We start from the raw sequence: 57,671 nt of genomic DNA on the forward strand, positions 1-57,671 counted from the left end.
GTTCCCACTCGGCATCCGTGAGATCTCCCCGCCCCATACCCGAACCAACGAGCAAGGCAGGTGACAGTCACATGATCGACCGGACAAGTCCTAGGACCCGTCCGGCACCCGCACCTCGAACGCGCCGCCCGCCACCCGGGCGCGCAGCTCCTCGCCGCCGGCGACCTGCCCCGGATCCGTCACCACCGTGCCGTCCGCGCGCTGCAGCACCGCGTACCCGCGCTCCAGGGTGGCCAGCGGCGACAACGCCACCACCCTGGCCAGCGCATGGCCCAGATCGGTCTGCGCGTGGTCCAGCCGGTGCCCCACCACCCGGCGGGCCCGCTCCACCAGCGCCGTCACCTCCGCGCCGCGCGCCGCCACCGCCTCGGTCGGCGCCGCGAGCGCCGGCCGGCTGCGCACCGACGCCAGCCCCGCCGCCTCCCGCTCCACCCGGTGCACCACGTGCCGCCGCGCCCGGTCCCGCAACTGCCGCACCCGGGCCAGCTCCTCGCCGACGTCCGGCACCACCCGCTTCGCCGCGTCGGTCGGCGTGGACGCCCGCAGGTCCGCGACGAAGTCCAGCAGCGGCTGGTCCGGCTCGTGCCCGATCGCACTCACCACCGGCGTCCGGGCCGCCGCCACCGTCCGCACCAACTCCTCGTCGGAGAACGGCAGCAGGTCCTCCACGCTGCCGCCGCCGCGCGCCACCACGATCACCTCGACCTCCGGCCGGGCGTCCAACTCCCGTACCGCCGCGCACACTTGCGCCACCGCCTGCGGGCCCTGCACCAGCACGTTCCGCACCTCGAACCGCACCGCCGGCCACCGCCGCCGGGCGTTCTCCAGCACGTCCCGCTCCGCCGCCGACCCGCGGCCCGTGACCAGCCCCACGCACCCCGGCAGGAACGGCAGCGGCTTCTTCCGGGCGTCCTCGAACAGCCCCTCCGCGAACAGCTTCCGCTTCAACTGCTCCAGCCGGGCCAGCAGTTCGCCCAACCCCACGAGCCGGATCTCGGACGCCCGCAACGAGAGCGTGCCGCGCGCCGTGTACCACTCCGGCTTCGCCAGCACGATCACCCGCGAGCCCTCCTGCACGGCCTCCGCGACCCGCTCGAACACCGACCGGAAGCACGTCACCGTCAACGAGACGTCCCGATCGGGGTCGCGCAGCGTCAGGAACACCATCCCCGCCCCCGGCCGCCGCGACAGCTGCGCGATCTGCCCCTCCACCCACACCTCGCCCAACCGATCGACCCACCCGCCGATCAGCGCCGAGACCTTCCCCACGGGCAGGGGCGCTTCCGGACTGCTCGCATTAGCCATCCTCAGAGGCTATGCGAACACGGGGACAGGGAACGGTGATCGCGACCTCACGGACGCGGCCCGCGCTCCCCGCGCCCCTCCACGAGCAGAATCAGCAACCCCACCGCCAACCAGACCCCGCCCACCACCAGCGCCGTGTGCGAAGCCTCCACCAGCACCGCCACGATCACCGCGACCCCCAGCATCGGCACCACCCCGTGCCGCAGCCAGTCCCGCGAGCCGCCGCGCACCACGTACCAGCCGACCACCGAGGCGTGCAGCAGCACGAACGCGGTGAGCGCGCCGACGTTGACCACCGAGGTGAGCTGGTCGAGCCCGTCGTCACGGCGGGCGGCCCAGACCGCCGCCACCAGCGTGATGACCGCGGCCGTCAGCAGGGCGCGCCGCGGGACGGACGACCGCGCCTCGACCACGCCCAGCAGCCGCGGCAGCCGCCCCTCCCGTCCCATCGCGAACACCAGCCGCCCGGCCGCCGCCTGCCCGGCCAGCGCCGCGAACGCCGCACCGATCGCCTTGGACGCCGCGATCAGCACGTGCAGCCAGTGCCCGACGGCGGCCTCGACGGTGTCGTAGAACGCAGTCCCCTGCGCCTTGGGGTCGGCGGCCAGCTCGGCGGGCGTCGTCGGCTCCAGCACCGCCGCCAGGTAGGTCTGCGCGACGAACAGCAGACCGGCCACCGCCAGGCACCACAGCACCGCCCGGGCGACGGCCGCCGACGCGCCGACCGCCTCCTCCACGAAGGTGGCGATCGCGTCGAAGCCGAGGAAGGACAGCACCGCCACGGACACCGCCGCCAGCACCGCCGTCAACGAGAACCCGCCGATTCCCCCGAACGGCGTACCCCAGCCCCGGGCCGCGCCGTGCAGCGCGAGCTCCACCGAGGCGGCCACCACGAACACCGCCAGCACCAGGATCTCCATGGCCAGGACCGCGAACCCGACCACCGCCGCCGTCCGCACCCCGATCAGGTTGAGCGCGGTGGTGACCACCACCGCCAGCACCGTCCACACCCACCGCGAGACGTCCGGGACGAGGGAGTTGAGCGCGATGCCGGAGAACAGGTACGCGACCGCGGGGATCAGCAGGTAGTCCAGCATCGCCATCCACCCGGCGACGAACCCCGGCCCCTCGCCCAGCCCCGCCCGCGCGTACGCGAACACCGAGCCGGTCCGGGGCACCGCCTTCACCATCTCGGCGTACGACACGGCGGTGAACCCCATCGCCGCGGTGGCCACCAGGTAGACGGCGGCCACCGCGCCGTGGCTCTTCGCGTCCAGCACGCCGAACACGCCGACCGGCGCCATCGGGGCGATGAACAGCAGCCCGTACACCATCAGATCGCGCACCCCGAGGGTGCGCCGCAGTTCCGTCGCCCGCGCCTGTGTGCTCACCCTCGCCATTCCACCCGCCGGGCCCGCCCCGCGAGTGCCGACGCGCGTCCACGTGCACGCGACTCGCCCGTACGATGGAGCCATGTCCACCACTGCTCAGCGCCGTGTCCTGCTCGCCGCCCCCCGTGGCTACTGCGCGGGTGTCGACCGCGCCGTGATCGCCGTGGAGAAGGCCCTGGAGCAGTACGGGGCGCCCATCTACGTCCGCAAGCAGATCGTCCACAACAAGTACGTCGTGCAGACCCTGGAGAAGCAGGGCGCGATCTTCGTCGACGAGACGGAGGAGGTGCCCGAGGGCGCGATCGTGGTGTTCTCCGCGCACGGCGTCGCCCCGTCGGTGCACGACGAGGCCGAGGCCGGCAAGCTCGCCACCATCGACGCGACCTGCCCGCTGGTTACCAAGGTCCACAAGGAGGCCCGCCGGTTCGCCGACGAGGACTACGACATCCTGCTGATCGGCCACGAGGGCCACGAGGAGGTCGTCGGCACCATGGGCGAGGCCCCCGACCGGATCCACCTGGTGGACGGTGCCGAGGACGTCGCCAACGTGAAGATCCGCGACGAGTCCAAGCTGGTCTGGCTCTCCCAGACCACCCTCTCCGTGGACGAGACCATGGAGACCGTCGGGGCCCTCAAGGAGCGCTTCCCGCTGCTGGTCTCGCCCCCCAGCGACGACATCTGCTACGCCACCCAGAACCGCCAGGTCGCCGTCAAGCAGCTCGCCCCCGAGGCGGACCTGCTGATCGTGGTCGGCTCCAAGAACTCCTCCAACTCGGTCCGCCTGGTCGAGGTCGGCCTGGAGTACGGCGCCAAGGCCGCCCACCTGGTCGACTTCGCCGACGAGATCGACCTCGGCTGGCTGGAGGGCGTGCGGACGGTCGGCCTGACCAGCGGCGCGTCCGTGCCGGAGATCCTGGTCGACGGCGTGCTGCAGCTGCTCGCCGCACACGGCTTCGAGGACGTGCAGATCGTCAAGACCGCCGAGGAGCACCTCACCTTCTCGCTCCCCAAGGAGCTCCGCCGCGACCTGCGCGCCGAGGCCGCCGGCAAGCTCTGAGCCCCCGTCAGCCCCGCCCGACGCCCGGACTCCCTCTCCCGAGGGGGCCGGGCGTCCGCCGTGCGGGCGGCGACCGTCCGGGAACGGCTGCGCCCGCCCCCGCACGCCCGTACGTTGGTGCGAGAGCAGGCGGGCAGCGGACGCCCCCGGCGGTACGGAAGGCGACGGCAGTGACGACGGTCTTCGGCGTGGACATCGGCGGCTCGGGCATCAAAGGCGCACCGGTCGACCTGGACAGGGGCGTGCTCGCGCAGGAGCGCCACAAGGTGCTCACCCCGCACCCGTCCGGCCCGGACGCGGTGATCGACGCGGTCTGCGAGGTGGTCCGGCACTTCGACCACCACGGGCCGGTCGGCCTGACCTTCCCCGGCGTGGTCGTCGACGGCCACACCCGCACCGCCGCCAACGTCGACAAGGGCTGGATCGGCCTGGACGCCGCCACCCGCTTCACCGAGGCGCTCGGCATGCCCGCCACCGTGGTCAACGACGCCGACGCGGCCGGCCTCGCCGAAGTCACCCACGGCGCCGGCCGGGGCCGCTCCGGCGTGGTCCTGCTGCTCACCTTCGGCACCGGCATCGGCAGCGCACTGTTCTCCGACGGCGTGCTCGTCCCCAACACCGAACTCGGCCACCTCGAAATGCGCGGCAAGGACGCCGAACGCCGCGCCTCCTCCGCCGCCAAGGAGCGCCACGACCTCAGCTGGCCCCAATGGGCCGGCCGGGTCGACGAGTACCTCGACCTGCTCGAGATGCTCTTCTCCCCGCAACTGGTCATCATCGGCGGCGGCGTCAGCCGCAAGCACGAGAAGTTCCTCCCCCTCCTCAAGGACCGCCGCGCCGAGGTCGTCCCCGCCGAACTCCGCAACGACGCCGGCATCGTCGGCGCGGCCATGGCAGCGGGCCGCCAGCCACTGACCGCCGGGCGTTAGCGGCGGGACGTCTGCCTGTTCACCGCTGCCCGCTGCGTACCGGCTCCCCTCGGACGCCGACCACGGGCCGGCCCCGATCCCCTTGCCGCTCCCGCCCCCGTCCCCCCGCCCCCTGCCCCGGCCGCCTGCCGTCGCGTGCCGGGGCTGTCCGGCCGCCCCCTCGTCGCCCCGGCTATCGCGTGCGGTGGCGGCGGCGCTGGGCGATGTAGCGCGCGGTGACGATCACGGCGGCCAGGCCGGTGCCGCCGAACAGCCAGCCCGCGCGCAGCGCCAGGCCGCCGGCCAGTGCCACGATCTGGCCGGTGACGCCGTCCGTGGCGACCGGCTGGAGCAGCACCAGGGCCGCCGCGAAGGCGATCGGCCCGCAGATCGGTGCGGCCGGCAGGTCGGGGTACCGCACCCGCACGGCCAGCTGGAAGCACACCACCAGATAGCCGAGCCCGAACAGCACCCCGAGCCCGCCGAACGCCAGCCGGTCCACCGCCGCGAACGCCAGCGTCCCGACCGCCGCGACCACCCCGGTGCCCACCGCCGTGAGCCGGGTCGGCGGGCCGCCCGCCCGCCGCCGGCGGACCGTCAGCAGCCGGTGCAGCAACCGTTGCAGCACCTGCGCGGCGGGTGGTCCGGTCCGGCCGGCGGAGGCCGTCCGCAACCGGGACTCGGGGGGCCGGCTCTGCCCCGGAACGGCGGCCTCGTCGGCGCCGCGCCCCGGCGCTCGTCTCCTCGGCCCTGGCGGCTGGGTACGGATGCTCTGCTCCACCCGACCAACGTACGGTCCGATCATCGACACCCTGTGTAATGGCTCCCGAGCAATTGGTCCGTGTCCGGCCGGTGCGCGCCCCACCGCGCTGCCTCGGGCTCCCGCACGCCCCGTAGACTGGGGGATCGGCCCGCACCGGGCCACCTCGACGCCCTCCAAGCCACGGGACACCACTCTCCATGTCGCTCACGATCGGAATCGTCGGCCTGCCGAACGTCGGCAAGTCGACCCTGTTCAACGCCCTGACCAAGAACGACGTGCTGGCGGCCAACTACCCGTTCGCCACCATCGAGCCCAACGTGGGCGTCGTCGGCGTCCCGGACCCGCGTCTGGACAAGCTCGCCGAGATCTTCGGCTCGCAGCGCATCCTCCCCGCCACCGTCGACTTCGTGGACATCGCCGGCATCGTCCGCGGCGCCAGCGAGGGCGAGGGCCTGGGCAACAAGTTCCTCGCCAACATCCGCGAGGCCAACGCGATCTGCCAGGTCGTCCGCGCTTTCACCGACCCGGACGTGGTCCACGTGGACGGCAAGGTGTCGCCCAAGGACGACATCGACACCATCCACACCGAGCTGATCCTCGCCGACCTGCAGACCATCGAGAAGGCGCTGCCCCGGCTCCAGAAGGAAGCCCGGCTCAAGAAGGACACCGCCCCCGTCCTCGCCGCCGCCGAGGCCGCCCAGGCCGTCCTCGAAACCGGCAAGACGCTCTTCGAGGCCGGCTTCGACACCACCCTCGTCCGCGACCTCCACCTGATGACCGCGAAGCCGTTCCTCTACGTCTTCAACGTCGACGAGGACGCCCTCTCCGACGAGGACTTCAAGAACGCCCAGCGCGCCCTGGTCGCCCCCGCCGAGGCCATCTTCCTCAACGCCAAGATCGAGTCCGAGCTCATCGAACTCGACGACGACGAGGCCCTCGAACTCCTCCAGTCCATGGGCCAGGACGAGCCCGGCCTCGCCACCCTCGCCCGCGTCGGCTTCGCCACCCTCGGCCTCCAGACCTACCTCACCGCCGGCCCCAAGGAAGCCCGGGCCTGGACCATCAAGCAGGGCGCCACCGCCCCCGAGGCCGCCGGCGTCATCCACACCGACTTCCAGAAGGGCTTCATCAAGGCCGAGGTCACCTCCTTCGACGACCTCGTCGCCACCGGCTCCATCGCCGAGGCCCGCGCCAAGGGCAAGGCCCGCATCGAAGGCAAGGACTACGTCATGCAGGACGGCGACGTGGTGGAGTTCCGCTTCAACGTCTAGAGATGGACGTGGGGCAGAGGGGCCGGATGCGGCAGCGTTCGGCCCCTTGACGTATCTGGGACGAACGTCAACCAGGTTCGAAGGCATCCCGATGTTCGTTGAGATCGTCTTCGCGGGTCGGCCGATCGACCGGGACGAGGTCGAGGAGGCGTTGGAAGCCGCGTTCGACTCCGACGGTGAGATCACGGGCGGTGGTGGCGGGATGGGACGTTGCCATTTCGACCTGGAGATCGAGCCGAGTCTGGACCACGACACGGCTTTGGAGCGGATCCGGAGCGTGTTGGTCGGTCTCGGCGTCGAGAAATGCGCGACGCTCAACGTCGGCGACTGATCAGGCCGCAGCGCGCCCGCCCCAGCGCAAGCCCTTCTCGCTGCGGACGCGGGCGCGCTCCTTGCGCTGGGCAGTCAGGACGTCGGGGTGGCGGGCGTTAGGCGCTGCGCCACCGCAGGCAGGAGGGCAGCGCGCGGGTCTGAACCGTGTGGTTCGGGTGATTCGAGTTCGCCAGCGTGAACTGCCTCCAGCGGTCCGAAATGCGCTTCGATCGGATTCGCCCACGAGGCGTTCGTCGGAGTGAAGCACAGGTGGACGTTGTTGTTCTCGGCCCAGCGGCGGATCTTCTTGCCGTTGTGGGCGGACAGATTGTCCAGAATCACGTAGACCGGGGCGCCGTCCGGGCGGGCGGCGCGGATCGAGCGGAGCGCGGCCAGGGTGTTCGAGTGCCCTTGCGTCGGTGGTTGACGCCCCACAGGGTTCTTCGCCGACCGAAGAGCAGCCGTGGAAGTAGGTCACGCCGTGGGTGCGGTGGTAGGTCGCCGGCAGGCGGTCCGGCCGGCCTTGCTCGGCCCAGCAGCTGCCTGTGGTGGGGCGGATGCCGAGCGGCCCGAACTCGTCGAACGCGAGCGTGCGGTCGGGGAAACGTTCCAGGATGCGCTCGATCCGGTCGAGTTTGGCGTCCCGGTCGGGATCGGTGGACTCCTTCCACGTTTTGGTCCACTGGAAGGTGACGCCTCGTCGGGCGAGAAGGCAGCGCAGGGCCTCGCGGCCGATTCGGATCACCCGACCGTGGACCTTACACAGGTAGGCGAGCAGTTTGCGGATGGACCAGCGGGTGAAGGGCTGTCCGAGCTTGGCAGGTCGGGCGGTGGCCGTCTGGACGACGGAGTCCTCGTCGTCAGGACTGTAACTGCTGGCCTTCCTGGTCGGTCAACCTCCGGACCCTGATCGGCTCCGCCACCGCGCCTCCCCATCGGATTGGATGTCGGCCCACATCCAACTGGTTCAGGCGTCACGACCGCAAACCCGGCGTACGTTGCCGGTCAGAGCACTAGCGAAGGATGCCGGCCGATGTGTCGAGTCGTGTCGCAATTTTCCTGCGCGAGTCCTTGGGGCTGCGCTATTGTTCAGTCAAAGTAATTCTCTACGAGGCGGGGAGCTGCAATGTCTGACGCGATTTCAGGTAACGAGCTGATTCCGATCGAGAGTCAGACGAAGACGATTCAGACTTGCTTCCAGCAGTGCCTGTACGAGGTTCCAAATTTTCAGCGCCCCTATAGTTGGTCGAAGGAACAGCTCGTCGACTTTTGGGATGACGTAATATTGGCCAAGGGTGACTTCTTTTTTGGATCCACTGTGACATGGGTCAGCGAAAAGAGGGATCTTTTCAATGATACGTACTCAATCATTGATGGTCAGCAGAGGCTCACCACGAGTGCAATCCTTCTATCTGTTGTTCGTGATGCGTTCATCGAAGTTGCCGATAAATGTAGAGAGGTCGGCGACTCTTGCGCGGATGCGGCGTTCGGCCAGGCGGATGCTACTCAGAAATATCTTATGGTCAAAGACGATGACGGGAACAGATATCCTGTTCTGCGTCGATCCGAGCCAATGTTCTACGAGGTGATCCAAAATCCAAACGCAATCCCGTCCGGGGTGCGATGGAACGGGAGCGCCGAACAGATTGGCGAGGCGCGGACGTTCTTCGAGGATAAGGTTGTCGCTGCTATCAAGGAGCTATCGCCGAGCGGGCAGATTGAGCATCTCAAGTCCATTCGGTCGAATGCTTTGAAGGCGCGCGTAATTCAAGTTGAGTTGGCGTCCGAGGAAGATGGATTCTTGGTCTTTGAGACGCTGAACACGCGAGGGACTGATCTGCGGCTTTCGGACCTCGTCAAGAATCTCCTTATTCGTGGCGGTGCAACAGAAGGGGAGGATCGTCAAGCGATAGCGGGCCGCTGGGACCGAATCGTTGACCGAATTCAGCAGGATCGGGCGAGTGCAGACGTTGTTGACAGGTTCATCTGGCAGTCATGGAATTCGCGGCGAGAGGCGGTGAAGGAGCCGGAACTGTTTAAGGGGATCAGTCGCATGGTGGGATCTAGCCCGGCTGCACATCTCTCCTACCTCGCGGAACTTGAGGGTGATGCGGAAACGTACGTCCAGCTGGAGGACGAGAACGTTCAGGTCCAGGGTAGGGTCGCTGGTGAGCGCAATGCCTTCGCGGTCCCGGAATTCGTTGACAGTGTGCGTGCACTGGCCATTTTCAACGTCTCAGTGGCCAACTCGACCATCCTTGCTGTGGCGCGTAAGTTCCGAGAAACAAAACTGATCAAGCAGTCGCAGGCCGTCGAGGTTCTCCGATTGCTTGAATCCTTCCACTTTCAGTACACCGCTTTGACTAACAGCGGTTCGACAGGCGGCACGCGAGCCCGATACAATCGCTTCGCAGTCCGCTTGGAGAATGCTACCTCTGCTCGTGACGTCGCAGTGGCTATTGAGGACTTGAGGGTGAAGCTTCGAGCCAGCTTGCCGGACCGCGCGAGGGCTCACCAGGCTTTTTGCTCCCTTTTCTATGCGCCATCGCTTCAATTGAATCAGGCGCAGAAGCCCCGATCTCGCAAGACCTTTATCGCCTACGTTCTGATGTCGTTTGCGAAGTTGGAGAACTTGCTGCCGGCAGGTCAGAATCTTTCTACATGGTCGATCGAGCATGTGAAGGCACAGTCGAAGGCCTCGGCAAATTATCGCGACCCAGTCTACTCGGTGGGTAACCTTACCCTTTTGACTGGAAAGCTTAACAATGCCCTGGGGGATGCTCCATTCGCAGCCAAAGTGAAGGCGCTGAAGAAAGGGAGGGCATTTTTCGACCCCCAGCTCCTGGCATGGAGTGAGAGCGGGACCGAATCGCCCTCGGATGATCAAATTCGGTCGAGAGCACGCTATCTGGCAGATGATGCGTTGGATCGGGTCTGGAGCCTGTAAGTCAGGAGCGGGTGATCGTCTGACCTCGTCAATCTGAATTGCTCTCTTAGAGTGCGGATATCAGGAAGTGCCCACCCCTTCAGAGCAGACACTTCGGCTGACACGAGCCACTCGCGGGGGCTCCGGGGTTGTGGCTCCCGGGGTCCCTCGAGATCAGACAGTCGCGAGGGCAGTGAGTTGGCCGGTGAGCTCGCGCAGCTTCTCGCGGGTTTCGGGGTCGGTCGAGTACACCACGGTGCCGATCATCCCTCGTGTCAGCAGAACCTTGTAGGTGTTGCGGATCAGCCGGTCCACATCTGCGTCCGGTGTCGTGGACTTGAAGGCCGGGTCCCTGGACGCAGTGCGGTCGGTGACCCAGCGATTGCCGCGCCACAGCAGGTCAGGGCCGAGGATAACGCCGCTCCAGTCGTACTCGAACCCTTGGGCCGTGTAGACACAGCCGACCTGGCCGAACCCCGCTGGGTCGGTCGCCCAGAGAGCCGCGGGCGGGGCACCGGCGACCGACCGCTCGCCGAAGACGTTCCAGGGCCGTTCCCAGTCGCCGATGACGACATCTGCGGGCAGCGTCTGCCCTGCTGGCACCTTCTTCGTCCACTTCCAGCAGTAGCCGGCAGACATTCGCGCGCTGTGGCCCTGCGCGCGCTTCGTATCCAGGAAAGCCTCCATCTCCTGCGGGGAGGAGGTGTGGACGAGCTGCATCCTGCTGTCCGGCTCCCAGATCTCCGGCCCGCCCGGCTCGAGGCCCAACAGCCTTACTACCCAGCGGAGGTAGGCGTCGCTCCCGCCGCAGCGGAACTGGCTGCCGAGGGGAACCACCCGGCAGCCGAGCCCTTTCGCGGCTGCAACGGCCTGGATCTCTGTGACCGTGCCCATTTCGCCAGGACGGACCACCTGATGCTCGTCGAGCAGGAACACTGGCACCCGCGCGGCGTCGATGAGCTCCTCGATCTGGGCCTTGCCCGACCGGCTGGCCGCAGGTGTGTAGCGATTGGCCGACGTCTGCCGCATGCGATGAGCCTCATCGCAGAGCAGGACATCGAGGCCATTGCGTTCAGCGGTCATGAAGCTGTTGAAGTACTTGAAGAGGTCCTGTACTTCGCGTTTCCGTGCGCCGGCGACTTTCCGCATGGTGGTGGTGAAGGAGTTGGAGCCGGTGGCGTGCAGCGCGGCAAGGCCCTGTCGGTAGCACTCGCCAAGGAGTGACAGTGCGATAACGCTCTTGCCGGTACCCGGCCCGCCGGTGACGACCACGATCTCCTTGAGGTCGGCCTGGCGGGCACGGCGGACCGCGTTGAGTACCGTACGGTATGCAACCTTCTGCTCGTCCAACAGCACGAACTGCTCGCGCTCACGTACCTCCGTCGCGGCCACGGCCATCAACTGCTTGGATGGTCCGATCTTTCCGGCAAGGAGCTCGTCCGCTGCTGCTGCGCCGGAGGCAGACCCTAGCCTTGCGCGGAGGAAGTCCATGAACTCGCCGCGTTGCGCGAGGGTGAAGAGTGTGCCGAACCGGTCCTGGTCGGTTTCGTAGAGGCCCCCTGCTCCTGGGTCGGAGGCGTTGTGCAGGTATGCGACCCCATGGAGGCGATGTGGGTGCTCCGCTAGTACCGAGTTGAAGGAGACCAGGTACTCGCAGTAGCCGCGGACCTGATCGATTGGGTGAAGGACCGGTCGGGTGTAGCCGTCGACCCAGCATAGTGAGGGATCCTCGTCATCCGGTTCGGCGTTGCGCCATTGCTTGAGTTCCACGACCACGTACGACGGCAGGCCGGTCTCGGGATGGGCACCAACGAGAACAGCGTCGGCCCGCTTGCTGTTCAAAGGGAGCCCGTACTCCAGGAGTACCTCCACCTGGCCGAGGCCGGCATCGTTGAGTACACCGGCGAGCATCGGGATGCTCTGCTTCCATGAGCGGGCCTCGGATGGACTGGGGCGGTGGCCATGGACCCGAACGAACTGCTCCGTGAGGCGAAAGAACAGGCCACCGGACAGACACTCGGCGGCAACCGTGGCAGCAGAGTCGCGGAACAGCAAGAGAAGCCCCCCAGGCAGCACGAAGGAACTCGCGCGGGTGGGGGCATGTCCTTCGTGACTCCACAAGGGGTGGAGCGGAAGCCCGGCGGTCCGCAGCTATGACGGGAGCAAGATTACCGTTGGCGCTCGCGATAGGCAGGGGGTAGCTGCGCTCCCTCGGGGGTGAGCGGCTGAGATCGGGAGCCACTGACGTTCTGCCTTCCGATGGCGCCTGTGATGAGCCTCCGCAGGGCACTCTGGGTCTCCGGATCGACCGCGTAGACGATGGTGCCGGCGACGCCTCGAGTGAGAAGCACGTGGTAGGCGTTGCGGATGCACCGGTCCACGACTCGGTCCTCGATCCCGTGGTGGAAAGCGGGGTCTTTGGAGGCGCTCCGATTGACAACGAACTTTCCGTCACGGAACAGGAGATCGGAGCCGATAATGACGCCGTTCCAGTCGTATTCGAAGGTCTGGGCCGTGTAGACACAGCCGATCTGGGCGATGCCTCGCGGGTCGGTCGCCCACAGGGACGACGGTGGTGCGTCCGGTACATGGTGCGTGGGCTTCACGTTCCAGGGTCGGTGCCAGTCTCCGATGCGCACGTCGGCGATGAGCCGGTTCTGCTTCGGGTTGCTCCACTTCCAGCAGAAGCCTGCGGTGATGCGTGAGGTGAACCCTTGTTGTCCGCACACTTTGATGAACTCTTCCAGGTCCTCAGGGGAGTCCGCGATCGTCAGCGCCGTCCGACCGTCCGGGTGCCAGACAGTTGGATCGGAGGAGGTGCCCAGTGCCAAGAGCTGTTGGACCCAGCTCTGGTACCGCTTGCTGCCACCTGCGCGGAACGTTCCATCGAGGTCGTGCACCTGGACATGGTGGCCGAGGCCCTCGGCGAGTTCCTTGAGGTAGTCGGCGGTGCCGACCTCGTCAGGCCGGATCGACTGGTGGTCGTCGAGCAGGAAAACCGGAACTCGTGCCGCATTCAGCAGTTCGGTCGCCTGTGGCCGGTCGTCGTCGCGGAGTTCCCTCGGAGTGTTGCGATGGGTGGAGCTGCGCCGCATTCGATGCGCTTCATCACAGATCAGGATGCCAATGCTGTCGGGCGCACTTCTGGTGAAGCTATTGAAGTACTGGTAAAGCTTCTTGGCTGAATTCCTTTTGTCCGACGTCTGGCCCTGTCGCGCTGCACCGATCATGATTTCGCGGAGCGTCTCGGTGTACGCGCGGGATCCGCTTGCGAGCACCGCCTCGTGGTTTTCACGGCCTAGCAACCGCTGCAGTTCGAGGGCCACGGCGCTCTTTCCGCTGCCCGGACCTCCTCGCAGAATGAAGACGCGTTTGCATTCCGGAGTGCTGCTGACAGGCCCACGGACGCTGTTGGGACTTTCGAACAGACCCACATCGAGTGCACCGTGCGGGTCGGCCCGCTCCAATCGTCGGACGATCAGGTCGGTTGCAAGGTGCTGTTCGTCGAGGAGAGTCAGGCCGCCTCCGACCACCGACCGCTGGCGTGCCAGGTCGGTCACCTTCAACAGCGGACTGTGAAGAGAACCCTCCAGGGCTTTTGCGGCACGGAATCCGGAGGCGGCGGAGAACCTCGACGTGAGAACCCGATGAAATCGGTGTAGATCGTCGAGGGTGTAGAGGGCTCCGTAAGGACTCTCTGGCAGGTTGAACAGTGCCTCGACGTCCGCGTCGCGCGCATTGTGCAGGAACGCGACCCCCCTCAGGCTGCCTTCGTTCTCCTGGAGGTGGGAGATGTAGCGCACCATGTACTTGCAATAGCGCTGGATCTGGCGTACCGGGTGGAGCTTATTCCTGTTCCTGCCATCATCGAACCCGAGATCCACTGCGATTGGACACCGAGGGTCGACGACGGCGCGCCGGGCCTGCTTCAACTCGACCGCGAGATAGGAGTCTCCGCCGGTTCCAGGATGCTGGCCGCACAGCACCAGGTCGACCGCCGAGCTGGTATGAGGCAGAGCCACCTCGATCTGCACTACGACCTGGCTCAGCCCACAGTCCAACAAGGCCTTGACCACGACAGGAATGCTGTTGTTCCAGGCGTTGATGTCACCAGGTCCCGCCTGTCTCCCATAGGACTCGGCGTGCAGGTCGATCAGCTGCTCGGTGAGCGGAAGCCTCGCCGAGCCCGGTGATTCAACGATGAGTAGACCGAGTTCGGCTGCCGAAAGCTGCAGAAGCACAAAACCCCCAGGCACGAGACAACTCGTGCGGGTGGGGGCATGTCCTTCGTGGCTCCGTCGGGCGGAGTGGAAGCCCGGCGGGCCGCAATGACGATCGAAGACTAACCTGTGCGCGGATCTTATAAGGGCGGGTCCCGAGGGACCCGCCCGGTGCCCGGGCTCAGCCGAGGCGATGCACCGCGATCAACACCAGCGCCCACAACAGGTTCGAGCCGATGCTCGCCGCGATGCCCACCAGGACATCACGGATCCAACTGCGGTGCTTGTGCATGTACTCGACGATTGCCATGGGGGAGCTTCCCTTCGGTGGACCGATGGCGGATGCCGGATGGCTCCCACCGGGAACGAACCGAGGCAGCGCCATCGAATCGAAAGTCAACTCCTCCACAGTGGTGCGTCGCGGTCACCTCTGGAGGTAACGCGGTGCGAGTTGAACGCTAGCCCACCGCGAGGGTCATGCGACAGCGATTTGCTGGCTGGCAGCGCCATTTCCGATCATCCGCCAGAGGCGTAGACAGTGTCTGCGGGGTGCTGATAGACAGTGTCTATGGACGATGAGCGGGCCTCCTTGCGTGAGCGGCTGGTGGATGCCGGGGTGGAGTTGGTGCTGGCGGAGGGGTCGGGGGCGGTGGGGTTGCGGGAGATTGCGCGGCGGGCGGGGGTGTCGCACGGGGCGCCGCGGCGGTATTTCGGGACGCACCGGGAGTTGTTGTCGGCGGTGGCGCGGCGGGGGTTCGAGGAGTTGGGGCGGCGGTTCGCGGGGGTGCGGGGGGACGGGGCGCGGGGGCGCTTGGAGGGGGCGGCGCGGGAGTATCTGGCGTTCGCGGCGGAGCGGCGGGGGATGTACGAGCTGATGTTCCGTCACGACCTGCTGAGCAGCGACGGGCAGCAGGCGGACGGGCCGAGGCTGCGGGAGGCGTCGGGGCCGCTGTTCGGGGGGATGGCGGGGCTGGTCGCGGAGTGCACGGGGGACGCGGAGCGGGCGCCGGTGGTCGCCGCCGCGCTGTGGGCGAACCTGCACGGGCTGGCGCAGTTGCAGGGGTGGGGGAGTGTCGAGTTGATGCTGGGCGCGGGGCGGGAGGACGCGCTGCTGGAGGCGGTCCTGACGGCGCACCTGGGGGCGCGGTGAGCCGGCTCGCGCTGCCGGTGAGCGTCGGGGCCGCGATGCTGGTGGCCCTGGACGGCACGGTGCTGCTGATCGCGCAGCCCAGCATGCGGCGCGAACTCGGCGCGAGCGCCGCCCAGTTGCAGTGGACCAGCACCGGCTACCTGGTCGCCGTCGCGGCCCTGCTGGTGCTGGCCGGCCGGATCGGCGACCGTTACGGGCACCGGCCGACCCTGCTGGCGGGCGTGCTGGGGTTCGGCGCGGCATCGGCGGGCATCGCGGCGGCCCCCACCGTCGGCTGGGTGATCGGACTGCGGGTCGCCCAGGGCGCGTTCGGCGCGCTGCTGCAGCCGGGGACGCTCGCGCTGCTGCGGCTGTGCTGCCCGCCCGAGCGGCTCGGCCGGGCGATCGCCGTGCGCACGGGCGCGATCGCGCTGGCGGCCGCCGCGGGCCCGCTGCTCGGGGGCGTGCTGGTGGAGCGGTTCGGCTGGCGGGCGGTGTTCTGGATCAACCTGCCGGTCGCCGTGCTGATCGCCGCCATGACGCTCGCCCTGCGGCCCCCGGAGGTCGAACGGGACCGCCGACGGCTCGACCTGGCAGGCGCGGCCCTGCTCGCCGCCGCGCTCGCCGTCCTGGTGCACGCCCTCGCCGAAGTACCCGGCCGGGGCTGGTCCGCCACCGGCACGCTCCTCGAACTCGCCGTCACCGCAGTCCTGTTGGCGGCGCTGGTCGGCCACGAGCGGCGCGCCCCCGAGCCGGTGGTGCCGCGTCCGGTGGCGAGGTCGCGTCCGGTGGTCGGCTCGTTGGCGCTGCTGCTGGTCTCCTCCGCCGGACTGTTCGGGACCCTGTTCAGCACCACCTTCCGGCTCCAGGACGCCCTGCGCCTCGATCCGCTGGACACCGCGCTGCGGATGCTGCCGCTGACCGCGCTGATGGTGCTGGGCGCCCCGGCCGCCGTGCGGGCGCTGCGCCGGCACGGTCCGCGCTGGACCGCGACGGCCGGAACTCTCCTTCTGGTGACGGGAGTTGTCGTGCTGGCGGGGCCGGGCGGCGGCGGGTCGGTGCCCGTCGTGACGGCGGTGGCCGCCGCGCTGCTGGGCACCGGGTTCGCGGTGGTGATGGTGACGGCCACCGGCAGCGTGGTCGGCGACGCCCCGCCGGGCCACGCGGGCACGGTCGGCGGCCTGAAGCAGACCGCGATGAACGTCGGCCCGACCCTGGGCATCGCCACCGCCTCCGGCGTCGGCCCGCACGGCGCACTCCCCGCCCTGGCCGCCCTGGCGGCGCTCGGCCTGCTCCCGGCCCTCGCGCTGCCCGGCCTGCGACACGCGCCGCACCGGGAAGCCGCTGTCGCCGACGGGTGAGGCCTGCCAGGCTGGAGCGGTGACGGAACAGCGGAAGAAGAAATCGCTCGGCGCCCTGAGCTCCACGGTGCTGGACTGCCCGGACCCGGATCGGCTGGCGGAGTTCTATCAGCTGCTGACGGGCTGGGAGGTGACGTACCGCAGCGAGGCGTACGTGTTCATCGGGGACGGGCCGGTGCGGATCGGGTTCCAGCGGGTCGGCGGGTTCCGTCCGCCGCAGTGGCCGTCCGACGGGGCCCGGGCGCACCTGGACTTCACCGTGCCGGAGTTGGCGCCCGCGGTGGCCGAGCTGCTGGCGGCGGGCGCGACCCGGCCGGAGCACCAGGCGGGCGGCGACCACTGGGTGACGCTGCTGGACCCGGACGGCCACCCGTTCTGCCTGGCGGTGCCCGAGTGACCGGCGCGGTCACCGCGCTGGAGGCGGACGGCGAGCGCCTGGCCTGCACGGTGGTCGAACCCGCCGGCCCGGCCCGGCCGGGGACGGCGCTGCTGATGCACGGGGCGGGAAGCAGCGGCAGGCACCGGCATCTGCCGCTGGCGCGGGAGCTGGCCGCGGCCGGCTGCCGCGCGGTGGTGTTCGACTTCGCGGGGCACGGCGACAGCACCGGCGAGCTCGGGCAGCTCTCGCTGACCCGCCGGGCGCGCCAGGCCCGGGCCGTGCTGGAGCGGTTCGCGCCGGACGGGCCGCTGTTACTGGCCGGGTTCTCGATGAGCGGCCAGACCGTCGCCGACCTGCTGGGCGAGCCGGACATCGGCCCGCGGGTGCGGGCGCTGGCCCTCGGCGCGCCGGCCGCGTACGCCCGCGAGGTGCGGGAACTCCCGTTCGCCGAGCCGGAGTTCACCGCCACCCTGCGTACCCCGGGCAGTTGGCGCAGCAGCACCGCGTTCGACCGCTTCGCCGCGTTCGACGGCCGGGCGGTGCTGGTGCTGCCGGAGACGGACGAGGTGATCCCGGCCGAGGTGACGGCCGCACTGGACGCCGCCCTGCGCACCCGCGCCGCGTACACCCGCCTCACCCTGCCGGGTGCCGACCACCGACTCGGCGGCTGGCTCAGCGCCCACCCGGAGCACCGGGCCCAGGTCGCCGCGGCGCTCCTCGCGGAAGCCTGACGGGCTCCTCGCGGAAGCCTGACGGGCCCGACCGGGCGGCGGCTCAGGGCAGGCGGACGACCAGTTCGCCCGTCGGGGCGGCCGTCACGGTGACCTTCGTGAGGTCGTCCACCCAGTGGTCGGGGCGGTGGGCGGCCGCGCGGGGGCCGATGCCGAGGACCGTCATGCCGGCAGCGCGCCCGGCGGCGATGCCGGCCTCGGAGTCCTCCAGGACCAGGCACTCGGCGGGGGCGACGCCCAGCTCGGCGGCGGCCTTGAGGAAGCCCTCGGGGTCGGGCTTGCTGGCGCCGACCTGCTCGGCGGTGATCATCAGCGGCGGCAGCGGGACGCCGGCGGCGGCCATCCGGACCCGGGCGAGGCGGTCGTCGGCGGACGTGACCAGGGCGTGCGGCAGTCCGGCCAGCGACTCCACCAGCCGCCGGGCGCCCGGGACTTCGACCACGCCGTCGGTGTCGGCGGTCTCCTCGGCGAGCATCTGCCGGTTCTCCGCGAGGTTCTGCTCCATCGGCCGGTCGGGCAGCAGCAGCGCCATGGTCAGGTGCCCCTGTCGGCCGTGGACGGTCTTCATCGCCTCGTCGCCGTCGAGGCCGTTCCGTTCGGCCCAGCGCCGCCAGCAGCGTTCGACCACGGCGTCGGAGTTGACCAGGGTGCCGTCCATGTCGAGCAGGACGGCCCGGACCGGCGGGGTGAGGACGGGCATCGGGGCTCCTCGGGGGCCTCGGACGATTGTTTGTTCCACAATCGTACAAAACGGGGGAGGGGGCCCTCACCCCAGCAGGTGCGCGTTCACCGCCCGGGCCTCGGCGGCCAGCTCCGGCAGCTCCACCAGCTCGACGCCCGCCGAGGCGAGCAGCGCGGCGCCCCGGCAGGCCTCGACGAACAGCGCCGGCTCCCGCCAGGCCACCACCACCCGCGGCACCCCGGCCGCGACGATCAGCTCGGCGCACGGGTGCGGCCGGGACGCGCGCTGCCCGCACGGCTCCAAGGTGCTGTAGACGGTGGCGGTGCGCAGCCGGGGGTCGCCGGGCGGCAGCTTGCCGAGCGCGGCCTCCTCGGCGTGGTTCACCGCGTCGACCTCCCGGCTGAACCCCTCGGCCAGCACCTCGCCGTCCGCGCCGACGATCACCGCGCCCACCGAGAACGCCGTCCGGGACGGCGGGCAGCGGCGGGACAGTTCGATCGCGCGGCGCAGCCACTCCTGATCGTCGGGCATCGGCGGAACTCCTTCGGGGCGGCGGAACGACGCCCCCACCGTACGGTCAGCCGGCGGGCCTGGGCGGCAGCGGGAGCGGCACCGCGGGCAGGCCGTCGATGCTGACGGCGACGTAGTCCTTGCCCTCGCAGTAGTCGCTGAAGTTCTCCTCGCCCTTGCGGGCGAAGTGCTGCCGGTGCAGCTCCCGGTCGGAGCGGTAGTCCATGAACGGGACGGCGAAGCCGCAGGAGTCGCTGATCCGTTCGGCCCGCACCAGGACGATCGCGCGCAGCCCGACGCCGTCGACGGACGGGTCGAAGCGGCCGAACAGCTCGGCGAAGCGCGGGTCGTCGCGGAACACCGGCTCGCCCCGGCCGTGCACCCGCAGCACCGTCGGCGGGCCCTCGAAGGCGCACCACATCAGGGTGATCCGCCCGTTCTCCCGCAGGTGGGCGATGGTCTCGGCGTGCGAACCGCCGAAGTCGAGGTAGGCGAGGGTGAGTTCGTCGAGGACGGCGAGGGTGCCGGAGCGGCCCTTGGGGGAGAGGTTGACGTGGCCGTCGCCGGCGAGCGGCGCGGTGGCCACGAAGAACACGGGCTGCCTGTCGATGAACGCGCGCAGCCGGTCGTCGAGGCGTTCGTAGGTCTTTCCCATGGTCGGGATTCTGCGCCCGGCCCGCCCGGACGGGCGAGCGGATTTCGTGCGCGTCCCACATGGCAAGACGCAAGTGTCCGATGTATGGAACATTTTCCTATCCTGGGCGGACCGCCTTCGAAGGAGAGGGGAACCGCCGTGGCCGGCTACACCCATGGGCACCATGCCGCCGTCCTGCGCTCGCACCGCACCCGCACCGCTGCCAACTCCGCCGCCTACCTGCTGCCCGAACTGCGGCCCGGGCAGCGGCTGTTGGACGTCGGCTGCGGCCCGGGCACGATCACCGCCGACCTGGCCGAGGCGCTCGGCCCGACCGGCCGGGCGATCGGCGTCGACCCGTCCGCCGAGGTGCTCGCCCAGGCCGCCGCGCTCGCCGCCGAACGCGGCCTGACGCAGCTGACCTTCGAGGCCGCCGACGTCCACCGGCTCCCGTACGCCGACGCCTCGTTCGACGTGGTGCACGCCCACCAGGTGCTCCAGCACCTCGCCGACCCGGTCGCCGCGCTGCGCGAGATGCGCCGGGTCACCGCCCCCGGCGGGCTGATCGCGGTCCGCGACGCCGACTACGCCGCGATGACCTGGTATCCCCAACTGCCGGAACTGGACGAGTGGTCGGCGCTCTACCGGCAGACCGCCCGGGCCTGCGGCGGCGAACCCGACGCCGGCCGCCGCCTGCTGTCCTGGGCACACGCCGCCGGCCTTGCCGACGCCCGGCCGTCCTCCAGCACCTGGACGTACGCCACCGAGGCCGAACGCGCCTGGTGGTCGGAGAGCTGGGCCGAGCGGACGGTGCGCTCCAACACCGCCGCCACCGCCCTGGCCGAGGGCCTGGCCACCCCCGCCGACCTGGAGCGGATCGCCGCTGGCTGGCTCCGCTGGGCCGCCCACCCGGGCGCCTGGTTCGCCGTACTCCACGGTGAACTCCTGTTGCGCGTAAGCTAGTTGGCCCGCCGCAGCGCGGTTCGCCGACGGCGGCCCGGTCCGGCCTGCCCCCCATCGGGCCGGACCGCTACCGTGTGGCGGCATGGGACAACCGGACCGCACGCCCCACGCCCACCGCGTCATGCGGCAGGACGACAACGGCAACCGCTTCCTGCTCGCCCGCGGCCTCACCCGCCCCGCCGCCGAGGCGCTGGCCGCCGAGTACGAGGCCCGCGGCCACAAGCAGCTCTACTGGGTCGAACCCGAAGAGCCCGAAGAGCCCGAGCAGCCGGAGCAGCCGGAGCGGCCGGAAGGGCCCGCAGGGCCGTAGCGTGGCCCTGGACGGGGCCGAGCGAGGAGGAGATCCGGTGGCGGTGGAGATCGAGCGCAAGTTCCTGGTCCCGGACAACGAAAGCGTCCCCGACGGACGGGAGTTCGAGGTCCGCCAGGGCTACCTGGTGATCGGACCGGACGGCGCCGAGGCCCGGGTGCGCGACCAGGGCGGCTCGTGCTCGCTGACCGTCAAGCGCGGCGCCGGCCTGGTCCGCGGCGAGTGGGAGACGCCGCTCACCGCCGAGCAGTTCGAGGCCCTGTGGCCCGCCACCGAGCACGCCCGGGTCGCCAAGACCCGCCGGGTGGTGCCGCTCGGCCGGCACGAGGCCGTGGTCGACACCTTCCACGGCCGGCTGGCCGGACTGCGCACCGTCGAGGTCGAGTTCGCCGACGAGCGCGCCGCCGCCGCCTTCACCCCGCCGCCCTGGTTCGGACCCGAGGTCACCGACCGCCCCGACCTGAAGAACCAGCGCCTGGCCACCGCCGCCGGGCCGCCCCGCCCCTGACATAGGGTCGGGAGCCGACGAGCGGTACGACGGCAAGGGCGGCCATGGCAGAACTGATCGACACGGTGGCGTGGGTCCGACTGGAGGGCGGCCGGATCCTCTGCGCGCGCCCCCGGGGCAAGGACGTGTTCTACATCCCCGGCGGCAAGCGCGAGGGCGACGAGACCGACCTGCAGACCCTGGTCCGCGAGGTCGCCGAGGAACTCACCGTCGCCATCCGCCCCGACACCGTCGCCCACGTCGGCACCTACCACGCCGAGGCCCACCCGGCCGGCCCCACCGTCCGGATGGCCTGCTACCGCGCCGACTACACCGGCACCCTCGCGGCCAGCAGCGAGATCGAGGACGTCGACTGGTTCGGCTACGCCGACCGCGACCGCGTCCCCCCGGTCGACCAGCTGCTCTTCGACGACCTGCACCGCGACGGCCACCTGCGCTGAGGCCCGCCCGCCCCGCGAAACGCCCGTTCTGTACGCCAATCGGACAGACGACCCCTATGTCGGGATAGCTGGGCGTTTCCCTGGGTATGGCAGTTTCCGGCAGCATTCGTCACGATCAGTAGCCGGGCTCGGCGCGGCGTGGCTGCGGCCCGCGCCCCGGCGGCCCGCCGGCGGCGCGTTCCAGCGACGGCCGGAGGCCCCGTAGGTGGCGAAGCCGGGTGACGGCGGGGAAGAGCACGAGGCGTCCGCCCTGCCCCCGCGCGGGCCGCGCCGGCCCGGCGGTACCGCGCTGCCCGCCGGCACCGGCCGCTCCGGCGGCGCGGCCGCCCGCGCCCGCCTGCGCCGCCGCCCCGCCCCCGAACCCCGCACCCCCGCCGCCGGCCCGTCCGCCGGCCCCGCCCCGTCCGACGAGCGGGCCGAAGCCGCCCGGACACCCCGCGGCACCCGCGGCCGCCCCACCCGCGCGTTCCCCGGCGGCCCCGGCCCGCACCCCGCCGCCCGCGCCGACACCGCGCCGACCACCCTGCACCCCAGCCGCCGCACCGAGGGCGGCAGCCTGCTGGACGTGGTCCGGGTGGCGATCGTCATCCTGGACACCGCCGGCCGCGTGGTGCTGTGGAGCCCCGCCGCCGAGGAGATGCTCGGCTGGCCCAGCGAAGTGCTGGTCGGCCGCGCCATCGAGGACCTGCTGGCCCGCCCGGACGACCGGCAGCGGGCCCGGGCCGCCCTCCAGGAGACGCTGCGCCGCGGCTCCTGGCACGGCTTCACCGGCATCAGCGACCGGGACGACGTACCGGTCGAGGTGGAGGTCCGGCTGTCGCTGCTGGTGGACGGCGACGGCGCCCCGTACGTGCAGGCCGCGCTCACCGAGGCCGCCGCGCTGCGCGCCGTCGAACGCGACCTCGCGGTCCGCGACGCGCTGTTCGAACAGTCCCCGCTCGGCATCGCCGTGCTCGACACCGACCTGCGCTACACCGCCGTCAACCGCACCCTCGCCGAGATGAACGGCCTGCCCGCCGAGGCGCACATCGGCCGCACCACCGGCGAGACCCTGTCGGAGCGCTCCGCCGACGAGATCACCGCCCTGCAGCGCCAGGTGCTGGCCACCGGCGAGCCCGTCATCGACGTCACGCTGGCCTCCCCGAGCAGCGGCGGCAGCGGCTACCGGTCGATCTCGTTCAGCCGGATGACCGACCGGGCCGGCCGGGTGCTCGGCATCTCCGGCACCGCGATGGACGTCACCGAGCGCTACCGGGCGGTGGCCAAGGTCGAGGGCGCCCGCCGCCGGCTGTCGCTGCTCAACGAGTTCGGCTCCCGGGTCGGCGACCTGCTGGACGCCTCGATGATCGCCCAGGAACTGGCCGGCGCCGTGGTGCCGCGACTGGCCGACTACGCCGCGGTGATCCTGCTCCAGGCCGTCGCCCACGGCGACGACCTGCCCCGGCACGCCCACGACCGCCGCACCTCGCTGCTGCAACTCGGCGTCGCCGCCGTCCAGGACGGCCCCGCCGTGGAGGCCATGCTCCGGCACGGCGCCCGGATCACCTTCGAGGACCACTCGGCGTTCGGACGGGTGCTGCGGCGCGGCGTCCCCGAACTGCTCACCGGCGCCGAACTGGAGGCGCTGTCCTTCCCCGACGACCCCAAGGTCGAGGCCGCCCGCGAACTCGGCATCCACTCCCGGCTGGTGGTGCCGCTGCGGGCCCGCGGCATCGTGATCGGCCTGCTGGTGGTCAGCCGGGCCGGCTACCGCGAGGGCTTCGACCGCGACGACCTGGCCTTCACCGTCGAACTCGCCGACCGGGCCGGCAGCTCGCTGGACAACGCCCGGCTGTACGCCCGCGAGCGGACCGCCGCGCTCACCCTGCAGCGCACCCTGCTGCCCCAGCAGGTGCCGCAGCCCGCCGGCGTCGAGGTGGCCTACCGGTACGTGCCCGGCTCCAGCGGCACCGAGGTCGGCGGCGACTGGTTCGACGTCATCCCGCTGCCCGGCGACCGCACCGCCCTGGTGGTCGGCGACGTGATGGGCCACGGCCTGCGCGCCGCCGCCACGATGGGCCGGCTGCGCACCGCCGTCCGGGTGCTGGCCGCCCTCGACCTGGCGCCCGAGGCGGTCCTGCGGCACGTCCACGAACTCGCCGACGACCTCGCCCAGGGCCCCGACGAGGCCCTGCTCGCCACCTGCGTCTACGCGGTGTTCGACCCCGCGCGGCGCAACCTGACCGTCACCAAGGCCGGCCACATCCCGCCGGTCCTGGTGGTGCCCGGCGCCGACGCCGAGCCGGCCCGCTCCGGCGGCCCGCTGCCCGGCGGCGCCGGACAGGTGCTCGACCTGCCCTCCGGCGCGCCGCTCGGCGTCGGCGGAGTGCCGTTCGAGTCCATCGAGATGGAGATCCCGGACGGCAGCCTGCTCGCCCTGTGCACGGACGGGCTGGTGGAGTCCCGGGACAAGGATCTGGACGTGGGACTGGGGAGGTTGATCAGCGTGCTGGAGAAGCCGTACGCCTCGATCCAGCAGGCGTGCGAGGCCGTCCTCGACACCATGGAGCAGGGCCGCGAACCCGACGACGTGGCCCTGCTGCTGGCACGGCTCGGCCAGGGCCGGGACGACGCCCCCACCGCCGGCTGGACGCTGCCCGCCGAACCGACGGCGGTCTCCCGGGCCCGCCGGCTGGTCCGCCACACGCTCGCCGACTGGGGCGCCGAGACCCTCACCGACACCGCCGAACTGCTGGTCAGCGAACTGGTCACGAACGCCGTCCGGTACGCCAGCGCCCCGATCGGGGTCCGCCTCACGCTCGGCGACCTGCTGCTGGTGGAGATCTCCGACCCGCTGCCCGACCCGCCCCGGGAGCGCCACGCGAACGCCGGCGACGAAGGCGGACGCGGCCTCGAACTCGTCCGCCGGCTCGCGCTGCGCTGGGGCACCCGGGCCGAGGGGCTGGGCAAGGTCGTCTGGTTCGAACTGGCAGACTCGGACGTTCAACCACCCGAGTCGATGTTGTGACGTTGAAGGGCGTGTGCGCCCACGCCCGGATGATGAATACTCGGACATCGAAATACTCGGTCGTCTCGACACCGGATGGGCGCGCGGGTTGGAGGGGTCGGTCCGTTGAACAGCTTCCCGGCACGGAACACGACGCACGGCAGCGGCGGCCGAGCCGCGCTGCCGGAGCAGCCGGGTGCCCCGACGGTGCCTGGGAGAACGGTGCCTGCCGCCCTCCCGGACACCCGGGAACCGGGCTCCTCGGGCACCATCTACGACTACATCCGGGTCGCCACCTTCGCGATCGGCCCCGACGGGCGGATCGCGCAGTGGAGCGACCGGGCCGCCCGGTTCTTCGGGGTGCCCGCCGCCGAGGCCGTCGGCGCCGACCCGATCACCGCGTTCGTCCCGCGCGAGCTGTGGCAGCGCGGCCGGGCCCGGCTGGAGCGCATCCTGTCCGGCGAGGAGTGGGTCGGCACCGCCCCCTACCGGGACCAGCACGGCGCGGAGAGCCTCGCCGAGGTCTACGCCATGCCCGACAGCGCCGACGGCTCCGCCACCTGCCTGGCCGTCGACCTCGGCCGGCTGCGCGCCATCGAGACCGACCTGGCCGCCTCCGAGGCCGTCATCGGCCAGACCCCCACCGGGTTCTTCCTGTTCGACACCGACCTGAAGCTGCGGCGCGTCAACGCCGCCTTCGCCACCGGCGTCGGCCGCCCCGCCGCCGCCCTGCAGGGCCTCGCCCCCGGCGACGTGTTCCGGCCCTCCGACGCGGACCGGCTGCTGCTCGCCCTGCGCAAGGTCCTCACCGGCCAGGAACCCGTCTTCGACCTGCGGATGTCCGCCCCGGCCCGCCCCGGCCGCCCGGCGGGCCGCGACGACGAACGCACCTGGGCCCTCTCGCTGTACCGCCTCACCGCCGCCGGCGGCCGCCCGATCGGCGTCGCCGGCCAGGTCCAGGACGTCACCAGCCGGCACATCGCCGAACGCGAGGCCGCCGGGGTGCGCCGCAGCCTCGCCCTGCTCAACGAGGCCTCCACCCACATCGGCTCCACCCTCGACCTGGAGACCACCGCCAAGGAACTGCTCGACGTGATCGTCCCGCAGTTCTGCGACGTCGCCACCGTCGACCTGTACACCGCGCTGCTCACCGGCGACACCTCGCTCACCGCCAACCCCGAGAACGGCGAACTGCGCCGGGTCGCGGTCTCCAGCGTGGTCGGCAACGCCCCCTCCGTGCTCGGCAGCGAACGCGGCGGCGTCCGGGTCGCCGAAGCCGGCGGCACGCTCTGCTACCCCCCGCGCTCGCCGCACGCCCGCGCGCTGCGCACCGGGCGAAGCGTCGTTCCGCAGCCCGGGCCCGACCCGCTGCTGCGCTCCACCCTGGTGGTGCCGCTGGTCGCCCGCGACCAGGTGCTCGGCCTGGTGCAGCTGTCCCGGGCGATCGGCAGCGAGCCGTTCGACGCCCGCGAGGTCGCGATCGCCGAGGAACTCGTCGCCCGCGCCGCCGTCTGCGTCGACAACGCCCGGCTGTACCGCCGCGAGCACGAGCGCGCGCTGATCCTCCAGCGCAGCCTGCTGCCCCCGGGCAACCCGGCCGCCTCCGGACTGGAGATCGCCCGCCGCTACCTGCCCAGCAACAACAACACCGAGGTCGGCGGCGACTGGTTCGACGTCATCCCGCTGCCCGGCAGCCGCACCGCGCTGGTGATCGGCGACGTGATGGGCCGCGGCCTGCGCGCCGCCGTCGCCATGGGCCAGCTGCGCACCGCCGTGCGCACCCTGGCCATGCTCGACCTGGACCCGGAGGAAGTGCTCTCCGCCCTCGACGAGATCGCCCGCGGCCTCGGCAACGACGACGCCGAACCCGACCGCTCCGGCGCCGAGGTCTACCTCGCCACCTGCGTGTACGCCGTCTACGACGCCGTCAAGCAGCGCTGCACCTTCGCCAACGCCGGCCACCTCCCGCCGGTGCTGCTCGCCCCCGGCGAGCGCGCCCGGATGCTCGACGTGCCGCCCGGCCTGCCGCTCGGCGTCGGCGGCGAGCCCTTCGAGGAGGTCACCGTCGACATGCCCGAGGGCGCCGTCCTCGGCCTGTACACCGACGGCCTGGTGGAGTCCCGCAAGCACCAGCTGGACGAGGGGCTGAACGCCTTCCGCACCGCCCTCACCAACGGCTCCGACCACCTGGAGGAGCTCTGCGACCAGGTGCTGGACGAGCTCAACCCGCACCACGGCGAGGACGACATCGCCCTGCTGATGGCCAAGGTCCACGCCCTGCCCAAGGGCTCCGTCGGCGACTGGCGGCTGCCGCCCGAGCCGACCTCGGTCGCCCGGGCCCGCGAACTCGCCTGCGGCTGGCTGCTGGAACGCGGCCTGGACGAACTCGTCGACACCTCCGAACTGCTGGTCAGCGAACTCGTCACCAACGCCCTGAGGCACGGCCGCGGCGAGATCCGGCTGCGGCTGCTGCGCGACCGCACCATGGTCTGCGAGGTCTGGGACGACGCCTACGCCCAGCCCCGCCAGCGCCGCGCCCAGGAGACCGACGAGGGCGGCCGCGGCCTCCAGCTGGTCTCCCTGCTGGCCGAACGCTGGGGCAGCCGCCGCACCCCCAAGGGCAAGATCGTCTGGTTCGAGCTGTCGCTCTAGCCTTCGGCCGGCAGCACCGCCACGGGGGCGGCGCGGTGCTCGACCAGGGCGATCCGGGCCAGGCCGGGCACCAGCTTCCGGGCCTGCTCCAGGGCCCGGTGGGCCTGCTCGGGCTGCCCGGTGGCGAACAGTGCGGCGGCCCGCGAGCACAGGGCGTTCGCCGAGGTCAGCGCGTCCGCGGTGAGCCGGACGGCCATGGCGGAGGCCTTCGCGGCACCCGCCGGGTCGCCGGTCAGCCGCCGCAGGTCGGCCCGCAGCAGGGCGGCCTGCGGGCGGTCGCCGATCGTCTCGACCGCGGCCATCAGCCGGGGCAGGCAGTCCGGTGCGGGCAGCAGTCCGGCGTCCGCCCCGCAGACCAGGGTGAGGCCGCGCAGCAGCGCCACCGACCGTTCGGAGCCGGTGAGCGGGCCGGGCGTCAGGCGATCGGCCTCGTCCAGGGCCCGCTGCCACTGCCCGAGGGCGAGCCGCACGTGCACCCGGACGGCGGCGGAGGCGAGGCCCTCCCCGGCGGGCGCGCCGGCCAGGGCCGCCGCGGCCTCCTCGACCCGCCCGTTCTCCAGCGCCTGCCGGGCGGCCGTCTCGGCGGGGCCCGCGTACAGGTCCGCCAGCGCCGCCCCGGAGGCGGCGGGCAGCCGCAGCAGCACCCAGCCGGCCTGCCCGGCGACGCCCGCGGTCATGACCAGCTCCAGCGGCGGCATCGCCACCAGGGCCGAGCCGAACATCCGCCAGGCGCCGCCCGCGGCGGTCAGCACCCACGCGCCGAGCAGCACCGGCAGCGCGTACGCCGCGGCCGTCACGGCCCAGCTCCGGGCCTTCGACACCCGGATCCGCTGGTACATGCCGTGGAACAGCGGGAACGGCCGGTCCCGCACGATCAGCCGGCGCCCGCCCAGCGGCACGGCGAACAGCCGCCCGCCGATGCCGAGGCCGTACCCCAGCGGCCGCAGCCCGCCCAGCGGCGCGAGCAGCGCCAGCACCAGTTGAGTCAGGTCGGAGGCCGCCAGCAGGCCCCCGAACAGGGCGAGCAGGTACAGGCCGAACTGCCCCTGCGGCGGGTGGGGCAGGAGCAGCGCCCCGGCCAGGCCGACGCAGACGACGAACAGGAGGCGGACGTTTTTCTTCACCGGCGAAGCCTCCCGGGCCGCTGGTACGTACCGGAAGCACCGAAACCCAGTTGTGATCTTGACCGCCCGGGAGCTGCCCGTTTCTGCTCCATTGCGGCCTTCCCCGTACGATGGGGAGAAGCCGAGGCATGTGCCGTGCCCGGTGGGTGGACCGGTGAATGCTGACGCGGGCCGGGCACCGTGACCCACGATTCCGGGAGAATCAGCGCCGCATGCCCACGCGCAACGACATCCGCAACGTCGCCATCGTCGCCCACGTCGACCACGGCAAGACCACCCTGGTCGACGCCATGCTCAAGCAGGCCGGTGCCTTCGCGGCCCACCAGCAGCTCGACGACCGCATGATGGACTCGAACGACCTGGAGCGCGAGAAGGGCATCACCATTCTCGCGAAGAACACGGCGGTCAAGTACCACCCCAAGGACGGCGGCGCGCCGATCACCATCAACATCATCGACACCCCGGGCCACGCCGACTTCGGTGGCGAGGTCGAGCGCGGTCTGTCGATGGTGGACGCGGTCGTCCTGCTGGTCGACGCCTCCGAGGGCCCGCTGCCGCAGACCCGCTTCGTGCTGCGCAAGGCGCTGGCGGCCCGCCTGCCCGTCATCCTGTGCATCAACAAGACCGACCGTCCGGACGCCCGGATCGACGAGGTCATCAACGAGACCTACGACCTGTTCCTGGACCTGGACGCGGACGAGGACCAGATCGAGTTCCCGATCGTCTACGCCTGCGCCCGTGACGGCGTCGCCTCGCTGACCAAGCCGGAGAACGGCACCGTGCCGGCCGACTCCGAGAACCTGGAGCCGTTCTTCTCCACCATCCTGGAGCACGTCCCGGCCCCGACCTACGACGAGGGCGCCCCGCTGCAGGCCCACGTCACCAACCTGGACGCCGACAACTTCCTCGGCCGCATCGCGCTGCTCCGCGTCGAGCAGGGCGAGCTGCGCAAGGGCCAGACGGTGGCCTGGATCAAGCGCGACGGCTCGATCCAGAACGTCCGCATCTCCGAGCTGCTGATGACCGAGGCGCTCACCCGCAAGCCCGCCGAGGTGGCCGGCCCCGGTGACATCTGCGCCGTCGCGGGCATCGGCGACATCATGATCGGCGAGACCCTCGCCGACACCGAGAACCCGATCGCGCTGCCGCTGATCACCGTCGACGAGCCGGCGATCTCGATGACCATCGGCACCAACACCTCGCCGCTGGTCGGCAAGGGCGGCTCCGGCAAGGGCGCGGACGCCAAGTCCGGCGCCAAGGTCGACCGCAAGGTGACCGCCCGCCAGGTGAAGGACCGCCTGGACCGCGAGCTGATCGGCAACGTCTCGCTGCGCGTCCTTGACACCGAGCGCCCCGACGCCTGGGAGGTGCAGGGCCGCGGTGAGCTGGCGCTGGCCATCCTGATCGAGACCATGCGCCGGGAAGGCTTCGAGCTGACCGTCGGCAAGCCGCAGGTCGTCACCCGCGAGGTCAACGGCAAGACCCACGAGCCGGTCGAGCGCCTCACGGTGGACGTCCCCGAGGAGCACATGGGCGCCGTCACCCAGCTGATGGGCATCCGCAAGGGCCGCATGGACAACATGTCCAACCACGGCTCGGGCTGGGTCCGGATGGAGTTCGTCGTGCCGTCCCGCGGCCTGATCGGATTCCGGACGGAGTTCCTCACCAACACCCGCGGCACCGGCATCGCGCACTCCATCCACGAGGGCTACGAGCCGTGGTTCGGCCAGCTGACGACCCGTAACAACGGCTCGCTGGTCGCCGACCGCTCCGGCGTGGTCACCGCCTTCGCGATGACCAACCTGCAGGAGCGCGGCGTGCTGTTCACCGACCCCGGCACCGAGGTGTACGAGGGCATGATCGTCGGCGAGAACTCGCGCTCCGACGACATGGACGTGAACATCACCAAGGAGAAGAAGCTCACCAACATGCGTTCCTCGAACGCTGACGTGGCCGAGTCGATCGTCCCGCCGCGCAAGCTCTCGCTGGAGCAGTCGCTGGAGTTCTGCCGCGAGGACGAGTGCATCGAGGTGACCCCGGAGACCGTGCGCATCCGCAAGGTCGTGCTGGACGCCAAGGAGCGCGGCCGCACCGCGTCGCGCGCCAAGAAGGGCTGACGCCCGCCCGTTTCGGCCGACCGGCCGGTGTCCCTCGGGATGCCGGCCGGTCGGCTTTTTGGTGACGCTCCGTCACGGGGGGTCGAGCGAGGGGTGTTCGTTAATCGGACGTCACAGATCGTCATGTGTGACGACTGTCCGTTTCGCCCCTGTCTGGCTATGTCTGTAATGTCCGATTATTGGGATTCATTCGCCGTTCATGTGACCAAATTGAAATCCGGATTGGTCAATTCCGTACCCGTGGGTGACCGATAGTGGGTGCAGTCGAGCTCGGGTCGAGGCTTCAAGCGCAGGGGTGCGCGCCAGGCCGCGAGCGATCTGCAACACGATTCAGGAGGCACACCCATGCGCGGTGCCAGCCAGGCCAAGTGGGTTGTCGCAGCCGTCGCGGTCGCCCTCGCCGCCACTGCTTGCGGCAGCAGCTCGTCGGACTCCGCGTCCGGTCCGGTCAACGCCCAGGGCACGTTCAGCTACCAGAGCTCCGAGCCGCAGAACCCGCTCCAGCCGGCCAACGCCATGGAGGTCGGTGGCGGCCGCGTCCTGAAGAACCTGTTCAAGGGCCTGGTGGACTACGACCCCGCGGACGGCAAGCTGCGCAACCAGGTCGCCGAGAAGATCGAGACCACCGACGCGCAGAACTACACCGTCACCCTGAAGTCCGGCTGGACCTTCCACGACGGCACCCCGGTGACCGCGCAGTCCTTCGTGGACGCCTGGAACTGGTCCGCCAACACCAAGAACAACCAGATCAACTCGAACTGGTTCTCCGACATCCAGGGCTACGACGCGGTCCACCCGGAGAAGGGCGACCCGACCTCCGACACCATGTCCGGTCTGAAGGTCGTCGACGACACGCACTTCACCATCGCGCTGACCGGCCCGGTCTCGTACTTCGAGTACAAGCTCGGCTACACCGCCTTCGCGCCGCTGCCCAAGGTGTTCTTCACCGACCCGGCGAAGTACGGCCAGTCGCCGATCGGCAACGGCCCCTACAAGTTCGTCTCGTGGGAGCACAACAAGGCGATCACCGTCGCCTCGTACGACAAGTACGCGGGCGTGGACAAGCCGAAGAACTCCGGCATCGTCTTCAAGAACTACTCGCAGGCCGAGGCCGCCTACAAGGACCTGGTCTCCGACAACCTGGACGTGCTGGACCAGGTCGACCCGAGCGACCTGGCCTCCTACAAGGACGACCTGGGCGACCGCGCCGTCGACCAGCCGTCCGGCGCCATCCAGTCGCTGTCGTTCTCGCTCTACCAGGACTCCTGGAAGGGCCAGGACAAGGCCAAGGTCCGCCAGGGCCTGTCGATGGCGATCGACCGGAACACCATCACCAAGACGGTGCTCCAGGGCTCGCGCCAGGCCGCCAACTCCTGGGTCGCCCCGGGCGTCATGGGCTACAAGGACAACACCTGCGGCGAGGCCTGCACCTACGACCCGGCCAAGGCCAAGCAGCTGATCGCCGAGGGCGGCGGCGTCCCCGGCAACAAGATCACCGTGCTGTACAACGCGGACGGCGGCCACAAGGAGTGGGTGGACGCGGTCTGCAACTCCATCCGCCAGGCCACCGGCGTGGAGTGCGTCGGCGACCCGAAGCCGGACTTCAAGTCGGCCCGTGACCTGGTCAAGAACAAGAAGGTCGACGGTCTGATGCGGACCGGCTGGCAGCAGGACTACCCGCTGAACGCCAACTTCCTGCGCGACGTGTTCGGCACCGGCTCCGACGCCAACGACGCCGGCTACTCCAGCCCGGAGTTCGACCGCCTGGCGGGCGAGGCGGACAAGGCCACCACGGTGGAGAAGACCGCCGAGCTGTACCAGCAGGCCGAGGCCGAGCTGGCCAAGGACATGCCGGCCATCCCGCTCTGGTACTACAAGACCACCGCCGGTTACTCGAAGAACGTCCAGAACGTGAAGTACGACTCGTTCGGCGACCCGGACTTCACCCAGGTCGAGGTCAAGCAGAAGTAACCGAGCCGGCACCGCACGGCTCGAAGCGACACGGCCGGTGCCCGACCCCGCCCCACCGGGCGGACCGGCACCGGCCGTTGTCACGCCGAGAACCCTGACCGGGCCGACGGCCCGTCAGAGCAGTTAATTGGAGGCACGATGGGGCGCTTTGTCGCGAGGCGACTGCTCCAGATGATCCCGGTGTTCCTGGGCACCGTCACGATCATTTTCTTCATGACCCGCATGCTGCCCGGAGACCCGGCGGCGGCGATGTGGGGCGACAAGGCCGCCGACCCGGCGCAGCTGGCCGCGTTCAAGCACCGGATGGGACTCGACGTCTCCATCGGGCAGCAGTACCTGAACTACATGGGGGACCTGCTCACCGGGAACTTCGGTGAGACCATGGCCGGCCGCAAGGTCATCGACGTGATCGGCGAGGCCCTGCCGGTCACCGTCCGGCTCGCCCTGCTGGCCTTCGTCTTCGAACTGGTCGTCGGTGTGACGATCGGCCTGTTCTCCGGCCTGCGCCGCGGCAAGGCCTTCGACAAGACCGCCCTGGTCTTCACCCTGCTGCTGATCTCCATCCCGGTGCCGGTGCTCGGCTTCATCTTCCAGAACGTCTTCGCGATCCAGCTCAAGTGGATCACCCCCACCGTTCAGGACTCGATGAACCTCGGCCAGCTGATGCTGCCCGCCATCGTGCTCGGCTCGATCTCGCTGGCCTACGTGGCCCGACTGACCCGCACCTCCATCGCGGAGAACATCAAGTCGGACTACATGCGCACCGCGATCGCCAAGGGCCTGCCCCGCCGCAAGGTGATCGGCACCCACCTGCTGCGCAACTCGATGATCCCGGTGGTGACCTTCCTGGGCACCGACCTCGGCGCCCTGATGGGCGGCGCGATCGTCACCGAGGGCATCTTCAACGTCAAGGGCGTCGGCAACGCGCTGTACCACGCCATCAACCTCAACGAGGGCGCGACCGTCTCCGGTTTCGTCGTCGTGCTGGTGCTGGTGTACCTGGCCGCCAGCCTGATCGTCGACCTGCTCTACGCGGTCCTGGACCCGAGGATCCGGTATGCCTGACCTGATCGAGAAGAACGTCCCTGCGCAGGGCGCCGCGGGCTCCGCCGAGCCGAAGCCGGAGAAGCCCCGCAGCCTCGGCCTGGACGCCTGGTACGACCTGCGCAAGCGCCCGGTCTTCATCATCTCGGCCGCGCTGATCGTGCTGCTGATCGCCTTCGCGATCGCCCCGAGCCTGTTCACCTCGGTGGACCCGCGGGCCGGCGACCTCCAGCACCACTACCTGACCAAGCCGAACTACCTGCACTTCTTCCAGGCCGACTGGTTCGGCTACGACGGCCAGGGCCGGTCGATCTACGCGCGCATGATCTACGGCGCCCGCGCCTCCGTGGTGGTCGGCATCTGCGTCACCGCCGGCGTCACCGTCCTCGGCGGCCTGGCCGGCATGGCCGCCGGCTACTACGGCGGCTGGGTCGACACGGTGATCTCCCGGGTCACCGACATGTTCTTCGGCATCCCGCTGCTGCTCGGCGCGCTGGTCGTGCTGAACGCCTTCACCACCCGCACCGTCTGGTCGGTGGTCTTCGCCCTGGTCGCCCTCGGCTGGACCCAGATGACCCGCGTGATGCGCGGCTCGGTGATCACCGTCAAGCAGTCCGACTACGTGACGGCGGCCAAGGCGCTCGGCGCCGGCACCGGCCGGATCATGTTCAAGCACATCCTGCCGAACGCGATCGCCCCGGTGATCGTGGTCGCCACCATCGCGCTCGGCGGCTACATCGCCACCGAGGCCACGCTGAGCTTCCTCGGCATCGGCCTCCAGGACCCGACCATCTCCTGGGGCATCGACATCAACTCGGCCCAGAAGGTCATCCGTACCGCGCCGTTCGCGCTGTTCTTCCCGGCAGGCATGCTCAGCGTCACCGTGCTGGCGTTCATCATGCTCGGCGACGCGGTCCGTGACGCCCTCGACCCGAAGCTGCGCTGAGAGAGGCGGCCCGCACCATGACCACCGCACCCGAGAAGACCACCGCCGCGAAGGACCGCCTGGTCCCCGGCACCCCGCTGCTCGAAGTCCGCGACCTGCACGTCGAGTTCAAGACCCGTGACGGCGTCGCCAAGGCCGTCAACGGCGTCAACTACTCGGTCGCGGCCGGCGAGACCCTCGCCGTCCTCGGCGAGTCCGGCTCCGGCAAGTCCGTCACCGCGCAGACCATCATGGGCATCCTCGACATGCCCCCCGGCCGGGTCACCGCCGGCGAGATCCTGTTCCGCGGCCAGGACATGCTGAAGATGTCCAACGAGGAGCGCCGGAAGATCCGCGGCCGCAAGATCGCGATGATCTTCCAGGACGCGCTGTCCTCGCTCAACCCGGTGCTGTCCGTCGGCTACCAGCTCGGCGAGATGTTCCGCGTGCACGAGGGCGCCTCCCGCAAGGAGGCGAAGGCCAAGGCCATCGAGCTGATGGACCGGGTCCGCATCCCCGCCGCCGCGCAGCGCGTCAACGACTACCCGCACCAGTTCTCCGGCGGCATGCGCCAGCGCATCATGATCGCGATGGCGCTGGCCCTCCAGCCCGACCTGATCATCGCCGACGAGCCCACCACCGCGCTGGACGTCACCGTCCAGGCCCAGGTGATGGACCTGCTGGCGGAGCTCCAGGCCGAGTACCACATGGGTCTGATCCTGATCACCCACGACCTCGGCGTGGTCGCCGACGTCGCGGACAAGATCGCCGTCATGTACGCGGGCCGGATCGTCGAGACCGCCCCCGTCCACGAGCTGTACGCCCGGCCCGCCCACCCCTACACCAAGGGCCTGCTCCGGTCGATCCCGCGACTGGACCAGAAGGGCGAGGAGCTCTACGCGATCAAGGGCCTGCCGCCCAACCTCTACAAGGTCCCGGCCGGCTGCGCGTTCAACCCGCGCTGCGACGTCGCCACCGACCTGTGCCGCACCGAGATCCCCGCCCTGCACCAGGTCACCGACCGGGACGGGGCCGAGCTCGCCGGCCGCAAGAGCGCCTGCCACCTCTGGAAGGAGACCCTCCATGGCTGAGCCCATCCTGGAGGTCCGCGACCTGGTCAAGCACTACCCGCTCACCCAGGGCATCCTCTTCAAGAAGCAGGTCGGCGCGGTCAAGGCCGTCGACGGCGTCTCCTTCACCCTCGACAAGGGCGAGACGCTCGGCATCGTCGGCGAGTCCGGCTGCGGCAAGTCGACGCTGGCGAAGGTGCTGATGAACCTGGAGCGGGCGACCGCCGGCCAGGTCTTCTACAAGGGCGAGGACATCTCCCGGCTGTCGGGGGCGGCGCTCAAGGCCGTCCGCCGCAACATCCAGATGGTGTTCCAGGACCCGTACACCTCGCTGAACCCGCGCATGACGGTCGGCGACATCATCGGGGAGCCGTTCGAGATCCACCCCGAGGTGGCTCCCAAGGGCGACCGCCGCAAGGCCGTCCAGGACCTGCTGGACGTGGTCGGGCTGAACCCCGAGTACATCAACCGGTACCCGCACCAGTTCTCCGGCGGCCAGCGCCAGCGCATCGGCATCGCGCGCGGCCTGGCGCTCAAGCCGGAGATCATCATCTGCGACGAGCCGGTCTCGGCGCTGGACGTCTCGGTGCAGGCCCAGGTGATCAACCTGCTGGAGCAGCTCCAGGGCGAGTTCGAGCTCTCCTACATGTTCATCGCGCACGACCTGTCGATCGTTCGGCACATCTCCGACCGGGTCGGCGTGATGTACCTCGGCAAGATCGTCGAGATCGGCACCGACGCCGAGATCTACGAGCACGCCACCCACCCGTACACCCAGGCGCTGCTGTCGGCCGTCCCGGTGCCGGACCCGACCGGCCGCGAGGGCCGCGAGCGGATCATCCTCACCGGCGACATCCCCTCCCCGGCGAACCCGCCGTCCGGCTGCCGCTTCCGCACCCGCTGCTGGAAGGCGGAGGAGCGCTGCGCGACGGAGGTGCCGCTGCTGGCCGCGCCGACGCTGCTGACGGGCGAGGCGAAGCACGATTCGGCGTGCCACTTCGCCGCGGAGCGGGAGACGGCTGCGGCCGCATAGGAGCGCACCGACAGGGGCGCGGGGAACTGCGCGACAAGCGCCGACCACATCCGCAAGATCGCGACGCAGGACAATGACCTGCACTTGATCGCGACCTTGCGGATGGGGCCTTCCGCTTCGCGCAGTTCCCCGCGCCCCTGTTTTCGTGCCCGTCCGCTCGCGCGAGTCTCCACGCGCCCATCCGGAGGCATTGCGGTCGCGTCGCCGCTTCGCGGCACTTCTCATGGGGTGAGATGCGTCTCACACACCCTTGAGGAGGAGGCTCCATGCCTGCATGCACCCGTGTGCGCTGGGCCGTTGTCAGTGCGACGTCCGTGGCCCTGATGGCCACGGGTTGTGGGGGGGACAGCGGTGGGTCCGGTGGCGGTTCGTCGGATGCCGGGAAGACGTTCACGTACCAGAGCAGTGAGCCGCAGAACCCGTTGCAGCCGGCCAACGCCAACGAGGTCGGCGGCGGGCGCATCGTGCAGAACCTGTTCAAGGGTCTGGCGGACTACGACCCGTCGAACGGCAAGCTGCGGATGCAGGTCGCGGACAAGATCGACACCAGCGACGCGCAGACGTACAACGTGACGCTGAAGTCGGGGTGGACGTTCCACGACGGGACGGCGGTGACGGCGAAGAGCTTCGTCGACGCGTGGAACTGGGCGGCGAGCACCAAGAACAACCAGATCAACAGCTCGTGGTTCGCGGACATCCAGGGCTACACCGACGTCCACCCGCAGAGCGGCAACCCGACCACGGACAGCATGTCGGGGCTGAGCGTCCAGGACGACACGCACTTCACGATCAAGCTGAACAACAAGGTCTCGTACTTCCCGTACAAGCTGGGGTACGTGGCCTTCTCGCCGCTTCCGGAGGGGTTCTTCAAGGACCCGGCGGGCTACGGGCAGAAGCCGGTGGGCAACGGGCCCTACGAGTTCGTGAGTTGGGACCACAACTCGCAGGTGGTCACCAAGACGTTCGCCAACTACCAGGGCGTGGACAAGCCGAAGAACGGCGGCGTGGTGTTCAAGATGTACACCACGGCGGAGGCGGCCTACGCGGACCTGCAGTCGAACAACCTGGACGTGATGGACCAGGTGCCGCCGTCGGCGCTGGCGAACTACAAGAACGACCTGGGGGACCGGGCGATCGACGCGCCGCAGGGCGCGATCCAGAACGTCGGGTTCACGCTGTACCAGCCGGAGTGGCAGGGGGCGGACAAGGCGAAGGTCCGGCAGGGGCTGTCGATGGCGATCGACCGGAACACCATCACCAAGACGGTGCTGCAGGGTTCGCGGGCGCCGGCGTCGGCGTGGGTCGCCGAGGGTGTCGAGGGCTACAAGGCGGGGACCTGCGGCGACTTCTGCAACTACAACCCGGACAAGGCGAAGCAGCTGATCCAGGAGGGCGGCGGCGTCCCCGGGAACTCGCTCAAGGTCACGTACAACGCGGACGGCGGCCACAAGGAGTGGGTGGACGCGGTGTGCAACTCGATCCGGCAGGCGACCGGGGTGAACTGCGCGGGCGACCCGAAGACCGACTTCAAGACCGCCCGGGCGGCGATCACCGGACACCAGATCAACGGCCTGTTCCGGACCGGCTGGGTGCAGGACTACCCGCTGAACGCGAACTTCCTGGCCGACGTGTACCGCACCGGCGCGGCCTCCAACGACACCGGCTACTCCAGCCCGGAGTTCGACAAGCTGGCCAACGAGGCCGACCAGGCCGCGTCGATCCAGGACACCGCGACCGGCTACCAGCAGGCCGAGGCGCAGCTGGCGCTCGACATGCCGGCCATCCCGCTCTGGTACTACCGGACCAACTCCGGCTTCTCCACCAAGGTGCAGAACGTGAAGTTCGACTCCTTCGGCAACCCGGCCTGGACCCAGGTCGAGGTCAAGGGCTGATCCCGTTCGACGCCGGCCCCGTCCTCCCCGCACGGAGGGCGGGGCCACGTCAGTCACCTCTCGGAGGGAGGGGCTCCCATGGGCCATTACGTCCTGCGGCGCGTGCTCCAGATGATCCCGGTGTTCTTCGGGGCCACGCTGCTGATCTTCCTGATGGTGTACAGCCTGCCGGGCGACCCGATCGCGGCGATGTTCGGCGACAAGGCCGCCGACCCGGCGACGGTGGCCAACCTGCGGCACCAGTACTACCTCGACCAGCCGCTGTGGAAGCAGTACCTGCACTACATGAACAACATCTTCCACCTGGACTTCGGCACCAGTTTCACCGGCCGTCCGGTCTCCGAGATCATGGCGGACGCCTTCCCGGTCACCATCCGGCTCGCCCTGGTGGCGTTCTTCTTCGAGATCGTGATCGGCCTGCCGCTGGGCCTGATCGCCGGCCTGAAGCGCGGCAGCGTCGCGGACACCGTGGTGCTGGTGCTCACCCTGATCGTGATCTCGATCCCGGTGTTCGTGCTCGGCTACATCGCGCAGACGGTGTTCGCGATCAACCTGGGCTGGGTGACGGCGACGGTCCAGGACTCCCGGGACATCAGCCAGTTGATCCTGCCGGGCCTGGTGCTGGCGTCGCTGTCGCTGGCGTACGTGGCCCGGCTGACCAGGACCTCGATCGGCGAGAACCTGCGCGCCGACTACATGCGCACCGCGGTGGCCAAGGGCCTGCCGCGACGGACGATCGTCGGGCGGCACCTGCTGCGCAACTCGCTGATCCCGGTGGTGACCTTCCTGGGCACCGACCTGGGCGCGCTGATGGGCGGCGCGATCGTCACCGAGGGCATCTTCAACATCTCCGGCGTCGGCAACGTCCTCTACAAGGCGATCAACCAGAAGGAAGGCCCGACGGTGGTCGGCATCGTCACCGTGCTGGTGATCGTGTACCTGGTCGCCAGCCTGGTCGTCGACCTGCTGTACGCCGTCCTGGACCCGAGGATCCGCTATGCCTGACCGGAACGAGGACATTCCCGACGACCACGACCCGCTGCGGAACATGAAGCCCACCGACAGCGACCACCTGGACTACGTCGGCCAGCAGGGCCTGGCGGTGGAGCAGGGGACGCTGCTGGAACCCGACCCCGGCAAGCGGGAGCAGGCGCGCAGCCTGTGGGGGGACGCCTGGCGGGACCTGCGGCGGCGGCCGATCTTCCTGATCTCGGCGGTGCTGATCCTGCTGCTGGTGCTGATCGCGATCTTCCCCGGGCTGTTCACCGACACCGACCCGCGGGCGTCCGACCTGACCAACAACTACCTGCGGCGGCCGGACTGGACCGACTTCTTCGGAGGCGGCTGGTTCGGCTACGACGGCCAGGGCCGGTCGATCTACGCCCGGGTGATCTACGGGGCGCGGGCCTCGATCACCGTCGGCATCTGCGTCACGCTGGCGGTCACCCTGCTGGGCGGGCTGGCCGGGATGTGCGCCGGGTACTTCGGCGGGTGGATCGACGCGGTGATCTCCCGGATCACCGACATCTTCTTCGGCATTCCGCTGCTGCTCGGCGCCCTGGTGCTGCTGAACGCGTTCGCCACCCGCAACGTGTGGTCGGTGGTGATCGCGCTGGCGTTCCTCGGCTGGACGCAGCTGGCCCGCGTGATGCGCGGCTCGGTGATCACCGTCAAGCAGTCGGACTACGTGGTGGCCGGCCGGGCGCTGGGCGCCGGGACGGGGCGGCTGATGTTCCGGCACATCCTGCCGAACGCCGTCGCCCCGGTGATCGTGGTCGCCACCATCGCGCTCGGCGGCTACATCACGGCGGAGGCCACGCTGAGCTTCCTGGGCATCGGCCTGCAGGACCCGACGATCTCCTGGGGCGTGGACATCTCCTCCGCGCAGAAGGTGATCCGGCAGGCGCCGTTCGCCCTGTTCTTCCCGGCCGCGGCGCTCTCCATCACCGTGCTGGCCTTCATCATGCTGGGCGACGCGGTGCGCGACGCCCTCGATCCGAAGCTGCGCTGAGCGAGGGGAACAGGCAGATGAGCACCGTCGCCGACCAGACCGACCCGACCCGCGAGGCGCCCTTCACCGGGCCGCTGCTGGACGTGCGGGACCTGCACGTGGAGTTCCGGACCCGGGACGGCGTGGTCCGGGCCGTCAACGGCGTCAACTACTCGGTCGCGGCCGGCGAGACGCTCGCCGTGCTGGGCGAGTCCGGCTCCGGCAAGTCCGTCACCGCGCAGGCCGTCATGGGCATCCTCGACATGCCGCCGGCCGCCATCCCCAAGGGGGAGATCCTGTTCCGCGGCCGGGACATGCTGAAGATGTCCAAGGACGAGCGGCGCAAGATCCGCGGCCAGAAGATCGCGATGATCTTCCAGGACGCGCTGTCCTCGCTGAACCCGGTGCTGCCGGTCGGCTTCCAGCTCGGCGAGATGTACCGGGCGCACCGGGGCAGCAACCGCAAGGACGCCAGGGCCAAGGCCATCGAGCTGATGGACCGGGTCCGCATCCCCGCCGCCCGGGAGCGGGTGAACGACTACCCGCACCAGTTCTCCGGCGGCATGCGCCAGCGCATCATGATCGCGATGGCGCTGGCCCTCCAGCCCGACCTGATCATCGCGGACGAGCCGACCACCGCGCTGGACGTGACCGTCCAGGCGCAGGTGATGGACCTGTTGGCGGAGCTCCAGGCCGAGTTCCACATGGGTCTGATCCTGATCACCCACGACCTCGGCGTGGTCGCCGACGTCGCGGACAAGATCGCCGTGATGTACGCGGGCCGGATCGTCGAGACCGCTCCCGTCCACGAGCTGTACGCCCGGCCCGCCCACCCGTACACGCGCGGGCTGCTGGACTCCATCCCGCGCCTGGACCAGAAGGGCCAGGAGCTCTACGCGATCAAGGGCCTGCCGCCCAACCTGCTGCGGATCCCGCCCGGCTGCGCGTTCAACCCGCGCTGCCCGCGGGCGCGGGAGATCTGCCGGCAGGAGGTGCCGCCGCTGGCGCAGGTGACCGAGGACGACGGGACGCCGCTGGCCGGGCGGCGCAGTGCGTGCTTCTTCTGGAAGGAGACCCTCCATGACGGTTAACGGGGCCACGCCGCTCGGGGCGACCACCCCCGAGGAGGTCGCGTTCGCCCAGGCGGTGCGGCGCGGCGAACCCATCCTCCAGGTGCGCGACCTGCGCAAGCACTTCCCGCTGACCAGGGGCGTGCTGTTCAAGAAGCAGGTCGGTGCGGTCAAGGCCGTCGACGGGGTGTCCTTCGACCTGATGCAGGGGGAGACGCTCGGCATCGTCGGCGAGTCCGGCTGCGGCAAGTCGACGCTGGCGAAGGTGCTGATGAACCTGGAGCCGGCCACCGCCGGGTCGGTGAAGTACAAGGGCGAGGAGATCTCGCACCTGTCGGGGGCGGCACTGAAGGCCGTGCGGCGCAACATCCAGATGGTGTTCCAGGACCCGTACACCTCGCTGAACCCGCGCATGACGGTCGGCGACATCATCGGGGAGCCGTTCGAGATCCACCCCGAGGTGGCGCCGAAGGGCGACCGCCGCAAGGCCGTGCAGGACCTGCTGGACGTGGTCGGGCTGAACCCCGAGTACATCAACCGGTATCCGCACCAGTTCTCCGGCGGCCAGCGCCAGCGCATCGGCATCGCGCGCGGCCTGGCGCTCAAGCCGGAGATCATCATCTGCGACGAGCCGGTCTCGGCGCTGGACGTCTCGGTGCAGGCCCAGGTGATCAACCTGCTGGAGCAGCTCCAGGGCGAGTTCAACCTGTCGTACATGTTCATCGCGCACGACCTGTCGATCGTCCGGCACATCTCCGACCGGGTCGGCGTGATGTACCTGGGGCGGATGGTGGAGATCGGCACCGACCTGGAGATCTACGACCACGCCACCCACCCGTACACCCAGGCGCTGCTGTCCGCCGTCCCGGTGCCCGACCCGACCGCGCGGGAGTCGCGGGACCGGATCGTGCTCGTCGGCGACGTGCCCTCGCCGGCCAACCCGCCGTCCGGGTGCCGGTTCCGGACGCGGTGCTGGAAGGCCCAGGAGAAGTGCGAACGGGAGGACCCGGCGCTGACCGTCCGGGAGTGGCTGGAGGGGCGGGCCAGGCACGACTCGGCCTGCCACTTCGCCGCCGAACGCGAGAACGTCTGACGGAACGCGAAGAGGGCCCCCACCGGTCGGTGGGGGCCCTCTTCACACGGTCAGACCTCGGCGCGCTGCTCCGGAACGGCGGCGGTGCCGCCGTCCTCCGGGAAGTGGCACGCGGTCAGGTGGCCCGCGGAGTTGCCGGACAGCTGGACCAGCGGCGGCTCCTGGGTCGCGCACTTGTCCTGCGCCTTCCAGCAGCGGGTGCGGAAGCGGCAGCCCGACGGCGGGTTGAGCGGCGACGGGACGTCACCGACCAGGCGGATCCGCTCGCGGTTGTCGTCCGGGTCGGCCTCCGGCACCGCGGACAGCAGCGCGTGGGTGTACGGGTGGCGGGGCGACTCGTACAGCGACTTGCGGTCGGCGATCTCGACGATCTTGCCGAGGTACATCACCGCGACGCGCTGCGAGAAGTGCCGTACCACCGACAGGTCGTGGGCGATGAACAGGAACGCGATGCCCAGCTCGCGCTGCAGGTCCTGGAGCAGGTTGACCACCTGCGCCTGGATGGAGACGTCCAGCGCCGAGACCGGCTCGTCCGCGACGATCAGCTTCGGGTTCAGCGACAGCGCGCGGGCCACGCCGATGCGCTGGCGCTGGCCGCCGGAGAACTCGTGCGGGAAGCGGTTGTAGTGCTCCGGGTTGAGACCGACGGTCTCCAGCAGCTCCTGCACCCGGCGCTGGATGCCGCCCTTCGGGTTGATCCCGTTGATCTCCATCGGCGCGCCGATGATCGAGCCGACGGTGTGCCGCGGGTTCAGCGAGGAGTACGGGTCCTGGAAGATCATCTGGATCTCGGACCGGATCGGCGCGAGTTCCCTGCGGCTGGCGTGCGTGATGTCCTGGCCGTTGTAGCGGATCTCGCCGCCGGTCGGCTCCAGCAGGCGGGTCACCAGCCGGCCCAGGGTCGACTTGCCGCAGCCGGACTCGCCGACCAGGCCGACCGACTCGCTCGGGAAGACCTCCAGGTCCACACCGTCCACCGCGTGCACGGCGCCGACCTGCCGCTTGAACAGGAAGCCGTCCAGCACCGGGAAGTGCTTCTCCACGCCCTTGATCGCCAGCAGCGCGTCACCGGAACCGGCGGCGGGGGCGGCCGGCTTCGTGAGGGTCGATTCGTTGCTCATGGTGTCCCTCTCAGCCGAGCCGCGGCTTGATCTGGTCGATGAAGATGTCCTGCCGCTGCGCCGCGCTCAGGTGGCAGGCGGCGGCGTGCCCGGTGGCCGGGGAGAGCGGCGGGCGCTCCGAGGTGCAGCCGCCGCCGATCACCTGCTGCTGGAAGTCGCAGCGCGGGTTGAACGGGCAGCCGGTCGGCAGGTTGATCAGGCTCGGCGGGGTGCCGCGGACCGGCCGCAGCGGCACGTCCACGTCGCCGGTCAGGCTCGGCATCGAGGACAGCAGGCCCCAGGTGTAGGGGTGCTGAGGAGCCTTCAGCACCTCGCGGACGGTGCCGCGCTCGACGGCCCGGCCCGCGTACATCACCATGATCTTCTGGGCGGTGCGCGCCACCACGCCCAGGTCGTGGGTGATCAGGATGATCGCGGTGCCCATCTCCTGCTGGAGGTCCTTCAGCAGGTCGAGGATCTGGGCCTGGACGGTGACGTCCAGCGCGGTGGTCGGCTCGTCGGCGATCACCAGCTTGGGGTCGCAGACCAGCGACATGGCGATCATGGCGCGCTGGCGCATGCCGCCGGAGAACTGGTGCGGGTAGTCGTCGACCCGGGTGGTGGGCTGCGGGATGCCGACCTTGGTCAGCATCTCGATGGCCCGGTCCCGGGCCTCCGACTTGGAGGCGCCGGTGTGCTTGCGGAAGGTCTCGCCGATCTGCTTGCCGATGGTGTGGTACGGCGACAGCGCGGTCAGCGGGTCCTGGAAGATCATCGACATGGTCTTGCCGCGGAGCTTCTCCAGCTCGCGGTTGGACGCGCCGACCAGTTCCTTCCCGTCCAGCTTGATGGAGCCGGTGATCTCGGTCCGGTCCGGGTTGTGCAGGCCCAGGACGGCCAGGTTGGTCACCGACTTGCCGGAGCCGGACTCACCGACGATGCCGAGCGTGCTGCCCGGCTCCACGTCGAAGGAGAGGTTGTCCACGGCCCGGACCACGCCGTCCTCGGTGCTGAAACGGACCGAGAGGTCGCGGACTGAGAGGAACGGCTGGTCGCCGCCGCTGCCGGCGGACGGGGCCCCCTCGGGCTTGGCCTGGGTGGTCATGGACTGGGCTCCTCGGTGCGGTACGTGAGGTCGGGACTGCTGGGTCGGCCTGGGGTGCGGCCGGTCAGGCCAGGCGGATGCGCGGGTCGATCAGGGCGTAGGCGGCGTCGACGATGATGTTGAAGAAGACGATCAGGGTGGCCGCCACCACGGTGACGCCGACCAGCAGCGACAGGTCGGAGTCGCGGAACGAGTGGATCGCCAGCTCGCCCAGGCCGTGCAGGCTGAACGTCGTCTCGGTGATGATCGCGCCGCCGAGCAGCACGCCCAGGTCGATGCCGAAGACGGTGACGATGGTGCCCATCGCGCCGCGCCAGGCGTAGCGCATGAAGACCGAGGTGCCGGACATGCCCTTGGCGCGGGCGGTCCGCACGTAGTCCTCGGACAGCTGCTCGACCATCGAGGACCGGGTCATACGGGTGTAGTTGGCGGTCCAGATCAGCGACAGCACGATCCACGGCACCAGCAGGCCGCTGGCCCAGCCGAGCGGGTCCTCGGTGAACGGGACGTACGTGGGCAGTTCCAGCAGGTTGGTGCTGTAGCACAGCGCCCATAGGGCGAGCGGGCCGGCGACGTAGATCTGCATCGAGGAGGCGACCAGCGAGGCGGTGCTGGCGATCTTGTCGAGGGCCTTGCCCTGCTTGTGGGCGGCCAGCATGCCGGTGCCGATGCCGAAGATCAGGAAGATGACGGCGGAGCCGATGGTCAGCGACAGCGTGGTCGGGAAGCGGTCCGCGAGGATGCCGCCGACCAGCTCCTTCTTGTCGAAGGAGTAGCCGAAGCACGGGGCGCTGCACTCCGTGCCGTTGAACGTGCCGCCGGTGAAGATGGTGCTCAGCCAGTTCCAGTACTGGACCGGCCAGGAGTGGTCGAAGCCCATGTCGTGCCTGATCAGGGCAAGCGTCTCGGGCGTGCAGGTCTTGCCGCAGTAGAGCCGCGCCGGGTCCGCCGGGATCGCGAAGAACAGCGCATAGGTGACCATCGAGACGATCACCAGAATGACGAGAGCGCCGAGTGATCGGCGGACGAGGAATCGGAGCATCGGACGGGCTCTCCTGATCGGGGAGGGGCACCGGCAGATCATGCCGGCGCCCCACCGTGAGCTACTGCTCGGTGATGACTACTACTTGACGTAGATGTTGAGCGGGGACTGCAGGCCGGCCAGGCTGTCGAACTTGACACCGCCGAGGCCGGAGCCGTACAGGCTCAGCGAGCGCTGGTACACGTCCGGGATCGAGTAGGCCTTGTCCTGGAGCTTCTTGTCGATGGCGGCCCAGGCCTTGCCGGCCGCGACCGGGTCGGCGATCTTGGCGGCGGCGTCGATCGCGGAGTTGATCTCCGGGTCGTCCACGTGGGCGTAGTTGGACGCGCTGTCGGCGATGGCGCGGCCGTCCCAGACCGGCTGCAGCGAGGTGTAACCGGTCGGCCAGTCGGCGCCCCAGCCGCCCCAGTACAGGTCGTACTCGTTGTCGACCTTGCCGATGACGTCGTAGTAGGTCTTCGCGTCGATCGGCTTCGGGATGAAGTTGAAGCCGGCCTTGGTCAGCGCGTCGCGGATGGCCTCGGTGACCTTCTGCTGCAGCGGGGTGTTGTTGAACGCGTACGTGATGGTGGTGTTCAGCGCGTTCGCGTCGGTCAGGATCTTCTTGGCGGCCTCCGGGTCGCCCTCCGGCTTGTTCTTGATGCCGAAGGCGTCGTACGACTCGTAGCCCAGGACGGTCGGGCTCATGTACGAGGTCGCGTAGTCGCCATAGGAGGAGCCACCCTGCAGCTGGCGGGTCTGCTGGTGCGGGAACGCCCGGACCAGGGCCTCGCGGATCTTCTGGTCCTTGATGCGGGTGTTGTTGATGTAGTAGTAGTCCACGTACGGGGTCAGGCCCTCGAGCGTGCGGGACTTCAGCTTCTCGTCGCCCTTGACCTGGTCGATGTAGGCCGGGTACACGGTGTTGTGGAACGAGAAGGTGGTCTTGTCCTCGCCGTTGTCCGCCATGAAGCGCTCGGTGGACTGCTGCGCCTGGACACCGAAGGTCATGTGCCACTTGTCCGGGTAGGCGTTCCGGATCGGGTCGGTGTTCGCGTCCCAGTTGGGGTTGCGCTCCAGGTCCAGCGAGCGGTCGGTGACATGCTCGGCGATCTGGTACGGGCCCGAGGAGAACGGCTTCTTGTCGTACTCCTCCTTGGTGTCGTGGGCCTGCGGCACGATGCCGTAACCGGTCATCGCCAGGGTGAAGTTGGCGTCCGGGTGGACGTCCTGGAAGGTGATGACCACGGTCTTGGCGTCCGGGGTCTGCACCGCGTCGAGGTGCTGGCCCTCGTACGGACCCTGGTACGCCTCGCGGTACTTGTCGCCCGAGATCCAGGTCTGGATGTAGGTCGGGCCGGACTTGATGAACTTCGCGTAGGTGCGCTCGATCGAGTACTTGATGTCGGCCGAGGTGATCGGGGAGCCGTCCTGCCACTTCACGCCGTCCTTCAGCGTGAACTTCCAGGTCTTGCCGCCGTCGGTGGCCAGGTCGCCGATCAGCTTCTGCGAACCGTCGGGCATGGTCTTGTAGCCCGTCAGCTGACGGGTGAAGAGCAGCGAGACCTCGGCGTTGTAGTTCATGTAGATCTGGGCCGGGTCCAGGTGCGAGAAGTCGTCGCGGTCGATCATGTTGACCGTGCCGCCCTTCTTCGCGCCGGGCTCGGCGGCGGCCGGACCCTTCGAGTCCTCGGCGGTGCCGACGGAGATCGTGGTGGCCTTCACCGGGTCCTTGGAAGCGGTGGAGCCGCTGCCGTTGGAGTGGCCGCTGGAGCACGCCGTGGTGACGGTCAGGGCCCCGGCCACCAGAATGGCGGCCGCGAGCCGCGTCTTGCGAGAGCTCATCTTCATCCTGCCTGGGGTTTAGGTGAGTTGGAAATCTTCGTGGGTGTGCCCGGGGCCTGGCTTTCCCATCCCCCCGGTGTCTTGGGGCCTGCTCAGCGGTTGGTCTTCGGGTCGAAGGCGTCCCGGACGGAGTCGCCCAGCAGGTTGAAGGCCAGAACGAACACCACCATGGCCAGGCCCGGGAAGAGCAGGAAGGTGACGTCGGTCCGGAGGTAGTTCGCGGCGTCGGCGATCATGCGGCCCCAGTCCGGGGTCGGCTCGGAGACACCCACGCCGAGGTAGGACAGACCCGCCTCGGCGGTGACGAACGCCGGCAGCGCGAGGGTGGACTGCACCAGGATCGGCGTCCAGAGGTTGGGCAGGATCTCCTTGAAGATGATCCGTGCCGGCGAGGCGCCGGTGACCTTGGCGGCCTCGATGAACTCGCGCTCACGCAGCGAGAGCGAGACACCACGCAGGATGCGGGCCAGACCCATCCAGCCGAGCAGCGACAGCACGATGGTGACGGCCACGAACGGCAGCCACTCCGGCACCTTCTCGTTGGAGGCGACCAGCAGGCTGGTGACGACCGGCATGGTGGCGATCAGGAAGATCTGGGACGGGAACGACATCAGGACGTCGATGACGCGGCCGATGAAGTAGTCGATCTTCCCGCCGAGGTAGCCGGCGGCGATGCCGAGCGCGACACCGATCACGGTGGTCAGCAGCGAGGTGGCGACGGCGATGATCAGCGAGGTGCGGATGCCGTAGACCAGCTGCATCAGCACGTCACGGCCGAGACCCGGCTCCAGACCGAACCAGAAGTCGCCGCTCATGCCGCCGTTGGGGGCCACCGGAAGACCGGAGTCGGTCAGCAGCGTCGGGTCGTTCTGGCCGTAGTGGGTCTGCGGGTCCTTGCCGTAGATCATCCCGATCACCGGCGCGAGGATCGCCACCAGGATGAAGAACAGCACGACGCAGGCGCTCACCACGCCGGTGCGGTCGCGGAGGAAGCGGCGCCACATGAGCTTCCCGGGAGAGAGGCCGCGGAAGCCGGAATCGGTGGGCGCGTCGGCCGAGGCGTTGTCCGCGGGGTCCGACGTGGACCCGGGGGTGTCCCCGCCCGTCGTGGCCCCAGTAGGCGTCGTCATGGTGCTAAAGCTCCCGACCGTGGTCCGTGCAGAAGCAAGGAGTAAGAACTTGGATGAATGGACTCTTGCAAGTCGTTTATCGAACGTCAAGAGTTCCTCAGTTGTCGAGCGCCCATTTCCTCCTTCGTGCTGGAATGTCAACCACTTTGTAGTTCCTGAACTCTTGACAGCGGTCGAGCGAGACGGTCAAAACCGGACAAACGCGACCAAGGTTCGTTCACCTGTCCGTAACGATGGACTGTCAGGTCCGCTATCAGGACGTCGAGTTCATCGAGGTCGCTGCACGACGCGCGTAGACCCGGTGTCCGTTTTGAGTCTCTTCGGCGGAATTGAGCTCGGCAATTGAGTGTCCGATAATCGGACACCTCCGTTTTCGGGCATGCCGGAGCGAATTCATGGGTAGGGGGCACCCAATTCGAGCCGCAGGCTCGCCGCCGGCCGCCTGGCAATTTCCCGCCATTGGCGACTCTTCGCCGTGCGGTGTTACTCCAGCGTTACTTGACTAGCCCGATGTTCTCGTAGACGAGATCGCCGAGACCGGCCGCACCGATGTTCGCGAGGTTCTTGCGGACGCCGTAAATGGCCGGCCGCTGGTACAGCGGAACCAGACCCGCCACCTCCCACGCCTCGGCGTCGGCGCGGTTGAGCGCCGCCGTCTCGTCGTCCACGGTGTCGGCCTTGGCGGCGTCCGCCATCGCCCGGTCGAGCGCCTTGCTGCCGACCTGCGACCAGTTGGAGCCGGAGTCCTGCTGGAACGTGCTGATCGAGTTGGAGACCGGGAAGGGGGTGCCCATCAGTGCGAACGAGGTCAGGTCGAAGTCGTGCTTGTACACGAAGCCGTCGAAGAACTCGCCGGCCGGCACGGTCTGCACCGTGACCTTCACCCCGACCTGTCCCAGCATCCGGGTGACCAGCGCGCTCTCGTTGGCGGCCAGGTTGTTGTCGGCCGGCGCCACGAACCGCAGCACCAGCTCCTTGCCGTCCTTGGTGCGGACGCCCGAGGGCCCGGTCTTCCAGCCCAGCGAGTCGAGGGACGCCTGTGCGGCGCCGGGGTCGAAGCGGCTCAGGCCGTTCGAGTTGTCCTGGTAGCCGTGCTGCGACGGCACCAGGAAGTGGTTGTTCATCGGCACGTACGGCCAGTCCAGGCCGGCCAGGTCGGTGCGGGTGATCTCGGCCCGGTCGATCGCCATGATCAGCGCCTGGCGGACCTTCGGGTCGCCGAGCAGCGGGCTGCGGCCGTTCAGCACCAGGTGCCGCAGGTTCGGGCCGCCGGCCCGGCGGGCCTCGCCGTCCGGGGTGGAGTTGATGATCCGGTAGCCCTCGGTGTTGGGCCCGTTGTTGTAGTAGTCGATCTCGCCCGCGGCGAACGCCTGCGGCATCTTCCCGGTGTCGATCGCCTTGAAGACGATCCGGTCCAGCATCGGCTTCTCGCCCCACCAGTCCGGGTCGGCGACCACGGTGACGGTGCGCGCCGCCGGGTCCATCCGCTCGACCTTGAACGGGCCGGCGGTGACCGGGAAGCGGCCCTTGAAGGAGGTGTTGAACAGCTCCGGGGTGGCGATGTACTTCGCCGGCAGCAGCGGGGCGTTGCCGGCGTTGTTGAACATCGCCTGCCACTCCGAGTACGGCTCCCGGAAGGTCATCACGGCCTGGTGGTCGTCCTGGCCGCGCACCACGCTCTCCACCTGGTCGAAGCCGTTGCTGGTGGCGGTCCTGAACGCCGGGTCCTGGCCGTTCAGCGCCTGCCACTCGGCCTGCAGGTCGCGCCAGGTGATCGGGGTGCCGTCGGACCAGTGGGCCTTCGGGTTGAGCGTCCACACCACGGTCTGCTTCCCCTGGCGCAGCTCGCTGCGGACATCGGTCAGGTAGGCAGGGTTGGGGGACTGCATGCCGCCCGCGTCGGAGCGCCAGAAGGTCGGCAGCAGCGCCTTGGCGACGTCGTTGGTGGAGACCTCGGAACCGTCCGCCTGCACCGGGTTCCACTGGCCGGAGAACTGGTCGATCGCCCAGTTCAGGGTGCCGCCCTGGCGCAGCGCGGTGCGCGGCTTCGGGTTCATCGACTGCTGGGTCATCCGCGGCGCGTCCCCGCCGGCCGGCGCCGCCGTTCCGTCGTCCGGGCCGCCCGCCGCGGCGCAGGAGCACAGCGCGAGGGACAGCGCCGCCGCCGACGCGGTCAGGGCGGGAAGGCGGCGACGTCTCGGAGCGGGGGGTCTTGGCACGCGGCACATCTTGCGTACCGGTACGACGACTTGTCGACCAGCGGTCGATCAAGTCTTGGTAACGCGGCGCGACCTCCCGCGCGGCCGCCCGGTTCGTCCCGTTCTGGGACGCCACTGGCGAGGATCCGCCAGCAGGCCGAAGCCGGGGCTCCGACGGCGGAGCCCCGGCTTCGGCGGGGGTGTTGACGGCGGATCAGGCCGGGAACTTGTACGCCCGGTCCCGGCCCGACTTGGCGATGGTCTGGCCGATCGCGTCCGCCACGTCCTGCGCGGTGATCGGCGAGGACTGGCCGTTCTTGGTGGTCTTCACCTTGTCGAAGGTGGTGCCGACGGCCGTCTGCAGCGCGTCCAGGTTCCACTTCAGGGCGACGGTGCCGGACGCGTCCGGGGCCAGCACCAGGGCGCGCGCCGCGGTGCTCCTGCCGAAGCTGAACTGCTTGCCGCCCGCGTTGATGGTGATGTTGCCGTTCAGCACCTGCTTGCCGATGCTCTCCGCCGCGGCCTTCAGGGCGTCCTCGCCGACCTTCGGCTGGGCGTCGGTCAGCGGCAGCGCCACCTCGGCGTCCGGCTTGCCGGCCGCCCGGTCCCGGTAGGCCTGCTCGACCTTGCCGGCGGCCGACGAGGAGTCCAGCCCCTGCCCGGCCTTGCCCGGCACCACCTCGGTGGTGCCCGACTCGGTGAACCGGACGTAGCCCTCCTGCAGGCCCTGCCCGGCCTTCGCGGCCAGATCGTCCAGCGCCGCCTTCAGCTTCGCCGAGTCGATCCGCACCTGGGGCTCGACGGCCTTGCCGCCGCCGGTCAGCGAGGAGAACACGTCGACCGGGTTGTAGCTGTGCTTGGTCAGCGCGTCCACCGTCGCCGTGGTGTCGAAGCTCAGACCGGCGCTGGCCGGATCCAGCGTCACCGACTGCTCGCCGATCTTGAGCCGCAGCGGCTGCTGCCCGGCCTTGCCGACCGAACCGTCCAGCGCCGTCACCGCCTGGTCGCGGGAGTCGCCGCCGATGTCGGTGCCCAGCACCGTGGTGCCCTTGGGGATGTCGGACTGGTTCATCATCAGGCCCGCGCCGTACGCCGCCGCGCCCAGGAACACCACGCCGCCAACAGCCGTCACCATCAGCTTCTTGACCCGGCCGCCGCCGCCCTTGGCGGCCTTCGCGGCCTTCGGGGTCGGCTCGTCGTCGTCCTCCTCCACCGGCGGCGGGTTCGGCACGTCGCGCTTGGGCGTCGCCGCGCGCGGGCCGCCCGGGAACGGCTGCGCCTCGGGCAGGTCGGCGAACCGGCCGCCGCCGTTGCCGCCCGCCGGACGGGGGCGGTCGCCGGCCGGGGCGCCGGTGGCGAACGGGTCGGCCGCCGGCTGGCCCTGGCCCTGGCCCTGCGCCGGGGTCGGACGGGACGGCGACGTCGGGGCGTTCAGGAACAGCTGGGTGGTCGGCGGGTCAGCGGCTATCGCACCGCCCGCAGGCTGCTCGTCGCCGGTGATCGGGTCGAAGCCGCCGATCTGGGTGTCCTCCGGCTCCGCGTCCGGGGCCCGGGCGGCGGGCGGCTCGGCCGCGAACGGGTCCCGGCCGGCCTGGAACGGGGCGCCCTGGGCGTGTGGGGCCTGCGGGGCGCCCTGGGGGTCGAACTGCTCGCCCTGCGGCCGGGGCTGCTGCGGCGCGGCGTGCTGCTGCTCCGCGAAGGGGCCCTGGGCGGGCTGCTGGGGCTCGCCCGCGAACGGGTCCTGAGCGGCCACCGGCTGCTGCTGGCCGGGCAGCGACGCCTGCGGCTGCGGCTGCTGGTACGCCTGCGGCTGGGCCTGGTGCTGCGCGTGCTGGGCCTGCTGGTGCGCCTGCTGCTGGGCCTGCAACTGGGCCTGCTGCTCGGCCGCGTACGCGTCGGCGGTGTACGGGTCGGCCGGGGCGAACGGCGAGGCGGGCGCGCCGGACGGGCGCGGCGCGGCCTGCTGCGGGCCGCCGGCCGGGCCGCCCGCCATCGGGGCGGCGGGCGCGGCGGGAGTCGCCGGGGCGGCCTGCGCGGGCGTCGGGGCGGGCTCCTGACGGCCCTTCTGGCGGGGCTTGAACCACTCGCCGGTGGACTCCGACTCGGAGGCCTTCGGCGCGGCCGGCTCCTGCCACTCCGGCGGCAGGTTCGGCGGGGTGGCGGGCGAGCGGCCCGCACCGGCGTCCATCACGCCCAGCACCGGGTCGCCGCCCCCGCCGCGGTGGCGCGGGCCGGCCGGCTCGGCGGGCTTCTCGTCCTTGACCTTGCTCTGCACCACGACCGGCGGGATCGGCCGGGAACCGGGGATGTTGATCCGCACCCGGGTGGTCAGCGTGGTCTCCGTCTTCGGCACCTCGGCCTCGTCGGCGCGCGGGCCGGGGGCGGTCCGTGCGGCGGCGGCCGGGTCCGGAAGCCCACCGGGCAGGCCGGTGCCGTACGGCGGGGTGCCCGACGGGTACGCGTCGGGTGCGCCGCGGCGGGGCTGCGGGTGCGCGTTGTCAGATTCGCGGCTGCTCAATGCTGCTCTGCTCCGGGTTCGCGGCCGGGCCGGCTGGGCCGTCCGCTGCGTATGGGGCGGGTCGGGCCGCCGTACGGCGGCGTGCGGCGTGCGGCGGGCCGAACGGCCCCGGGGACATCAGCTGTTCACATGTCGGCTGCGGCAACGCCCCGTCACGCGAGTGGTGCCGAAGGTACCGCCCCGCCCGCGAGGGCCGGACGGTGGGGGTGGCCCGCCGAGGCACCACCATACCGACTGCGAATCCGCCCCGTCCGACGACCGGAGAATCCCAATGGTCCGAATCCCCCTGGTTTGGGGCTACCGACCGCCGTCCTTGACGGGCCGTCGGGCCTGAGGGGCCGGTGCGCCGAACAGGAACCCGGAGCGGGTCGGCAGGGTCGCGCACACCACGCCCAGCACCGAACCGCCGAACAGGTACGCGTAGGCGCTCGCGGTCGCGGAAAGCACCAGGTCGCCCTCCGGACGGGGCGCCAGCAGCGCCGCCAGCACCACGAACCAGCCCGCCAGCGGCACGCCCGCGCCGAGCTTGGTGCCGGTGGCCCGCAGCCCGCCGTAGAACAGGCCCAGGCAGGCCAGCAGGGCCAGCAGCACGCCCAGCGGGGCCCACAGGGCCTGCACGAAAGCTCCGCACACCGAGACCGCCGCGCCCAGCAGGAACAGCGCCGTGTAGACGGCGATCCGCACGCCGCGCGGGGGCAGCGGCTCGGACAGGCGGTCCTCGCGGCTGCCGAGGAGGGGGTGGAGGAACTTCACCGGGCCACCCCGGCGAACAGGTCGCTCTCCGGGCCGCCCGGGCCGAGCGCGCCGCGGACCAGCTGGTAGTACTCGGTGGCCAGCAGCGGCTGCCCCAGCTCGTTGCTGAGCGCGAAGTGGTCGCCGTCCACCACGATCTGGGTGGCGTGCGCCCGCATCGCCGCGGCCTTCGCACCGGCGTACGCCGCGTTGTCGAGCGCCGTGGTGACCACCCGGTCGTCCACCACGCCCGGGATCTGCTCGACGGGCGCGACGCCCTTGAACGGGGCCTCGGCGGCGGTGCGGCGCAGGCCGGCCTCGATCGCCGAGCGGGGCACCCGGTTGTAGTAGACCTTGGCGATCTGCCAGGCCTCGCCGAGCTCGGGGCGGAACGCCGCGTCGGCGGCCAGCTCGTAGCCGCGCAGCGCCACCCGGTGCGCCTGGATGTGGTCGGGGTGGCCGTAGCCGCCCTGCTCGTCGTACGTCACCAGCACCTGCGGGCGGACCTCGCGGATCACCGCGACCAGGTGGGCGGCGGCCTCGTCCACGTCGGCCTGCCAGAAGCAGGACGGGTCGTCGTTGTCCGCGACGCCCATCATCCCGGAGTCCCGGTAGCGGCCCGCGCCGCCCAGGAAGCGGTGGTCGGTGACCCCCAGCTCGCGCATCGCGGCGGCGAGTTCGCCGATCCGGTGGGCGCCCAGGGTGTTGTCCCGGTCCTGCGCCAGGTGCGCGAGCTCCGGCGGGATCACCTCACCGCCCTCGCCCAGGGTGCAGGTCACCAGGGTGACCCGGACGCCCTCGGCGGCGTACCGCGCCATGGTGGAGCCGTTGTTGATCGACTCGTCGTCGGGATGGGCGTGCACCAGCAGCAGCCCGCGCGCGTCGGCCGGGGGTACGGAGGTCATGTCCGGCAGCTTACGGCCTGCCCGGGAGCGACCTCTCGGACAGGCCGCGGCGGCACGCGGACGGCGGTCAGAGCCGCAGGCTGTTGATCATTCCGGCCAGGTTGGCCGTCACCTCCTGGATCGACGGCGCGACCGAGCTGGACGCCAGGTAGAAGCCCAGCAGGGTGCACACCAGGGCGTGGCCGAGTTTCAGACCGGACCGGCGGACCAGCAGCCAGACCACGAACAGCATCAGGACAGCGACGGAGACGGACAAAGCCATGACGGCTCACACCCTTCCTCGGGTGCGCCGCCCCTCGGCGGGGGCAGCGGGCGGAACGATGGTCAACTGATACCCGATCGGTGAGCGCGAGGTGACGTTCCGTGAGCCCCTCGGGGGTGTCGCAGCGGCCTCGTTCGGGTACAGCGCCCCCGGTCAGGGGCGGTCCGAACGGCCGTACCTCACGGTTCGGCAGGGCTGCGCCGTACGAGTGAGGGGCCGACCGGGCAGGCCTTAGGGTCTGCGGCATGACCACCGAGAAGCCGCACGACACCTTCCCCCGGCAGTACGCGCGCACCAACCGGTTCACCACCGGCGCACCCCGGTCGTTCACCGTCACCCCCGACGGCGCCCGGGTGCTGTTCCTGCGCTCCCGGGGCGTCGCGGCCCCCGCCAACCTGCTGTGGAGCCTGGACGTCGCGACCGGCGCCGAGACCGTGCTCGCCGACCCGGCGGTGCTGCTCGCCGGCGGCGCCGAGGAGCTCTCCGCCGCCGAGCGGGCCCGCCGCGAACGCAGCCGGGAGACCTCCGCCGGAATCGTCGACTACGCCCTGGACGCCACCGGGAGCACCGCCGTCTTCGCGCTCTCCGGCCGGCTGTTCGCGGTCGCCACGCAGACCGGCGAGGCCCGCGAACTGCCCGCCGCCGCACCGCTGCTGGACCCGCGCCCGAGCCCCGACGGCCGTCACGTGGCGTACGCCGGCCCGAGCGGCGAGCTGCGGGTGACCGCCCTCGACGGCAGCGGCGACCGGCTGCTCGCCGGGCCCGACGGCGCGAACGTCAGCTGGGGGCAGGCCGAGTTCATCGCCCAGGAGGAGATGGGCCGCGACCGCGGCCACTGGTGGGCCCCCGACGGGACCGCGCTGCTCGCCGCCCGGGTCGACGACACGCCGGTGCGCCGCTGGTGGATCGCCGACCCCGCCAACCCCGACCGCCCGCCGGTCGAGATCGCCTACCCCGCCGCCGGCACCCCCAACGCCGAGGTCGGACTCTGGCTGCTCGGCCTCGACGGCACCCGCACCGAGATCCGCTGGGACCACGCCGCCCACCCCTACCTGGCCCGGGTGCACTGGTCGGCCGGCGGCCCGCCGATCATCCAGGTGCAGGCCCGTGACCAGCGCGAACAGCTGATCCTTGAGGTCGACCCGGCCACCGGCGGCACCACCGTGCTGGTCACCGAGCGGGACCAGGACTGGCTGGAGCTGTTCACCGGCGCCCCGGTGCGGCGCGCCGACGGGCAGCTCGTGCGGATCGCCGACCAGGACGGCGCCCGGGTCCTGGTGGTCGGCGACCGGGCCGTCACCGACGCCGAGCTGCACGTCCGCTCGGTGCTCGGACTCGACGGCGAGCAGGTGCTGTTCTCCGCCTCCTGCGGCGCCGCCGAGTTCGAGCGCCGCCCGCCCGGCTGGCTCGGCGTCTTCACCCACGGCCCGGACGGCGTGCGGGAGCTCGGCGACGGCGCGCTCGGCGCGGTGTGCGGCGGCGGCACCACCGTGCTCGTCACCGCCGACCCGCACCGGCCCGGCAGCACCGCCCGGGTGCTGCGCGACGGCGCCGAGCCGCTGCTGATCGCCTCGCACGCGGACACCCCGCTGCTCACCGCCCGCCCGGTGTTCCGGTTCGCCGGCGAGCGGCGGATCCCCTGTGCGGTACTGCTGCCCACCGGCTACGACCCCGACGTGGACGGGCAGCTGCCGGTGCTGATGGACCCCTACGGCGGCCCGCACGGACAGCGCGTGGTGCAGGCGCACAACCCGCACCTGACCTCGCAGTGGTTCGCCGACCAGGGCTTCGCCGTCATCGTCGCCGACGGGCGCGGCACCCCCGGGCACAGCCCCGCCTGGGAGAAGTCCATCAACCGGCGCACCGCCGAGATCACCGTCGCCGACCAGGTCGACGCGCTGCACGCGCTCGCCGAGGAGTTCCCGCTCGACCTCGGCCGGGTCGCCATCCGGGGCTGGTCCTACGGCGGCTACCTGGCCGCCGCCGCCGTGCTCCGCGAACCCGACGTCTTCCACGCCGCGGTGGCCGGCGCGCCCGTCACCGACCACGAGCTCTACGACACCCACTACAACGAGCGCTACTACGGCG

The 57,671-nt window shown here is 70.5% G+C and carries 47 protein-coding genes and 1 pseudogene (1 of these 48 running past the window's edge); 27 read left to right on the forward strand and 21 right to left on the reverse strand.

Going from position 1 to position 57,671, the window contains the following annotated elements:
• Positions 1-90: 90 nt before the first annotated feature.
• Positions 91-1,305: an exodeoxyribonuclease VII large subunit gene (gene xseA, locus ACWEMJ_RS14710; RefSeq protein WP_452137397.1), complete on the reverse strand. Its 1,215-nt coding sequence runs from the start codon at positions 1,303-1,305 to the stop codon at positions 91-93.
• A 47-nt stretch (positions 1,306-1,352) separates the two neighbouring features.
• Positions 1,353-2,705 (reverse strand): APC family permease, encoded by a 1,353-nt coding sequence (locus ACWEMJ_RS14715; RefSeq protein WP_452137398.1) that lies wholly within the window; start codon positions 2,703-2,705, stop codon positions 1,353-1,355.
• Between the two features lie 73 nt (positions 2,706-2,778).
• Between ACWEMJ_RS14715 and ACWEMJ_RS14720 the strand changes: the two genes are divergently transcribed.
• Together ACWEMJ_RS14720 and ppgK are read left to right on the forward strand one after the other, a co-directional pair.
• Positions 2,779-3,753: a 4-hydroxy-3-methylbut-2-enyl diphosphate reductase gene (locus ACWEMJ_RS14720; RefSeq protein WP_452137399.1), complete on the forward strand. Its 975-nt coding sequence runs from the start codon at positions 2,779-2,781 to the stop codon at positions 3,751-3,753.
• Positions 3,754-3,923: 170 nt separating this feature from the next.
• On the forward strand, positions 3,924-4,682 hold the full coding sequence (gene ppgK, locus ACWEMJ_RS14725; RefSeq protein WP_452137400.1) for a polyphosphate--glucose phosphotransferase: 759 nt from the start codon (positions 3,924-3,926) through the stop codon (positions 4,680-4,682).
• A gap of 172 nt (positions 4,683-4,854) precedes the next feature.
• Here ppgK and ACWEMJ_RS14730 read toward each other — a convergent pair whose 3' ends face one another.
• Entirely contained in the window at positions 4,855-5,289 is a 435-nt protein-coding gene (locus ACWEMJ_RS14730) for a DUF6542 domain-containing protein (protein WP_452137401.1), read from the reverse strand.
• Positions 5,290-5,621: 332 nt separating this feature from the next.
• Here ACWEMJ_RS14730 and ychF point away from each other — a divergent pair, with 332 nt between their 5' ends.
• Positions 5,622-6,695 (forward strand): redox-regulated ATPase YchF, encoded by a 1,074-nt coding sequence (ychF, locus tag ACWEMJ_RS14735; protein WP_452137402.1) that lies wholly within the window; start codon positions 5,622-5,624, stop codon positions 6,693-6,695.
• A gap of 91 nt (positions 6,696-6,786) precedes the next feature.
• A complete protein-coding gene (locus ACWEMJ_RS14740; protein ID WP_452137403.1) occupies positions 6,787-7,026 on the forward strand; it encodes a hypothetical protein in 240 nt (79 codons plus the stop codon).
• Here the strand turns inward: ACWEMJ_RS14740 and ACWEMJ_RS14745 are convergent.
• A pseudogene (locus ACWEMJ_RS14745) lies at positions 7,027-7,875 on the reverse strand (IS630 family transposase); the annotation flags it as partial.
• 258 nt (positions 7,876-8,133) lie between these two features.
• Here ACWEMJ_RS14745 and ACWEMJ_RS14750 point away from each other — a divergent pair.
• Positions 8,134-9,954 carry a DUF262 domain-containing protein gene (locus ACWEMJ_RS14750; RefSeq protein ID WP_452137404.1) on the forward strand — a complete coding sequence of 607 codons (1,821 nt, stop codon included), beginning with the start codon at positions 8,134-8,136 and terminating at the stop codon, positions 9,952-9,954.
• Positions 9,955-10,107: 153 nt separating this feature from the next.
• Here the strand turns inward: ACWEMJ_RS14750 and ACWEMJ_RS14755 are convergent, their stop codons facing one another.
• From ACWEMJ_RS14755 to ACWEMJ_RS14765, 3 genes are all read right to left on the reverse strand, one after another.
• Positions 10,108-11,988, reverse strand: coding sequence for a DNA/RNA helicase domain-containing protein (locus ACWEMJ_RS14755; RefSeq protein ID WP_452137405.1), 1,881 nt, complete (start codon positions 11,986-11,988; stop codon positions 10,108-10,110).
• A gap of 113 nt (positions 11,989-12,101) precedes the next feature.
• A complete protein-coding gene (locus ACWEMJ_RS14760) occupies positions 12,102-14,174 on the reverse strand; it encodes a DNA/RNA helicase domain-containing protein (protein ID WP_452137406.1) in 2,073 nt (690 codons plus the stop codon).
• 160 nt (positions 14,175-14,334) lie between these two features.
• Entirely contained in the window at positions 14,335-14,463 is a 129-nt protein-coding gene (locus tag ACWEMJ_RS14765) for a DUF6408 family protein (RefSeq protein WP_452137407.1), read from the reverse strand.
• 258 nt (positions 14,464-14,721) lie between these two features.
• Between ACWEMJ_RS14765 and ACWEMJ_RS14770 the strand changes: the two genes are divergently transcribed.
• Genes ACWEMJ_RS14770 through ACWEMJ_RS14785 form a run of 4 tightly spaced genes read left to right on the forward strand, consistent with a single transcriptional unit; the run spans position 14,722 to position 17,753 of the window.
• A complete protein-coding gene (locus tag ACWEMJ_RS14770) occupies positions 14,722-15,303 on the forward strand; it encodes a TetR/AcrR family transcriptional regulator (protein ID WP_452137408.1) in 582 nt (193 codons plus the stop codon).
• Complete coding sequence (locus tag ACWEMJ_RS14775; protein WP_452137409.1) at positions 15,300-16,643, forward strand: MFS transporter; 1,344 nt, start codon at positions 15,300-15,302, stop codon at positions 16,641-16,643. Before ACWEMJ_RS14770 ends, ACWEMJ_RS14775 begins: the two co-directional genes overlap by 4 nt.
• Positions 16,644-16,662: 19 nt before the next feature.
• Complete coding sequence (locus tag ACWEMJ_RS14780; protein WP_452137410.1) at positions 16,663-17,040, forward strand: VOC family protein; 378 nt, start codon at positions 16,663-16,665, stop codon at positions 17,038-17,040.
• Entirely contained in the window at positions 17,037-17,753 is a 717-nt protein-coding gene (locus ACWEMJ_RS14785) for an alpha/beta hydrolase (RefSeq protein WP_452137411.1), read from the forward strand. The genes ACWEMJ_RS14780 and ACWEMJ_RS14785 overlap by 4 nt, the downstream gene beginning before the upstream one ends.
• Before the next feature lie 43 nt (positions 17,754-17,796).
• On the opposite strand, the gene ACWEMJ_RS14790 is transcribed toward ACWEMJ_RS14785, so the two are convergent.
• From ACWEMJ_RS14790 to ACWEMJ_RS14800, 3 genes are all read right to left on the reverse strand, one after another.
• Entirely contained in the window at positions 17,797-18,453 is a 657-nt protein-coding gene (locus ACWEMJ_RS14790; RefSeq protein ID WP_452137412.1) for an HAD-IA family hydrolase, read from the reverse strand.
• 66 nt (positions 18,454-18,519) lie between these two features.
• On the reverse strand, positions 18,520-18,966 hold the full coding sequence (locus ACWEMJ_RS14795; protein WP_452137413.1) for a deaminase: 447 nt from the start codon (positions 18,964-18,966) through the stop codon (positions 18,520-18,522).
• Positions 18,967-19,012: 46 nt separating this feature from the next.
• Complete coding sequence (locus ACWEMJ_RS14800) at positions 19,013-19,600, reverse strand: pyridoxamine 5'-phosphate oxidase family protein (RefSeq protein ID WP_452137414.1); 588 nt, start codon at positions 19,598-19,600, stop codon at positions 19,013-19,015.
• An 84-nt stretch (positions 19,601-19,684) separates the two neighbouring features.
• On the opposite strand from ACWEMJ_RS14800, the gene ACWEMJ_RS14805 reads away from it, so the two are divergent.
• The 6 genes from ACWEMJ_RS14805 (at position 19,685) to ACWEMJ_RS14830 (ending at position 27,438) form a co-directional block, all read left to right on the forward strand.
• Positions 19,685-20,542 (forward strand): methyltransferase domain-containing protein, encoded by an 858-nt coding sequence (locus ACWEMJ_RS14805; protein ID WP_452137415.1) that lies wholly within the window; start codon positions 19,685-19,687, stop codon positions 20,540-20,542.
• An 82-nt stretch (positions 20,543-20,624) separates the two neighbouring features.
• On the forward strand, positions 20,625-20,852 hold the full coding sequence (locus ACWEMJ_RS14810; protein WP_452137416.1) for a hypothetical protein: 228 nt from the start codon (positions 20,625-20,627) through the stop codon (positions 20,850-20,852).
• A gap of 37 nt (positions 20,853-20,889) precedes the next feature.
• Positions 20,890-21,360, forward strand: coding sequence for a CYTH domain-containing protein (locus ACWEMJ_RS14815; RefSeq protein ID WP_452137417.1), 471 nt, complete (start codon positions 20,890-20,892; stop codon positions 21,358-21,360).
• A 44-nt stretch (positions 21,361-21,404) separates the two neighbouring features.
• On the forward strand, positions 21,405-21,800 hold the full coding sequence (locus ACWEMJ_RS14820) for an NUDIX hydrolase (RefSeq protein ID WP_452137418.1): 396 nt from the start codon (positions 21,405-21,407) through the stop codon (positions 21,798-21,800).
• Positions 21,801-22,005: 205 nt separating this feature from the next.
• Complete coding sequence (locus ACWEMJ_RS14825; RefSeq protein WP_452137419.1) at positions 22,006-24,807, forward strand: SpoIIE family protein phosphatase; 2,802 nt, start codon at positions 22,006-22,008, stop codon at positions 24,805-24,807.
• Positions 24,808-24,882: 75 nt separating this feature from the next.
• Entirely contained in the window at positions 24,883-27,438 is a 2,556-nt protein-coding gene (locus ACWEMJ_RS14830) for a SpoIIE family protein phosphatase (RefSeq protein WP_452137420.1), read from the forward strand.
• On the opposite strand, the gene ACWEMJ_RS14835 is transcribed toward ACWEMJ_RS14830, so the two are convergent.
• Complete coding sequence (locus tag ACWEMJ_RS14835) at positions 27,435-28,562, reverse strand: hypothetical protein (RefSeq protein ID WP_452137421.1); 1,128 nt, start codon at positions 28,560-28,562, stop codon at positions 27,435-27,437. The two genes, ACWEMJ_RS14830 and ACWEMJ_RS14835, sit on opposite strands and share 4 nt — an antisense overlap.
• Before the next feature lie 212 nt (positions 28,563-28,774).
• On the opposite strand from ACWEMJ_RS14835, the gene typA reads away from it, so the two are divergent.
• The 11 genes from typA to ACWEMJ_RS14890 all read left to right on the forward strand — a co-directional run bounded on the left by typA (position 28,775) and on the right by ACWEMJ_RS14890 (position 42,767).
• Positions 28,775-30,679, forward strand: a complete 1,905-nt coding sequence (typA, locus tag ACWEMJ_RS14840) for a translational GTPase TypA (protein ID WP_452137422.1) — start codon at positions 28,775-28,777, stop codon at positions 30,677-30,679.
• A gap of 345 nt (positions 30,680-31,024) precedes the next feature.
• The gene (locus tag ACWEMJ_RS14845) at positions 31,025-32,650 is read left to right on the forward strand and encodes a peptide ABC transporter substrate-binding protein (protein ID WP_452137423.1); all 1,626 of its coding nucleotides are present in this window, start codon (positions 31,025-31,027) and stop codon (positions 32,648-32,650) included.
• 138 nt (positions 32,651-32,788) lie between these two features.
• The gene (locus ACWEMJ_RS14850; RefSeq protein WP_452137424.1) at positions 32,789-33,715 is read left to right on the forward strand and encodes an ABC transporter permease; all 927 of its coding nucleotides are present in this window, start codon (positions 32,789-32,791) and stop codon (positions 33,713-33,715) included.
• Positions 33,708-34,640 (forward strand): ABC transporter permease, encoded by a 933-nt coding sequence (locus ACWEMJ_RS14855; protein WP_452137425.1) that lies wholly within the window; start codon positions 33,708-33,710, stop codon positions 34,638-34,640. Before ACWEMJ_RS14850 ends, ACWEMJ_RS14855 begins: the two co-directional genes overlap by 8 nt.
• A 17-nt stretch (positions 34,641-34,657) precedes the next feature.
• Positions 34,658-35,710: an ABC transporter ATP-binding protein gene (locus ACWEMJ_RS14860; protein ID WP_452137426.1), complete on the forward strand. Its 1,053-nt coding sequence runs from the start codon at positions 34,658-34,660 to the stop codon at positions 35,708-35,710.
• Entirely contained in the window at positions 35,703-36,722 is a 1,020-nt protein-coding gene (locus ACWEMJ_RS14865) for an ABC transporter ATP-binding protein (RefSeq protein ID WP_452137427.1), read from the forward strand. Before ACWEMJ_RS14860 ends, ACWEMJ_RS14865 begins: the two co-directional genes overlap by 8 nt.
• 266 nt (positions 36,723-36,988) lie before the next feature.
• Entirely contained in the window at positions 36,989-38,614 is a 1,626-nt protein-coding gene (locus ACWEMJ_RS14870; RefSeq protein WP_452137428.1) for a peptide ABC transporter substrate-binding protein, read from the forward strand.
• 78 nt (positions 38,615-38,692) lie between these two features.
• Positions 38,693-39,619: an ABC transporter permease gene (locus ACWEMJ_RS14875; RefSeq protein ID WP_452137429.1), complete on the forward strand. Its 927-nt coding sequence runs from the start codon at positions 38,693-38,695 to the stop codon at positions 39,617-39,619.
• Positions 39,612-40,625: an ABC transporter permease gene (locus ACWEMJ_RS14880; protein WP_452137430.1), complete on the forward strand. Its 1,014-nt coding sequence runs from the start codon at positions 39,612-39,614 to the stop codon at positions 40,623-40,625. The genes ACWEMJ_RS14875 and ACWEMJ_RS14880 overlap by 8 nt, the downstream gene beginning before the upstream one ends.
• 17 nt (positions 40,626-40,642) lie before the next feature.
• Positions 40,643-41,695 (forward strand): ABC transporter ATP-binding protein, encoded by a 1,053-nt coding sequence (locus tag ACWEMJ_RS14885; protein ID WP_452137431.1) that lies wholly within the window; start codon positions 40,643-40,645, stop codon positions 41,693-41,695.
• Positions 41,685-42,767, forward strand: coding sequence for an ABC transporter ATP-binding protein (locus ACWEMJ_RS14890; RefSeq protein WP_452137432.1), 1,083 nt, complete (start codon positions 41,685-41,687; stop codon positions 42,765-42,767). Before ACWEMJ_RS14885 ends, ACWEMJ_RS14890 begins: the two co-directional genes overlap by 11 nt.
• A 50-nt stretch (positions 42,768-42,817) precedes the next feature.
• On the opposite strand, the gene ACWEMJ_RS14895 is transcribed toward ACWEMJ_RS14890, so the two are convergent.
• The 10 genes from ACWEMJ_RS14895 to ACWEMJ_RS14940 form a co-directional block, all read right to left on the reverse strand.
• Positions 42,818-43,888 carry an ABC transporter ATP-binding protein gene (locus ACWEMJ_RS14895; RefSeq protein ID WP_452137433.1) on the reverse strand — a complete coding sequence of 357 codons (1,071 nt, stop codon included), beginning with the start codon at positions 43,886-43,888 and terminating at the stop codon, positions 42,818-42,820.
• A gap of 10 nt (positions 43,889-43,898) precedes the next feature.
• Positions 43,899-44,972 (reverse strand): ABC transporter ATP-binding protein, encoded by a 1,074-nt coding sequence (locus ACWEMJ_RS14900; protein WP_452137434.1) that lies wholly within the window; start codon positions 44,970-44,972, stop codon positions 43,899-43,901.
• Between the two features lie 64 nt (positions 44,973-45,036).
• The gene (locus ACWEMJ_RS14905) at positions 45,037-46,014 is read right to left on the reverse strand and encodes an ABC transporter permease (protein ID WP_452137435.1); all 978 of its coding nucleotides are present in this window, start codon (positions 46,012-46,014) and stop codon (positions 45,037-45,039) included.
• An 81-nt stretch (positions 46,015-46,095) separates the two neighbouring features.
• Entirely contained in the window at positions 46,096-47,838 is a 1,743-nt protein-coding gene (locus ACWEMJ_RS14910) for an ABC transporter substrate-binding protein (protein ID WP_452137436.1), read from the reverse strand.
• 92 nt (positions 47,839-47,930) lie between these two features.
• Positions 47,931-48,968 (reverse strand): ABC transporter permease, encoded by a 1,038-nt coding sequence (locus tag ACWEMJ_RS14915; RefSeq protein WP_452137437.1) that lies wholly within the window; start codon positions 48,966-48,968, stop codon positions 47,931-47,933.
• Between the two features lie 494 nt (positions 48,969-49,462).
• On the reverse strand, positions 49,463-51,187 hold the full coding sequence (locus tag ACWEMJ_RS14920; RefSeq protein WP_452137438.1) for an ABC transporter family substrate-binding protein: 1,725 nt from the start codon (positions 51,185-51,187) through the stop codon (positions 49,463-49,465).
• Between the two features lie 193 nt (positions 51,188-51,380).
• On the reverse strand, positions 51,381-53,684 hold the full coding sequence (locus ACWEMJ_RS14925) for a peptidoglycan binding domain-containing protein (protein ID WP_452137439.1): 2,304 nt from the start codon (positions 53,682-53,684) through the stop codon (positions 51,381-51,383).
• Positions 53,685-53,981: 297 nt separating this feature from the next.
• A complete protein-coding gene (locus ACWEMJ_RS14930; RefSeq protein WP_452137440.1) occupies positions 53,982-54,437 on the reverse strand; it encodes a DUF6113 family protein in 456 nt (151 codons plus the stop codon).
• Positions 54,434-55,321 (reverse strand): N-acetyl-1-D-myo-inositol-2-amino-2-deoxy-alpha-D-glucopyranoside deacetylase, encoded by an 888-nt coding sequence (mshB, locus tag ACWEMJ_RS14935; protein ID WP_452137441.1) that lies wholly within the window; start codon positions 55,319-55,321, stop codon positions 54,434-54,436. The genes ACWEMJ_RS14930 and mshB overlap by 4 nt, the downstream gene beginning before the upstream one ends.
• A gap of 67 nt (positions 55,322-55,388) precedes the next feature.
• Positions 55,389-55,583, reverse strand: coding sequence for a DUF2304 family protein (locus ACWEMJ_RS14940; protein ID WP_073810997.1), 195 nt, complete (start codon positions 55,581-55,583; stop codon positions 55,389-55,391).
• A gap of 245 nt (positions 55,584-55,828) precedes the next feature.
• On the opposite strand from ACWEMJ_RS14940, the gene ACWEMJ_RS14945 reads away from it, so the two are divergent.
• On the forward strand, positions 55,829-57,671 hold the 5' portion of the coding sequence (locus ACWEMJ_RS14945) for an alpha/beta fold hydrolase (RefSeq protein ID WP_452137442.1). 275 nt of this gene lie beyond the right edge of the window; 1,843 of the gene's 2,118 nt are visible here — the first part of the coding sequence; the start codon lies at positions 55,829-55,831; its stop codon lies off the right edge, out of view.

The organism is Kitasatospora sp. NPDC004531 (assembly GCF_053602195.1).

Bases quoted from the DNA above. Each gene is read 5' to 3' on its own strand.
- ACWEMJ_RS14860 (WP_452137426.1), top strand. From the start codon at position 34,658: ATGACCACCGCACCCGAGAAGACCACCGCCGCGAAGGACCGCCTGGTC.
- mshB (WP_452137441.1), bottom strand. From the start codon at position 55,321: ATGACCTCCGTACCCCCGGCCGACGCGCGCGGGCTGCTGCTGGTGCAC.
- ACWEMJ_RS14810 (WP_452137416.1), top strand. From the start codon at position 20,625: ATGGGACAACCGGACCGCACGCCCCACGCCCACCGCGTCATGCGGCAG.
- ACWEMJ_RS14830 (WP_452137420.1), top strand. From the start codon at position 24,883: ATGGGCGCGCGGGTTGGAGGGGTCGGTCCGTTGAACAGCTTCCCGGCA.
- ACWEMJ_RS14915 (WP_452137437.1), bottom strand. From the start codon at position 48,968: ATGACGACGCCTACTGGGGCCACGACGGGCGGGGACACCCCCGGGTCC.
- ACWEMJ_RS14880 (WP_452137430.1), top strand. From the start codon at position 39,612: ATGCCTGACCGGAACGAGGACATTCCCGACGACCACGACCCGCTGCGG.
- ACWEMJ_RS14870 (WP_452137428.1), top strand. From the start codon at position 36,989: ATGCCTGCATGCACCCGTGTGCGCTGGGCCGTTGTCAGTGCGACGTCC.
- ACWEMJ_RS14895 (WP_452137433.1), bottom strand. From the start codon at position 43,888: ATGAGCAACGAATCGACCCTCACGAAGCCGGCCGCCCCCGCCGCCGGT.
- ACWEMJ_RS14800 (WP_452137414.1), bottom strand. From the start codon at position 19,600: ATGGGAAAGACCTACGAACGCCTCGACGACCGGCTGCGCGCGTTCATC.
- ACWEMJ_RS14885 (WP_452137431.1), top strand. From the start codon at position 40,643: ATGAGCACCGTCGCCGACCAGACCGACCCGACCCGCGAGGCGCCCTTC.
- ACWEMJ_RS14940 (WP_073810997.1), bottom strand. From the start codon at position 55,583: ATGGCTTTGTCCGTCTCCGTCGCTGTCCTGATGCTGTTCGTGGTCTGG.
- ACWEMJ_RS14805 (WP_452137415.1), top strand. From the start codon at position 19,685: ATGGAACATTTTCCTATCCTGGGCGGACCGCCTTCGAAGGAGAGGGGA.
- ACWEMJ_RS14855 (WP_452137425.1), top strand. From the start codon at position 33,708: ATGCCTGACCTGATCGAGAAGAACGTCCCTGCGCAGGGCGCCGCGGGC.
- ACWEMJ_RS14845 (WP_452137423.1), top strand. From the start codon at position 31,025: ATGCGCGGTGCCAGCCAGGCCAAGTGGGTTGTCGCAGCCGTCGCGGTC.
- ACWEMJ_RS14715 (WP_452137398.1), bottom strand. From the start codon at position 2,705: ATGGCGAGGGTGAGCACACAGGCGCGGGCGACGGAACTGCGGCGCACC.
- ACWEMJ_RS14795 (WP_452137413.1), bottom strand. From the start codon at position 18,966: ATGCCCGACGATCAGGAGTGGCTGCGCCGCGCGATCGAACTGTCCCGC.
- ACWEMJ_RS14905 (WP_452137435.1), bottom strand. From the start codon at position 46,014: ATGCTCCGATTCCTCGTCCGCCGATCACTCGGCGCTCTCGTCATTCTG.
- ychF (WP_452137402.1), top strand. From the start codon at position 5,622: ATGTCGCTCACGATCGGAATCGTCGGCCTGCCGAACGTCGGCAAGTCG.
- ACWEMJ_RS14865 (WP_452137427.1), top strand. From the start codon at position 35,703: ATGGCTGAGCCCATCCTGGAGGTCCGCGACCTGGTCAAGCACTACCCG.
- ACWEMJ_RS14770 (WP_452137408.1), top strand. From the start codon at position 14,722: ATGGACGATGAGCGGGCCTCCTTGCGTGAGCGGCTGGTGGATGCCGGG.
- ACWEMJ_RS14720 (WP_452137399.1), top strand. From the start codon at position 2,779: ATGTCCACCACTGCTCAGCGCCGTGTCCTGCTCGCCGCCCCCCGTGGC.
- ACWEMJ_RS14850 (WP_452137424.1), top strand. From the start codon at position 32,789: ATGGGGCGCTTTGTCGCGAGGCGACTGCTCCAGATGATCCCGGTGTTC.
- ACWEMJ_RS14875 (WP_452137429.1), top strand. From the start codon at position 38,693: ATGGGCCATTACGTCCTGCGGCGCGTGCTCCAGATGATCCCGGTGTTC.
- ACWEMJ_RS14820 (WP_452137418.1), top strand. From the start codon at position 21,405: ATGGCAGAACTGATCGACACGGTGGCGTGGGTCCGACTGGAGGGCGGC.
- ACWEMJ_RS14790 (WP_452137412.1), bottom strand. From the start codon at position 18,453: ATGCCCGTCCTCACCCCGCCGGTCCGGGCCGTCCTGCTCGACATGGAC.
- typA (WP_452137422.1), top strand. From the start codon at position 28,775: ATGCCCACGCGCAACGACATCCGCAACGTCGCCATCGTCGCCCACGTC.
- ACWEMJ_RS14750 (WP_452137404.1), top strand. From the start codon at position 8,134: ATGTCTGACGCGATTTCAGGTAACGAGCTGATTCCGATCGAGAGTCAG.
- ACWEMJ_RS14900 (WP_452137434.1), bottom strand. From the start codon at position 44,972: ATGACCACCCAGGCCAAGCCCGAGGGGGCCCCGTCCGCCGGCAGCGGC.
- ACWEMJ_RS14740 (WP_452137403.1), top strand. From the start codon at position 6,787: ATGTTCGTTGAGATCGTCTTCGCGGGTCGGCCGATCGACCGGGACGAG.
- ACWEMJ_RS14765 (WP_452137407.1), bottom strand. From the start codon at position 14,463: ATGGCAATCGTCGAGTACATGCACAAGCACCGCAGTTGGATCCGTGAT.
- xseA (WP_452137397.1), bottom strand. From the start codon at position 1,305: ATGGCTAATGCGAGCAGTCCGGAAGCGCCCCTGCCCGTGGGGAAGGTC.
- ACWEMJ_RS14890 (WP_452137432.1), top strand. From the start codon at position 41,685: ATGACGGTTAACGGGGCCACGCCGCTCGGGGCGACCACCCCCGAGGAG.
- ACWEMJ_RS14910 (WP_452137436.1), bottom strand. From the start codon at position 47,838: ATGAGCTCTCGCAAGACGCGGCTCGCGGCCGCCATTCTGGTGGCCGGG.